This window comes from Candidatus Binatia bacterium (genome assembly GCA_036493895.1).
GTDB lineage: Bacteria > Desulfobacterota > Binatia > UBA1149 > CAITLU01 > DATNBU01.
Genome location: DASXOZ010000015.1, coordinates 1 through 57,671, shown reverse-complemented (window position 1 = coordinate 57,671; position 57,671 = coordinate 1). Strand labels below are relative to the sequence as shown.

General features: G+C 65.8%; 40 protein-coding genes, 2 tRNA genes, 1 other RNA gene and 1 pseudogene. 25 read left to right on the top strand and 19 right to left on the bottom strand.

All coding sequences use genetic code 11. The annotated features are described in order from the left end of the window. Nucleotides 1-36 precede the first annotated feature (36 nt). Together VGK20_03630 and VGK20_03625 are read left to right on the top strand one after the other, a co-directional pair. Nucleotides 37-558 carry a PaaI family thioesterase gene (locus VGK20_03630; protein HEY2773125.1) on the top strand — a complete coding sequence of 174 codons (522 nt, stop codon included), beginning with the start codon at nt 37-39 and terminating at the stop codon, nt 556-558. After that, on the top strand, nt 555-941 hold the full coding sequence (locus tag VGK20_03625; GenBank protein HEY2773124.1) for a PaaI family thioesterase: 387 nt from the start codon (nt 555-557) through the stop codon (nt 939-941). Before VGK20_03630 ends, VGK20_03625 begins: the two co-directional genes overlap by 4 nt. A gap of 62 nt (nt 942-1,003) precedes the next feature. Here the strand turns inward: VGK20_03625 and VGK20_03620 are convergent, their stop codons facing one another. The 3 genes from VGK20_03620 to VGK20_03610 form a co-directional block, all read right to left on the bottom strand. Beyond that, the gene (locus tag VGK20_03620) at nt 1,004-1,360 is read right to left on the bottom strand and encodes a hypothetical protein (protein ID HEY2773123.1); all 357 of its coding nucleotides are present in this window, start codon (nt 1,358-1,360) and stop codon (nt 1,004-1,006) included. Next, the gene (locus VGK20_03615) at nt 1,357-2,616 is read right to left on the bottom strand and encodes a glycosyltransferase family 87 protein (GenBank protein HEY2773122.1); all 1,260 of its coding nucleotides are present in this window, start codon (nt 2,614-2,616) and stop codon (nt 1,357-1,359) included. The genes VGK20_03620 and VGK20_03615 overlap by 4 nt, the downstream gene beginning before the upstream one ends. Before the next feature lie 138 nt (nt 2,617-2,754). After that, the gene (locus VGK20_03610) at nt 2,755-3,252 is read right to left on the bottom strand and encodes a hypothetical protein (GenBank protein HEY2773121.1); all 498 of its coding nucleotides are present in this window, start codon (nt 3,250-3,252) and stop codon (nt 2,755-2,757) included. Between the two features lie 203 nt (nt 3,253-3,455). Here VGK20_03610 and VGK20_03605 point away from each other — a divergent pair, with 203 nt between their 5' ends. The 3 genes from VGK20_03605 (at nt 3,456) to VGK20_03595 (ending at nt 10,408) form a co-directional block, all read left to right on the top strand. Next, on the top strand, nt 3,456-5,141 hold the full coding sequence (locus VGK20_03605; protein HEY2773120.1) for a sulfatase: 1,686 nt from the start codon (nt 3,456-3,458) through the stop codon (nt 5,139-5,141). Nucleotides 5,142-5,235: 94 nt separating this feature from the next. Further along, on the top strand, nt 5,236-6,093 hold the full coding sequence (locus VGK20_03600) for an SDR family oxidoreductase (protein ID HEY2773119.1): 858 nt from the start codon (nt 5,236-5,238) through the stop codon (nt 6,091-6,093). Nucleotides 6,094-6,310: 217 nt separating this feature from the next. Continuing rightward, nucleotides 6,311-10,408 carry a protein kinase gene (locus tag VGK20_03595; protein ID HEY2773118.1) on the top strand — a complete coding sequence of 1,366 codons (4,098 nt, stop codon included), beginning with the start codon at nt 6,311-6,313 and terminating at the stop codon, nt 10,406-10,408. Between the two features lie 22 nt (nt 10,409-10,430). Here the strand turns inward: VGK20_03595 and VGK20_03590 are convergent, their stop codons facing one another. Beyond that, on the bottom strand, nt 10,431-10,811 hold the full coding sequence (locus VGK20_03590) for a hypothetical protein (GenBank protein HEY2773117.1): 381 nt from the start codon (nt 10,809-10,811) through the stop codon (nt 10,431-10,433). A gap of 321 nt (nt 10,812-11,132) precedes the next feature. Between VGK20_03590 and VGK20_03585 the strand changes: the two genes are divergently transcribed. Next, the gene (locus tag VGK20_03585) at nt 11,133-11,606 is read left to right on the top strand and encodes an SgcJ/EcaC family oxidoreductase (GenBank protein HEY2773116.1); all 474 of its coding nucleotides are present in this window, start codon (nt 11,133-11,135) and stop codon (nt 11,604-11,606) included. 8 nt (nt 11,607-11,614) lie between these two features. On the opposite strand, the gene VGK20_03580 is transcribed toward VGK20_03585, so the two are convergent. Both VGK20_03580 and modA read right to left on the bottom strand, forming a co-directional pair. Beyond that, complete coding sequence (locus tag VGK20_03580; GenBank protein ID HEY2773115.1) at nt 11,615-12,445, bottom strand: SDR family NAD(P)-dependent oxidoreductase; 831 nt, start codon at nt 12,443-12,445, stop codon at nt 11,615-11,617. A 144-nt stretch (nt 12,446-12,589) separates the two neighbouring features. Further along, nucleotides 12,590-13,366, bottom strand: coding sequence for a molybdate ABC transporter substrate-binding protein (gene modA / locus VGK20_03575; GenBank protein HEY2773114.1), 777 nt, complete (start codon nt 13,364-13,366; stop codon nt 12,590-12,592). A gap of 333 nt (nt 13,367-13,699) precedes the next feature. Between modA and VGK20_03570 the strand changes: the two genes are divergently transcribed. Then, the gene (locus tag VGK20_03570; protein HEY2773113.1) at nt 13,700-14,308 is read left to right on the top strand and encodes a hypothetical protein; all 609 of its coding nucleotides are present in this window, start codon (nt 13,700-13,702) and stop codon (nt 14,306-14,308) included. A gap of 173 nt (nt 14,309-14,481) precedes the next feature. Further along, nucleotides 14,482-14,784, top strand: coding sequence for a putative quinol monooxygenase (locus VGK20_03565; GenBank protein ID HEY2773112.1), 303 nt, complete (start codon nt 14,482-14,484; stop codon nt 14,782-14,784). A 103-nt stretch (nt 14,785-14,887) separates the two neighbouring features. Here the strand turns inward: VGK20_03565 and VGK20_03560 are convergent, their stop codons facing one another. Continuing rightward, on the bottom strand, nt 14,888-15,958 hold the full coding sequence (locus VGK20_03560; GenBank protein ID HEY2773111.1) for a DUF1566 domain-containing protein: 1,071 nt from the start codon (nt 15,956-15,958) through the stop codon (nt 14,888-14,890). A 291-nt stretch (nt 15,959-16,249) separates the two neighbouring features. Here VGK20_03560 and VGK20_03555 point away from each other — a divergent pair, with 291 nt between their 5' ends. Beyond that, nucleotides 16,250-17,203: a ribonuclease HII gene (locus tag VGK20_03555; GenBank protein HEY2773110.1), complete on the top strand. Its 954-nt coding sequence runs from the start codon at nt 16,250-16,252 to the stop codon at nt 17,201-17,203. Between the two features lie 19 nt (nt 17,204-17,222). Here the strand turns inward: VGK20_03555 and VGK20_03550 are convergent, their stop codons facing one another. The 3 genes from VGK20_03550 to VGK20_03540 all read right to left on the bottom strand — a co-directional run bounded on the left by VGK20_03550 (nt 17,223) and on the right by VGK20_03540 (nt 21,967). Further along, the gene (locus VGK20_03550; GenBank protein HEY2773109.1) at nt 17,223-18,173 is read right to left on the bottom strand and encodes an alpha/beta fold hydrolase; all 951 of its coding nucleotides are present in this window, start codon (nt 18,171-18,173) and stop codon (nt 17,223-17,225) included. A gap of 313 nt (nt 18,174-18,486) precedes the next feature. Beyond that, nucleotides 18,487-21,051, bottom strand: a complete 2,565-nt coding sequence (locus VGK20_03545; GenBank protein HEY2773108.1) for a glycoside hydrolase family 44 protein — start codon at nt 21,049-21,051, stop codon at nt 18,487-18,489. A gap of 145 nt (nt 21,052-21,196) precedes the next feature. Then, the gene (locus VGK20_03540; GenBank protein ID HEY2773107.1) at nt 21,197-21,967 is read right to left on the bottom strand and encodes a hypothetical protein; all 771 of its coding nucleotides are present in this window, start codon (nt 21,965-21,967) and stop codon (nt 21,197-21,199) included. Between the two features lie 185 nt (nt 21,968-22,152). Here VGK20_03540 and VGK20_03535 point away from each other — a divergent pair, with 185 nt between their 5' ends. Then, a complete protein-coding gene (locus VGK20_03535; GenBank protein ID HEY2773106.1) occupies nt 22,153-24,312 on the top strand; it encodes a hypothetical protein in 2,160 nt (719 codons plus the stop codon). Between the two features lie 37 nt (nt 24,313-24,349). Next, a complete protein-coding gene (locus VGK20_03530; GenBank protein ID HEY2773105.1) occupies nt 24,350-24,820 on the top strand; it encodes a nitroreductase family deazaflavin-dependent oxidoreductase in 471 nt (156 codons plus the stop codon). 98 nt (nt 24,821-24,918) lie between these two features. Here VGK20_03530 and VGK20_03525 read toward each other — a convergent pair whose 3' ends face one another. Further along, nucleotides 24,919-27,405: an Ig-like domain-containing protein gene (locus tag VGK20_03525; GenBank protein HEY2773104.1), complete on the bottom strand. Its 2,487-nt coding sequence runs from the start codon at nt 27,403-27,405 to the stop codon at nt 24,919-24,921. Between the two features lie 301 nt (nt 27,406-27,706). Continuing rightward, nucleotides 27,707-28,210 carry a hypothetical protein gene (locus VGK20_03520; protein ID HEY2773103.1) on the bottom strand — a complete coding sequence of 168 codons (504 nt, stop codon included), beginning with the start codon at nt 28,208-28,210 and terminating at the stop codon, nt 27,707-27,709. Nucleotides 28,211-28,923: 713 nt separating this feature from the next. Between VGK20_03520 and VGK20_03515 the strand changes: the two genes are divergently transcribed. Both VGK20_03515 and VGK20_03510 read left to right on the top strand, forming a co-directional pair. Beyond that, a complete protein-coding gene (locus VGK20_03515; GenBank protein HEY2773102.1) occupies nt 28,924-33,339 on the top strand; it encodes a DUF4215 domain-containing protein in 4,416 nt (1,471 codons plus the stop codon). A 178-nt stretch (nt 33,340-33,517) separates the two neighbouring features. Next, nucleotides 33,518-34,756 (top strand): hypothetical protein, encoded by a 1,239-nt coding sequence (locus VGK20_03510; protein HEY2773101.1) that lies wholly within the window; start codon nt 33,518-33,520, stop codon nt 34,754-34,756. Nucleotides 34,757-35,283: 527 nt separating this feature from the next. Here the strand turns inward: VGK20_03510 and VGK20_03505 are convergent. Continuing rightward, entirely contained in the window at nt 35,284-36,057 is a 774-nt protein-coding gene (locus tag VGK20_03505) for a hypothetical protein (GenBank protein HEY2773100.1), read from the bottom strand. A 1,043-nt stretch (nt 36,058-37,100) separates the two neighbouring features. On the opposite strand from VGK20_03505, the gene VGK20_03500 reads away from it, so the two are divergent. The 4 genes from VGK20_03500 to VGK20_03485 all read left to right on the top strand — a co-directional run bounded on the left by VGK20_03500 (nt 37,101) and on the right by VGK20_03485 (nt 40,825). Beyond that, nucleotides 37,101-37,487 carry a DUF1566 domain-containing protein gene (locus VGK20_03500; protein ID HEY2773099.1) on the top strand — a complete coding sequence of 129 codons (387 nt, stop codon included), beginning with the start codon at nt 37,101-37,103 and terminating at the stop codon, nt 37,485-37,487. Nucleotides 37,488-37,516: 29 nt separating this feature from the next. Next, nucleotides 37,517-38,248: a hypothetical protein gene (locus VGK20_03495; protein ID HEY2773098.1), complete on the top strand. Its 732-nt coding sequence runs from the start codon at nt 37,517-37,519 to the stop codon at nt 38,246-38,248. A 454-nt stretch (nt 38,249-38,702) separates the two neighbouring features. Continuing rightward, nucleotides 38,703-39,521 carry a hypothetical protein gene (locus tag VGK20_03490; GenBank protein ID HEY2773097.1) on the top strand — a complete coding sequence of 273 codons (819 nt, stop codon included), beginning with the start codon at nt 38,703-38,705 and terminating at the stop codon, nt 39,519-39,521. Nucleotides 39,522-40,300: 779 nt separating this feature from the next. After that, nucleotides 40,301-40,825 carry a site-specific integrase gene (locus VGK20_03485; GenBank protein ID HEY2773096.1) on the top strand — a complete coding sequence of 175 codons (525 nt, stop codon included), beginning with the start codon at nt 40,301-40,303 and terminating at the stop codon, nt 40,823-40,825. A 189-nt stretch (nt 40,826-41,014) separates the two neighbouring features. Here VGK20_03485 and VGK20_03480 read toward each other — a convergent pair. From VGK20_03480 to VGK20_03465, 4 genes and pseudogenes are all read right to left on the bottom strand, one after another. Then, a tRNA-Phe gene (locus VGK20_03480) sits at nt 41,015-41,087 on the bottom strand. Between the two features lie 154 nt (nt 41,088-41,241). Next, complete coding sequence (gene gshB / locus VGK20_03475) at nt 41,242-42,204, bottom strand: glutathione synthase (protein ID HEY2773095.1); 963 nt, start codon at nt 42,202-42,204, stop codon at nt 41,242-41,244. Between the two features lie 153 nt (nt 42,205-42,357). Then, complete coding sequence (locus VGK20_03470) at nt 42,358-43,158, bottom strand: 16S rRNA (uracil(1498)-N(3))-methyltransferase (GenBank protein HEY2773094.1); 801 nt, start codon at nt 43,156-43,158, stop codon at nt 42,358-42,360. Nucleotides 43,159-43,245: 87 nt separating this feature from the next. Continuing rightward, nucleotides 43,246-44,220: pseudogene (locus tag VGK20_03465) on the bottom strand (50S ribosomal protein L11 methyltransferase). Nucleotides 44,221-44,299: 79 nt separating this feature from the next. On the opposite strand from VGK20_03465, the gene VGK20_03460 reads away from it, so the two are divergent. Continuing rightward, nucleotides 44,300-45,010 carry a glycerophosphodiester phosphodiesterase family protein gene (locus VGK20_03460; GenBank protein ID HEY2773093.1) on the top strand — a complete coding sequence of 237 codons (711 nt, stop codon included), beginning with the start codon at nt 44,300-44,302 and terminating at the stop codon, nt 45,008-45,010. Nucleotides 45,011-45,014: 4 nt separating this feature from the next. Here VGK20_03460 and VGK20_03455 read toward each other — a convergent pair whose 3' ends face one another. Next, nucleotides 45,015-47,651 carry a pitrilysin family protein gene (locus tag VGK20_03455; protein HEY2773092.1) on the bottom strand — a complete coding sequence of 879 codons (2,637 nt, stop codon included), beginning with the start codon at nt 47,649-47,651 and terminating at the stop codon, nt 45,015-45,017. Nucleotides 47,652-47,878: 227 nt separating this feature from the next. Between VGK20_03455 and VGK20_03450 the strand changes: the two genes are divergently transcribed. The 5 genes from VGK20_03450 (at nt 47,879) to VGK20_03430 (ending at nt 53,434) form a co-directional block, all read left to right on the top strand. Beyond that, a complete protein-coding gene (locus VGK20_03450; protein ID HEY2773091.1) occupies nt 47,879-48,715 on the top strand; it encodes a CvpA family protein in 837 nt (278 codons plus the stop codon). Next, nucleotides 48,712-50,520 (top strand): DNA primase, encoded by a 1,809-nt coding sequence (gene dnaG / locus VGK20_03445; GenBank protein ID HEY2773090.1) that lies wholly within the window; start codon nt 48,712-48,714, stop codon nt 50,518-50,520. Before VGK20_03450 ends, dnaG begins: the two co-directional genes overlap by 4 nt. A gap of 17 nt (nt 50,521-50,537) precedes the next feature. Continuing rightward, complete coding sequence (gene rpoD, locus VGK20_03440; GenBank protein ID HEY2773089.1) at nt 50,538-52,394, top strand: RNA polymerase sigma factor RpoD; 1,857 nt, start codon at nt 50,538-50,540, stop codon at nt 52,392-52,394. 150 nt (nt 52,395-52,544) lie between these two features. Continuing rightward, nucleotides 52,545-52,617 (top strand) — tRNA-Ile (locus VGK20_03435). A gap of 73 nt (nt 52,618-52,690) precedes the next feature. Next, nucleotides 52,691-53,434: a C4-type zinc ribbon domain-containing protein gene (locus VGK20_03430; protein HEY2773088.1), complete on the top strand. Its 744-nt coding sequence runs from the start codon at nt 52,691-52,693 to the stop codon at nt 53,432-53,434. A gap of 106 nt (nt 53,435-53,540) precedes the next feature. Here the strand turns inward: VGK20_03430 and VGK20_03425 are convergent, their stop codons facing one another. Continuing rightward, on the bottom strand, nt 53,541-55,103 hold the full coding sequence (locus VGK20_03425; GenBank protein ID HEY2773087.1) for an NAD(P)/FAD-dependent oxidoreductase: 1,563 nt from the start codon (nt 55,101-55,103) through the stop codon (nt 53,541-53,543). A gap of 192 nt (nt 55,104-55,295) precedes the next feature. On the opposite strand from VGK20_03425, the gene rnpB reads away from it, so the two are divergent. Continuing rightward, nucleotides 55,296-55,675, top strand: an RNA gene (rnpB, locus tag VGK20_03420) — RNase P RNA component class A. A gap of 94 nt (nt 55,676-55,769) precedes the next feature. Then, nucleotides 55,770-57,563: a SulP family inorganic anion transporter gene (locus tag VGK20_03415; GenBank protein HEY2773086.1), complete on the top strand. Its 1,794-nt coding sequence runs from the start codon at nt 55,770-55,772 to the stop codon at nt 57,561-57,563. Nucleotides 57,564-57,671 lie beyond the last annotated feature (108 nt).

The following is a 57,671-nucleotide window of genomic DNA, read 5'->3' as shown; positions in this document are numbered from 1 at the left end:
TGCGGGTCCGCGGCGATCACGATAGCGGCGACGACCATGACGCAGGCGGCGGATGCGCACTACGCGATGCAACCCCTGTTCGGCAAGGACCGCCACGAGCTGGTGATGCACATTCCCCAGTGCGTGCGGCTCGGCATTCGCGTCGTCGAAGCGGCGCCGTGCCGAGCTACCGTGCGCCTGCCGTGGAGCGAGGAGCTGGTCGGCGACCCGGTGCGCGGCGTCGTCTTCGGCGGTGTCATCACGACGCTGCTCGACCAGGCCAGCGGCCTTGCCGTCCAGTGCAGCCTTCCCGAGTTCAAGACGATCGCCACGCTCGATCTTCGCATCGACTACCTGCGCGCAGCCGAGCCTCACCACGAGCTGGTTGCGATGGCCGAGTGCTACAAATGCACGACCAACGTCGCGTTCGTGCGCGGCAGCGCGTGGGACCGCGACCGCGAAGACCCCTTCGCGAGCATGCTTGCCACGTTCATGCTGGTCGGTCCGCTGCATGCCGATTCGTGGCAGAAAGCCGCGCTCAAGAGCCGCGTCGCCCGGACGGAAGGGGACGCGACGTGAGGGCGGCGAGCGCTGCATCGGCGATCCCGTACGCGCGTTTCCTCGACGTGCGCGTCGAGACGACGGAATCCGGCGTGATCTGCGTGATGCCGTTTCGCGACGACCTCGTCGGCAACGTGGTGCTGCCGGCAATTCACGGAGGCGTCATCGGTGCGTTCCTCGAGCTGACCGCGCTGCTGCAGCTCCTCGAGGTCAGCGGGGAGCGCGTCGCGCGACCGATCAATTTCAGTATCGACTACCTGAGGTCGGCGGGCCCGAAGGAAACACGCGGGCGCGCCGAAATCGTCAAGCACGGGCGCCGCATCGCCAATGTCCGCGTCGTCGCGTGGCAGGACGACGCCGACAAGCCCGTCGCGGCGGGAATCGGAAACTTCCTTCTCTGATCGGCGGTATTGGGTGGGATCGCGACGGGCACGCCGGCTCGGCGTGCCCGTCGCCGTGACACTTACTTGGTCGTGCCGGTGGCCTTGGCGGCGTCGCCGGCGGCCTTCGCGCTGTTGGCTGCGGCTTTGGCGCTGTCGGCGGATGCTTTGGCGCTGTCGGCCGAAGCTTTCGCGCTGTCCGCCGCGCCCTTGGCCTTGCCGGCGGCTCCGCCGGTTGCTGCGTCGGCCTTCGCCTTGGCCGCATCCTTGGCTGCTCCGGCCTGGGCCTTGCCCGTTTCCTTGGCGGAGTCCTTGGCTGCTCCAGCCTGGGCCTTGGCCGCATCCTTGGCAGCTGCTGCCGGTGACGTGGCCTGGGCGAGGGCGACGCTGGAGGTCGCAACGAACAGGAAGGCAGCGGCAAATGCTGTGACTGATTTCATCGTGGTCTCCTTGGTTCGATGGAAATGCGGTCTGCGGTCAGATCGGTCGCATGCTTCCTGCTCCCTTTCCAGGGACAGCACAACCAGATTAAGCCCAGCAGCGCGGGGACCCAGAAATACGTGAATTCCGGGCGACGCACACCGACGACCGGGGCCTCGTAATTGGCCGTCAGGTAGAGGATCTGCAGACCCGCGACGGCGACCAGCGCGAACACGAGCATTGCGCGGCCGAGCTCGGCCAGGCGCGTCGCGAGCAGCACCAGTGCTGGCATCAGAAGGATCGGGAAATCGTACGGCCGCGCATACGGCGCGACAAAAAAAGGCGCGAGAAGGGCGAGCGAATAGAGCTCGGACAGCGGACGGTCCTCGCGAAGCGCGATCCGCATCACGGCGAGAAGCAGCGGCACGACGACTGCGCAATACGCGACGCTTCGCAAAAAGCCGCCGACGCCCGCGGTATCGAGGGCGACGAGCCAGGTGGTCCCGAGTCCGGGGTAATAGAACGTCGGCATCGGCGTGACGCGAGTGGCCGCGGCCAGGGACCCCGGCCATGCGGGGAACGCGGCGGTCGCCGCCGCGCAGACAGCGACGAGCGTCGCGACGAACGAGATCGCCACGCTGCGACGTCGCATTCTCCATGACCACGCGAGCAGGGCCGCGATCAGCACCAGCGTCAGCTGCGGCTTGATCGTCAGCAGCGCCAGGCACGCGCCTGCCGCGACATCGCGACGCTCTTCGAGGAAGCGCCACGAAAGCACGACGAGAAACAGCACCAGCGGCGCGACCTGTCCCATCGCGACGGCCTTGATCGAGAATCCGAAGGCCGCGAACAGCACGAAGACGACGACGGCGGAGACCTCTCCGGCCAGCGGCAGCAGCAACGCGGCGCTCGCGAGCATCCACTCGGCGCCGACGACGAGCCAGACGATCTTTGCCAGCGGGTAGCCGAGCGGCAGCAGCGGCACGACGGCCAGCGCGAGCCACGGCGGATAGTAGTACGGCAGGAAGTCGTAGACGCCGAGGCCCTGGTCGGCTTTCTTCCAACCGAGGCTGCCCTGCACGGCCGCCTGCATCGCTGGATCGTAGGGATCCTGGCCCTGGCTCAGCGCCTGCGCCGCAGTCCAGAACTGGATGAAATCAGGGCAGACGTTTTCCGGAGGAACCAGAGTCCGCGCCGCCGCGACGGCGAGAACCGTCGCGACGACGAGTCCCGCCAGGACGAGATGGCGCCGGCGCCGCATCGGGCCATATTCCATGACGGCCCGGATGATGCGACGACCGGCGCAGGGGACCGGGCAGGGCCCGAAGGCGCTGCAGTGTCCCCAAAAACTCGCGAGGCCGGTGGGACGGTCCGGCCTCGCGACTTCGTGAGCGGAGAAGAGAGGATCTTTCCGTCACGGAGCCGAGCTGCTGCAACTCGCGCAGCAGGTCGGCGAAGCGTCGACGAGTCCTCCGGCGGCGGTGCACGTGTCCGGATGATTGGTGATGTGGCACTGGCTCGAGACGACACCGCAGTCGGTGTTCGTCGTGCACGTGAGGCTGGAATCGTTGTCGCAGACGTCGTTGGTGCAGGTACCGTACGTGTTGATCGTGCAGGTCGAGAATCCCTGGTCCTGCATGCCGCAGACCGAGCGCGCGGCGCAGCGGACGAGCTTGCCCTTGCAGTTCTTGGGCATGCCCTGGTCGACGAGCTTCTTGACGATGTGCGCAACGCAACTGACGTAGCGACCGTGGTTGTCCATCTGGTTGCAAGGACACTCGGTGTCCACGTCGGACTGGAACTGGCAGCGGAAGTCCTCGCAGGTGGGTGGCGGTGGCGTGTCCTGGGCGCGCGCGGCCCCTGCGGCAATGAACAAAAATGCGGCAGCAACAGCGGCAGCGGTACTTCTCATGGGGCGGACCTTAGGCGCCGCGGCAGTGTTGATCAATACGATAAGGAAATGCCCCCGAAAAAACGTCAGCCGCAGTGCACGAATGAGCCCCCGCCGCAGGGGGCGGCGCTGTCCTCGAGGCCCGACTTGCTGCACTCTGTCGAGACACGGCCGCGAACGTGAAAGCTACCGAACAACCAGAGTCGCACGGTCGGCGGCCCTCTTTGCTTTCGCACCTCGCGGTATGGCTGGCGGTTCCGTGCGCGGAGTGGTTCGTCTCCCGCGGACTGCACCCGTCACCTGCCCCGTGGCAGTGGACCCTGGAAGGGGGTGCGTTTGCCGCCCTCGGCCTGGCGCAGTGGCGCCTGGCGGAATCGCTGTGGCTGCGCACGCTGCTGTGGCCATCCCTGCTCGTCGTGCTGTCCGGTCTCACGGTAGCCGGGCCGACGGCGCCTCTGAACTGGCAGTTTTTCTACCTTGCCGGCCTCGTGCTGCTCGTGACGTCGACGCTGCGCGACTTCGGCGCCCGTCTCCAGGTCCCCGTCATCGTGGCTTTCGTCGTCGCCTTCGCCGCTCCGGTGGCCAATCGTGCGCTCGATCTCGACACGCTGGAGGGGCAGATCTCGGCGGGATTCGGCGGCATCGAAGGATCCTCCGGAGAGCTGTCGTTCGAGTTGGCCGGTGCTCCGTCGGCTCCGCCGAAATCCGGTCCGGGCGGCCCCCCGATCGTCGTGATCAGCATCGACACACTGAGGGCCGACGCGGCGACGACGATGCAGGCGTGGAAGCGGCTGACCGCAATGGGAGCGTGGTGGCCGACGACGCTGTCCAGCTCTTCGTGGACACTTCCGGCCAGCGCATCGATGCAGAGCGGAAAGACGGTGACCGCCCACGGCGCCGACTGCGTCGTCGGAGGCTCCTGCCAGGGCATGTTCCCGTCGGTGCGCACCATTGCGCAGGAGCTCGAGGACCGCGGCTACCTTACCGCCGCGTTCACGGCCAATCCGTGGATCACCAGGTCGACGGGTTTTTCCCGAGGATTCCAGACGTTTCGCGACCTCGCCGGCGTTCCTCCGTTTCGCCTCACCCTTGCCGGCCCTCCGGCCGGGCTGCCTTCGCAGGATTCGGTCGTCGTCGTCGACCAGGCGATCCAGTGGCTGCAGGGCACCGGCGACCGGCCGTTCTACCTGTGGGTCCACCTTCTCGGGCCCCACATGCCCTATTCGCACTCGCCCGATCCCGGTCTGCAGACCATCACCGGCGACCAGCTCCGCAGCGGCGGCGCGACCAGCCCGGAGTTTCGTGCCGCCGTTCGCAAGGCTTACGACGACGAAGTCGTCTACACCGACCGCGAAGTGCTGCGCCTGCTCGATGCGCTGCAGGCAAAGGGCGTGTTCGATCGCGGCATCGTCGTGATGACCGCCGACCACGGCGAAGAATTCTGGGAGCACGGCGGTATCGAGCACGGGCACACCCACCATCGCGAAGTCACCGAGATTCCTCTCGTCATCGTCGGCAGCGGCTTTGCGCCGGGTGCGAGGCCGGGCGTCGCCTCCCTCATCGATCTCGCGCCCACGCTGGAAGCAGTCGCCGGCGCGCCGGCCGGCGGCTTCGACCTGAGGCAGCCGATTGCGCCGGACCGCATCGCCACCAGCTTCGGCAATCTCTACGGAGGCACGATGCGCAGCGCTCGCGACATGGCCGAGCACGTGATCGGCAGCCGCCTCGGCATCGATTCGGAGCGCTGGGACCGTTACGAGCTCGGCCGCGACCCCGGCGAGCAGGCGCCGCTGGCTTCTGACCCGAACGACCGCGTCCAGCACGAAGCGGCATCGATCGAGCCCCCGGCTTCCGGCCAGAAGGCCGGCGTCAACCGCGAAGCGCTGAAGTCCCTCGGCTACGCGAACTGAGCTGCCCCCGACGCCGCGGGCAACGGACCTGCCCGCGACCAGCGGGGCAAGCCCCGGCCTTGCGTCAGGCGCGCAACGCGGCAGGCTCGCAGCCGTGCCGCCGCGGACCATCGTCGTCACCGGAGCGACTTCCGGGATCGGGCTGTCCACTGCCCACGCTCTCGCGCGCACCGGCGCGCGCATCGTCATGGTTGCGCGTGATCCGGCGCGCGCCGCCGCGGCAGCGGATGACATACGCGCGGCCAGCGGCAACGATGCAATCGAATTCGTCCTTGCCGATTTTGCAGTGCTCGCATCGGTGCGCGACGGCGCGGCCGCGCTGCTGGAGCGTTGCCCCCGCATCGACGTGCTCGTCAACAACGCCGCGGTCGTCAACACGTCGTGGCGCCAGACCATCGACGGTCATGAAGAGACGTTCGCCGTCAATCAGCTCGCTCCGTTCCTGCTGACGACGCTGCTGCTCGAGCGCATCGTTGCGAGCGGCTCCGAGGGCGAGCCGGCGCGCATCGTCAACGTGGCCTCCGACGCCCACCGCCTCGGCATGCTCGAGATGGACGACCTCGACAGCCGGCGCTCGTACTCGACGCTCAGGGTCTACGGAAAGTCGAAGCGCGCCAACATCGTCTTCACGTACGAGCTGGCCCGGCGCCTGGCGGACAAACCGGTCACCGCCAACTGCCTTCATCCCGGCGCCGTCCGCACCAGCCTCGGTCGCAACAACGCTCCCCGCTGGGTCGGCGCGCTGGTCTACGGGCTGGCCCGTCCTTTCCTGCGCAATCCGGACGGCGGTGCCCGGACCTCGGTGTTCCTGGCGTCCGATCCGTCGGTCGCCTCGGTGACCGGCGCGTACTTCAAGAACTGCCGTCCCGCCAGGTCCGAGGGCCAGACCTACGATCCCGCCCTTGGCGCCGCCCTCTGGCAGGAGTGCGAGCGCCGCACCGGGCCGGCGTGAAGCGGCCGGCGGCCTGACGCAGGTCGTCAAGACCCGGCAACCTGCTGGTTCCAACTGCCGGTCCCCGCTCCGGAAACCTCTGCCGAAACCCTCGCCGCAAGCGGGGACGCATGGTAACTTCGCGCCGCATAAGTCTGAGTTGCGGCCGGCGTAGCGGCCGCTGTTGTCCGCCAGGACCGGATCCGCACCGGTCGAGCTTGGCAGGGGAGATTGGGCCATGGCCGAAAAGTTCGGCAAGTACGAAATCATCGAGCAGATCGGAAAAGGGGGGACCGCCACCGTCTTCAAGGCGAGGGATCCGCGCCTGAACCGGATGGTCGCGCTCAAGATCACGTCGCCTGAGACGAAGGTCACCGATCCGTTGCGGATGCGGTTTTTCGACGAGGCCCAGGCCTGCGCCGGCCTGAGCCATCCGAACATCGTGACGATCTACGACGTCGGCGAAGAAGGCTCGCGCCTGTATTCGGTGATGGAGCTGCTCGAAGGCCAGAGCGTCGCGCGCCTGGTCGCCGACAAGGCCGCAACGTCCCTCGAAGAGAAGCTCGCGGTGATGATCCAGCTCTGCGACGCCGTGCACTACGTGCACGATCGCGGAATCGCGCGCTGCAACATCCGCGCTGCCAAGGTCCTCGTGCAGAAGCAGGGCCCGGCGAAGATCACCGAGCTCGGCATCGCCAAGACCGCGTCGGCGCCGCCGGCGCCGGGCGGATCCGACCAGACGATGCTGGCCGAGCTGTTCTACGAGATGCTCGCGCTGCGTCCTGCTTTCGTCGCCGGCGAAGCGGCGCCGCCTTCTCTCTCGTCGATCGATCCGGCGATTCTGCCGTCGCTCGAGAAGATCATCACACGCGCGATGGACAAGAATCCGGGACAGCGCTTCTCGGACCTCAAGGCTGTCCACGCCGAGCTGGAGCAGGTGCTGCGCCAGATCCAGGACGAAGTCGAAGGTCTGCGCGCGAGCCACGGCGAGCTTGCCGCGACGGTGCGCGATCTGCAGGCGAAGGTGGACGCGCGCCTCGGACTTCCCGTGCAGAAAATCCAGCCGGGCGAGGTTCCGGCCGGTTTCGAAGCGCTGAAAAGGGCCGAAGTCGGTCTCAAGAAGCGCCACGAGGAGTTGGTCGCGCGCCTGGCCAAGCTCGAGGCAGCCGAGCCGGTTCTCAAACGCGCGCAAGGACACCTCGACGCCGGCCGTTTCGGCGAAGCGCTCAAGGATTTCGAAAGCGTACTGGCCGAAGTCCCCGATCATCCCCAGGCCAAGGCGAAACTCGAGCAGGCGCGCACCGGCGCAGAAGCCGAACAGCGCCGTGCCCAGCTGAAGAAGCTCGTCGAGGATGCGCGCTCCGCACTGAAGGCGGGCGACTTCCAGCGCTGCCTGACGCTGCTCACGCAAGCGGCCGAAACGCCCGGCTCCTACTCCGAAGAAAATGAAATCGCGCTGCTGCGCGACCAGGCCAAGGCCCAGCTCGTCGAGCAGGAAGCGGCCCAGCGCGCCAAGCAGTCCGCGCAGAAGGCCAAGGACCAGATGCAGGCGACGCGCCGCCAGGCCCAGGGCAGCGACGCCGCCCGCTACGCTGCGGCCTCGTGGAAATCGGCCGAAGAGCAATCCGTCAAAGCCGAGGAAGAATTCGCCAAGGGCCAGTGGACGCTGGCCGTCAAGCTCTTCGAAGCCCTGACCACCGGTTACCAGTCCGTCGCGGACGAAGCGCGCGACTCGAAAGCCAAAGAGCAGCGTGCTGCCGAAGAAGCCGAAGCGCAGCGTCGCCAGCAGCTCGCCGGCAAACTGCTCGACGAAGCACGCGCCGCGATGGAGGGACACGCCTACTCGCGCTGCCTCGACATCCTGAACGAAGTCTACGCGGTGCCGCCGCCCGAGCAGCTTCGCGAAGCGGCGCGCGCACTTCGCAGCCAGGCCGAGAACGCGCTGGCAGCCGAGAAGAAGGCCGAGAAACCTGCCCAGCAGGCGCGCTCGACGATGAACGACGTGCAGCGCGCGGCCGCCTCGGCCGGTGCCGAGCAGAAGAACCCCGAAGCGTGGAAAAAAGCCGACGCGCGGATCAAGGAAGGCGAGACTGCCGTCGGCAAGGGACTGCACACCGAGGCGTTCGCGATCTTCGAGGCGGCCACGTCCATCTACCGCAACGTTCTCGAAGAAATCCGCGAGGCCGAGCGCAAGGCGGCTGAAGAAGCCGAGCGCGTCCGCAAGGCCGCCGAAGAAGCCGACCGCCGTCGCAAGACCACCGAGCTCGTCGCCCAGGCCAAGGCAGCGCTGGATTCGGGAAAAGCCGAAGCCTGCCTGTCGACGCTCGCGACGATCCTGGCGCTGCCGCCTCCGGAAGATGCCAAGGCCGGCATCCACGAGCTGAAGGCCGCTGCAGAAAAGCTGCGCGGCGAGCAGGAAAAGGAGCGCGAGAAAGCTCGCGCGAAGGCGGACGTGTCCCGCAATGCCTATGCCGATGCGCGCGCTGCCGCTGCGAAAGTCGATGCGGGCGGTCACGGGGCCGACGTCCTCGCCTCGTCGCTGAAGAAGGGCGAGGCCGCGCAGGCGTCGTTCGACCGCGGGGACTACGGCATCGCATTCGCTGCGTTCGAGGAAGCCATCGAGCTGGCCCAGCGTTTCGAGGATACGGTGCACGCGGCGCGCACCGCCGAGAAGAGGGCCGCCGAGCGCGCGGCGCGCGAGAAAGGCGCGATCGCAGCAGCTGCTGCTGCGGCTGCTGCACAAACGCCTGCTGCGGCCGCTGCGCCGGCACCTGCTGCCGCGGCGTCTGCGGCACCCGTTGCCGTGCCAGTCTCTGCACCGGCCAGCGCTCCAGCCGCTGCACCGGCTACTCCTCCTGTGTCTGCTCCCGCCGCCGTTCCAGTCGCTGCGCCTCCTGCCGCGTCGGCGAAGCCCGCTGCTTCGGCGCCGGCCGCTGCCGTAGCGTCTGCAACCGATGCCACGGTCGCATCCATGGCGACGCCGCCGTCCGCGTCCGCTGCGCCGGCGGCAAAAGCGCTCGCGCCGGCTCCTCCTGCGGCCTCGCCTGCGAAAGAGGACAGGAAAGAGGCGGCGCGCGCTGCCAAAACCGCGAAAAGAGCGGCGGCAGAAGTGCATCAGGCCGTGCAGCAGTCGGCGGCGACGAAAAATCCGGGCCCGAGCGGCTCGGTGCTGGCGATCACGGCGATCATCGCGGTTGTCGCCGTCAGCTTCATGATGTGGATGCCGGCCATGGAGAAGGCGTCCAACAACGCCTCTGCGCCGGACAAGCCGGCCGTCGGTCCGGAGTCGGTGCACGCCGACGAGAAAGCCGCGCCCGTTGCTGCTGCGCCAAAGGTCGACGCCACTGCGCGCGGTGCTGCCGAAAGCGCGCGGGATCGCACTGCCGACATTCGTCGCGCGGCCGAAGCCAGTGGTGCTGCGCAGAATGCCGGCGATGCGCTGGCGACCGCGAGCGCGAAACAGTCGCAGGCCGACGCGGCGTTCGCGAAGGGAGATTACGCGGCGGCAGCGCCCATGTACGACGCCGCGCGCGGTGCGTACCAGGCCGCATCCGACCAGGCCGGTGCCAAGGCCGTCGAGATCGCGAATGTCGCGGCGCAGGCCAAAGCCGAAGAGGCTGCCAAGGCCGACGCCAAAGCGAAGGCCGAGGCGCAGGCGAAAGCGGAAGCCGACGCCCGCGATGCGGCCAAGGCCAAGCTGGAGGCGCAGGCGAAGGCCGATGCCGACGCAGCGCAGAAGAAAGCGGACGCCGAGGCAAAAGCGAAAGCTGACGCCGAGGCGAAGGCCGAAGCGAAGGCAAAAGCCGAAGCCGACGCGAAAGCGAAAGTGGAAGCGGATGCCAGAGCCAAGGCCGTCGCGGCGGAAGCCGAGGCCAGGGCGCAGGCGGACAGGGCAGACAAAGCCGATCGCGAGCGCATGCAGGGTGCCCAGCTCGCGAGCGTCCAGAAACAGCCCGAAGAAGCCCCGGACAAGAATTCCCCGCTCGCCGACGCGTTCGCGTTCATCTACACCGAACCCACCGACGGCCATCGCGGCGGTGGAGGGTGGGGTGCATGCTGGCGCACCGATTCGACGGCCGCGCGAAGCTGCGCCCGCTCCGGTTGCGATCAGGCGCGCAAGTCGAACGCTTCGTGCGTCGAGGCCGCTGTCAGCCAGCCTGGTGGCGCCTGCGCGGTCGCTCGCGCCGCAGGTTACGGTGTTTCGTCAGGGGCGTGCAGGGAGTCGGGAGGATCAGCCGAAGCGGCGGCAATGAGCGCCTGCCGTGCTCAACTCAACCGCTTCTACGCCGGAAGCGATGCGAGCTGCGCGGTTGTGTGGTCGACGGCGCGCCAGTAGCGCGCCGTCGATGTTCTATTCGTCACCGCGCTCTCATCATCGTGGATGACCTGCTCGGTGACCTGGTCGTGGATGCACCGGCCGAGCCACGAACCGTGGACCCGCGCTGCGTAGTTCCACGATAGCTCGACGTTTGCTGTTGTCGCTGGCCGGTCCAGTGATCCGCGCTCCGCTGGTGGTCTCCCGTCCAGTGATGGTCATCCGACCACCCGTGACGCGAGCCCGAATGGTAGACCACGTCCGGGTAGTACGGCGCTCCGTAATAGCCGGAGTAGTACCCCGGATCGTAGTACCCGTACCCGCCGTTGTCATAACCGTAGCCTGGGCCGTAGATGCAGGCCGACGTGCCCAGCATTGCCGTCAGTACCGCGGCGACCAGCAGCTTGGTTCGATTCGCATTCATAAGATCACCTCGCGAGCGCCGATTGCCCGCGCTTTCCCTTGAATGCGGGGCTTTGCGTGGCGCAGCGCCGTCGAAATTGGGACCGATGGCGCAATGCGATTGTTCAATCGCGCAGCCCGCTGGCGGGGCGGGTTTCCGGCTGCGCAGGAAGGGGAGGTCGCCCGCCCGTTTGACAGAAAGCCGACTCCGCCTTAACGCGCAGCGCTAAGTCGCCCGCATGGGCGACGGTCGAGGAAGTCGCCCGCATGGGCGACGGTCGAGGAAGTCGCCCGCATGGGCGAAGTCGCCCGCATGGGCGACGGTCGAGAAGGAGGACCTTCGATGCTCCCACGATTGGCACTGGCAACGATTCTCGTCGCCGCGTCGGCGACGCTGGCGCGCGCCGACGCCAACGCCGAAGGGCGCGCGGTCTCGGAAGCTTTCGAGAAGGCCTGCAACAGCGGCGACGTCGCGGCGGTGATGGAACTGTACGAGGACGATGCGACGGCGATCTGGCCCGGCGAAGGAGAGATCGCCAAGGGCAAGCCGGGAATCCACAAGCTCGTCGCCGATCTCTGCAAGGCTTCCGCGAAGGCGACCAACAAGCTGGTCTCCCAGCAGTCGATCGCCGTCGGCAAGGACCACATCCTGAACGTCGGCCGCTGGACGGCTACGGGCCCGGGTCCCGACGGCAAGCCGTCGACCGTCGAGATCCGCACGACCGAGCTGCTGCACAAGAGCGGAGGCAAGTGGCGTTACGTGGTCGACCACGCGTCGATCGGCCTTCCGCCGCCGCCGCCGACTGCGAAGAAGTAACGTTCGAGCTACTGCCGGGCCGTCCTCTCGCGCATCGACGCGAGAAGCCGCGGCACGATTCGGTGGTAGCGCTCGGGCAGCATGCGTTTGAGGCGCCAGGCCCAGCGGCCGTCGCTCATCGGCACCACGTAAAGAAGGCCGCGGTCGCAGCCCTCGAGCGCGATCCGCGCAACGTCGTCGGCCTGCAGCCGGGAGCGGTCCATGAGGTTCTCGACGACGCCTTCGAGATCATCGTTGATCTGCGCGCGGCGGCTGCTCGCCATGATGTTCGTGCGAAAGAACGTCGGGCACAGCACCGACACGCCGATGCCGGTCCCGTGAAGCTCGGCGGCCAGCGTCTCCGACAGCGACACGACGGCCGCCTTCGTGACGTTGTACGGAGCCATCTCCGGTGCCGACAGCAGCCCGGCGGCCGATGCGACGTTCAGGATGTGTCCCGAACCCTGGCTGCGAAAGCGCGGCAGGAAATAGTGGCAGCCGTAGAGCACGCCCCAGAGGTTGATGCCGAGGATCCATTCCCAGTCGGCCAGCGGGACGACGCCCACCGGACCGGCCACGGCCACGCCGGCGTTGTTGACGAGAAGGTCGACGCCGCCGATCTTTTCGTCCGCGGCGGCCAGCAGCGCTTCGACTTCCTTCGGCCGCGACACGTCGCACGCTGCCGCGTGGCCCCTGCCTCCGATGGAATCCACCTGCGCGGCTGTCTCCGCAGCGCCGGCGGCGTCGCGATCGGCGACCAGCACGGCGGCGCCGCGCCTCGCCAGCGCCAGGCAGAGCGCACGGCCGAGACCGCCGGCTCCTCCAGTGACGACCGCGCGAGGATGTTTCGGGACAGGCACGGGCCTCGAGCTTAGCAATTCGCGCAGCCGTGGCCACAGCGGCTGCGCCATTGTTTCGAACCGCGCGGAGAGGATTGTCTGCCGCCGAGGATTCCAGCCCGCCGCGCCGCTTCGTCGTTGGACGGCGCACGCCGGCCGATCGCGTCAGAAAACGGTGAAGCCGTGGCTGCGGAAAATTTCCGCGGCTGCTTTCGACATCAGGAAGTCGCGCAGTTCCCGTGTCCGGGCGTCGTCGTGCCCTGCGACGATGGCCATCGGGTAGACGATGGGGGCATGGCTGCTCTCCGGGAAGGTTCCGACGACGACGACACGGTCGGAGATCTTCGCGTCGGTGCGGTAGACGATGCCTGCGCGGGCTTCCCCGCGCTCCACCATGGCCATGGCGGAGCGCACGTCCGGTTCGCGCACGACGTTGGGTTCGACGTTTTTCCACACGCCGAGGCTTTCCAGCGCCGCTTTCGCGTAACGACCGGCCGGTACGGACTCCGGATCCGCCAGGGCCAGCTTGTCGCTGCCGAGCACGGCCTCGAGCGCGAAACCCGGCTGGATCTCGATCGAGAAGGGCTTCGCTGCGAAAGCGACGAGCACAAGCACGTTGCCGAGCAGATCCGTGCTGGTTCCGCTGGCGACGAAATGGTGGGCCGCAAGATCGTCCATCCACTGCTCGTCGGCCGACAGGAACAGCGAAGCCGGCGCGCCGTTCTCGATCTGGCGCGCGAGCGCCGAGGAAGCACCGAAGGAAAGTACCGGCTTCTCGTGCCCGCTCTCCGAAAACTTCTGAACGACCTCCTCGAGGGATTCCTTGAGGCTGGCGGCGGCGAAGACGACGAGGTCGTCGGCACGGGCGCGAGGTATTGGGGCGGCGAGGCCGGCTGCCGCGGCCATCGTGACCACGACGGCGCGGCGAAAAAACGCTTTCATGCTCGACGACGATACCCGGACGGGAAGCTCGTGTCGACGTTGCCGACGGGCGCGGCGTGGCTCTTGCAAGGCCCTTGCAAGGAGAGGACGCCACCCCGCCGTCATGGCCTGCGTTTCTTGCATTCGCGCAAGAAGCGGCTCCAGCCGGGGGCTTCGCTGCGTAGTTTGGTATCAAGGCAATGCACAACAAAGCGACAATACTCACTTCGTGCCACCCATCGGCGGAAGTTCTTCATCAAACGTGAAGATGACCATGCGAATGCGGTCTAAGCTCACGTGGGCAGCCGGCTCGTTCCTCCCTTGGAGCGCGCTACGCAAGGAGTGAACAACCTCATGACAAGGCATCTGGCAGTTTCCGTCCCCGCCGGTTTGCTACTCGCCTGCATCGTCGTTCAGCCCACGGTGGCCCGAAGCGGCGGCGCAAAAGCTGGTCAGTGTTCGAACACCTGCACGACGATGGCGATCCCGGCCTCAGCCGACGGCGTCCGCACACGGCTCGACGGCTGGGCCGACGCGACGCTGTGGCCGCCCGATCGCGGATTCCGTACCATCCACATCTCGGCGCTCGATGCGCGCGACACTGCGTGCAAGGTGACGATCACCGACGTGCGCCAGGACGAGGCGCTGGCCACGGACCGGCGCGGAGTCGATGTGGCAGACGCGACCAACTGCAGCAACGCGCGAGCTTCCGCCTCCGTGGATCTGCGCAGCGAGCGCGACCAGGCCGGCGACGGGCGCATGTACCACGTTGCGATCCGCATGGAGGATCCGCGCTGCGCCAAGGCAGCGCGCACTGACGAGGTGCTGGTGGCCGTCCCTCGCGAAGAGACCGCGGCGCCGCCCAAAGTGGAGGCGGATGCCTCCGATCTGCGTTCCTCCTATGCCGGCGACTCGCTGCAGTGCCGGCCGCACGAAGCCGACCGTTACGCATCGATCCGCTGAGCCGTCCCTCGAGGTTCCCGAAATGGACCGGCGCCACCGTGCGGTGGCGTCGGTAACGGAAGTGTGGCTTTCTCCCGGCCGCTTGCGCATGGGGTCAGGCACCAGCGCGTAACTTGGGGCCTGGTGCCCGCTGGTTGCGCACTGATGCCTGACCCCGCGATGGAGGACCCCGCATGATCATCGTTGCCGTCGAAGTGGACGTCGAGGCCGGAGCCGCCGACAAGGTCAGGGACGCAGTCGCGAAAATGGAAAACGCGACGCGCGCAGAGGAAGGCTGCGAGACCTACGCGTTCTCGGTCGACGTCTGCGATCCGTCCAAGATCCGCGTCATCGAGCGCTGGCGCTCGATCGAAGACATCCAGGCCCACATGGCGTCGCCGCACATGGCCGAGTTCAACAAGGCGATGGGCGCAATCCGGCCGAAGGGACTCAGCATCAAGGCTTACGAGATCGCGGGCGAAGTGAAGCTAGGATAGCCGCGGCGTTCTGCCGCAACTCGCGGCAGGCGCCCGGGCTGCAAGCGAGCGAGCGCTGCTGTCTGATCGCTGATGCGCGACCGGAGCCGACGCCGGGCGCGCGTTACAGTCCCGCGCGAATCGCCCGTGCGTACCGGTTCGCCAGCTTGGATGCCGGGAAAATCCCGCCGCCGGAATCGAATCGCACATAGTACGCTTGTGCGGTGTCGTCGCTCCACGACGTTTCCGTCCAGTAGCCGCCCACGCCGGTCTGGCCGGGGAAAGTCGGGTCGATGCACGGAGAGGTGCTGCACGTGCCCACTGCCTCCGGTTCGAGCACGATGCCCTTCAGCTCGAGCACCGTCGGCAGCCGCCAGTCGCAGTGTCCTGCGAAGCAGTGCGCTCCACCGCCGGCCACGTCATTGAGGATGTCGAGGAAGTTCGTCCTCACCGCGCCGTCGAGCGCCGAGCCCGACGACGTCCAGTGGTAGTCGTTGTTGACGTCGTGAGGATCGGTGCACGTTCCCGCCATGTTGCAGTCGACGAAAGAGCCGGGTGTGCCCGTCTTCTGTTCCCACGTCCTGCCCGTCCACAGGTCGGTTGCCGTGAGGTCGCCGTTGTCGTGGAACCGCGACGGCACCGTGCTGTACGAGCATCCGCCCAAGTCCAGCGTGCAGCCGCTCGTGCACGAAAGACCGGTAACATCGGTGGCACCGAAGCTGGCGCAGGTCTTGCCGGCGAGATCGGCGCCGTCGCACTCTTCGCCCGTATCCACCGTGCCGTTGCCGCAGAAGCGCCCCACCTGGGCCTGGCAGGTGGCAAGATCGGCGTTGCAGGCAGAGACGTCTTCGGGAAGCGTCCCGCCGGCCAATGCTGTGGCGAGTGCGTCGTCGCAGGACGTGACAAACGTCCGGACCGGAGTCGCGTCGCCTTCGCTCGGGCATACCATCGGGCCGGCCTTCGCTTCGGCAGCGGGAAATTTGGCGCCGAACTTCCCGTCGCACTTGCTGACGTCGGGCGTTTGCGATTTCAGTGCCGCAGTCGCGTCCGCCTTCAGCCGGCACGCGGAGTACGATGCAGTGGCCTTGAGCTTGCCCGCCTCACAGGCGAGTGAAGGGTCGGACGCGTAGGCTGCTCCGCTTCGAAGAGCCGCGGCCAGAAGCATTGTCGTTGCAAGAGTAGTCGTCGTCCTCACGAGAAACCTCTTCGATGTCGATCGGTAGTTCGGGAATCCCCATCTGCATGTGTCCCGCCCGCCCCCCGCGCCCGGCGCGCCGCGTGCGTCGACGGCCGAATCGCAGCGACAGTCGCATCGGGGCAACGCCGAGACAATGCCCGGCGCCAACCCGCTCGTGACGCTTCGAGTCGAAGAGATATCGCTTTGCGCGCGAAGCGAGCGAATCCGCGGCGTTTGGCCGTGGGCGCTTCTTGCCACAGCCGATTCTTTCTCTTGAGCGCTGCGACGGGATAGCGTCGCATGCCGACGATGCCCCCCGGTGAAAAGCTTCCGCTTGCCGACCTGCGCCGCCGATACGTCGACCAAGCGCGGCCGCTTCCGCAGGACGTCGAGGCGGCGCTGCAGGCTGACGGACGGGCGGCGGCCAAAGCGATTCTCGCAGCGGTCGAGAAGCGCCGCCGTGCCAACCGCGCCGAGGGCCAGCGCCTTCGCCACCTCTTCCGCTTCGAGCAGGAAGTCTGGCAGACGGGCGTCACGCGCATCGCCGGCATCGACGAAGCCGGCATGTCGCCGCTGGCCGGCCCGGTGGTCGCGGGCGCGGTGATCCTTCCGGTCGGCTGGCGGGAAACCGGCGTCGACGATTCGAAGAAGCTCGGACCCGACGAGCGCGCGCGGCTTGCCGTCCTCATCAAGGCCAACGCCGTCGCATTCGGAATCGGCATCGTTTCGCCGGAAGAAATCGACCGCATCAACATCTACCGTGCCGGACTGCTCGCGATGAAGCGCGCGGTCGAAGCGCTCCCGGTCGTGCCAGAGCACCTGTTCATCGACGCGCGCAAACTTCGGGAGATCGCGATCCCGCAGAAATCGATCGTCCGCGGCGATACGTTGAGCTTCTCCATCGCGGCGGCGAGCATCCTGGCCAAGACTGCGCGCGACGCGATCATGATCGACCTCGACGTCGAGTATCCCGGCTACGGGTTTGCGCGCCACAAGGGCTACCCCGTGCCGGAGCACTACGCTGCGCTCGTCCGGCTCGGGGTTTGCGCGATCCACCGGCGCTCGTTCGGACCGGTGCGGCGCGCACTCGGCCTCGATCTGCTGCAGATGGAGATGTTTGCGACCGCAAGCGCCGCGGATGGCGCGTGGCCGGAAACTGCGAATGCGGGCGGGGAACTCGAAAACGTCGAGAACCCCGGCCCGACGTTGCCGGGACCGGGGCTCTCCTTCGAAATCCAGCCCGCCGACGGCGAGCCGACGTAACCGGCAGCTTGCGAAACGTCTACAGCGGCGGACCGTAGTTCGTGCAGGTCGCCGTGAAGTTCGGATTCGGGCTGGAGCTGAGCGCGTTGAGCACGTTCTGCATTGCCGGCGAATCGTCGAACATGCCGATGTGCGCCACCGGATCGTTCGGGCACTGGTTCTGGATCAGGATGTTCTTGACGGTCGAGCCGGTGAGGAACGCGTTCGTATACGGCGTGACCACCTCGTCGTTCTTGGTCTGGATCACCGTGTAGTTGATGCCGGTCATCACCGGATCGCCGGAGCCGAACAGCGTCTTGATGAACGCCGAGCCCACCTCCTGGTCGGTGAGCGACGGAGCGCCGATGACGGCGATCAGGTCCATCGTCAGGTTCGCCCAGAACGGGAACTTGTTGACGAACGTGGTCAGCCCGTCGAGCGTCGTGCCGTGGTTGCTCGGCGACAGCGCGACGAAATTGTGCACCTTCGCCGCTCCACCGAGCACCTTGGTGTAGTAGTGCGGCATCATTCCGCCCTGGGAGTGTCCGACCAGGTCAACCTTGGTGGCGCCGGTCTTCGAGAGCACCGAGCTGATGAACGAGCCGAGCTGGCCGGCCGAGGTCTTGATCGAATCCAGCGCATCGACGCGGCATCCGAAGATGAAGTCGCACTGCGAGAGCCAGGTCGCGCCGTAGTTGAACGCGTAGACGCAGTAGCCGTTGTTGGCCAGCAGCGGTGCGAGCGTGACCCAGTTCGAGCCCTCGTCGGCGAACGTCGCATGCACGAGAACCACTGGATAGGGATGGGCCGCCGTCGGCTTGCAGCCGTTGTTCGCGCCGACGATGGACTGCGGCGTGAACGCCTCGTTCGAAATTGCCGACGACATTGCCGAGCCGCCGTACGGAACGGTGTAGGCGCTGGCCGGAGTTGCCGCTGCTGCGGCCGCTGCCACTAGAATGCCGAGGAGGATGCTTCCTGCAGATCTCTTCACGGTTTCCTTTCGCCGGATTCGTTGGTTTGGGGACGAACGCCGCGCGACTCCGACGCCGTCGCGCATTCGGGAATCCACGAAATTTGCCCGGACGCCCGCCGTGACTCAAGAGCCGCGCGATGGCTTTGTGCAATTTCACATCGGTCAGGCGTGGCCGCTTCTTGAGGAAGTGGTGGACGAGAGACGTCGCCGCTTCGACAGGGGCGGGAAGTAGAAAGTGGGGAGTATCGCTATCGGCGGCGACGACCGGTGTAGTCAATCGCGTGCAGGCGACAGCGGACGCGGCCGCGTTACGGTGAGGAAGCGCTGCCTCTCAGTCAGACGTCGCGGCGAACGACACGCCGGTGGAAGCTGCCGCCGACGAGTACGTTGCTGCCCAGCACGCGCTGCCATCGCTGCGCACCAGTTGCAGCACGACCGGTACCGTGAGCGGCAGGCCGGGATCCGGCATGCTCGTGCCGCCGGCTTTGATCGACACGCGAGAGGAGCTTCCGGTTGCGAGCAGCGCCTTGCTGATGCCGTCGGGCGCGAGCGTCGGATTCTTGTACACGTAGCCGCTCGATCGCGTCGTCCAGCACGAAGCCAGTCCGCAGCTTGCCGACGAAGGCAACGCCGCGTCGCTCTGAAGTGCGGCGCCAGCGTAGAGGCACACGTCGTACGCGTCGCCCGCGGTCGGATTCCCGAACGCCGGTGTGGCGCCCCCGGCCCATTTCCACACCATGCCGCCTTTGCCGGCCAGGCTGTCCCAGCGCAGCTTGAGCTTGGACCCACGAGCGGACGCCGAGTCGCAGTCGTTGCGAGGTGTGCTCGCGCAGTTGCTGCCGCCGCCACTCGGTGCGCCACCGAGAACGAGTAGGCTGATCGATGCTGCCGGGAAGGTCGCGGCAATGGCATTGGACGCAATCGGAAGATCGCCCTGCGGCACGATCTTCGTCAAATTTGCGCCGCTGTAGAGGTACCATTTCGCCGTCGTTGCTCCCGAATAGCCGGACAGCACGATCGACGTGTCGAGCGACGCGGTGTCCTTGTTGACCACCATGATCGTCAGCGCGCCGTCGCCCGTGCGCAGCGATGCGTAGATCGACAGCTTCGACTGGTCGGCACTGGCCGCATCGACGTGCGTGTCACCGAACTGCGAACCCGCGCCGTCGTAGTTGCGGTACATGCGGAATGCATAGGCGCCGGGCTGCGTCGAAGTCGGCGGATCCCACAGTGTCGCCAGGTCGAGGCCCTCGCGGCCGAAGATGCCGAGCACGTCCGCCTCGGCAACCGCGCCGTTGACGTGATTGAGCGCGCCCCAGTTGTATTCGCTGATCGCGATCTTGGTGCCGGGGTAGTTCGCGTTCACCCAGTCTTTCATGCGCGGGATCATGCGGATCGTATCGCCGATCCAGCTTTCGTCGGTGTAGGTGGGGTCCCACAGCGAGCGCGTCGAGCGCAGGCGCAATGCCTGCGTCGAGCTGCCGCCGGCCGGTGACAGCGAAACGCCGGACTCCTGCGGATAGAAGTGCAGGTCGAGGTAGTCGAGGATGCGCGTAGCGTGCGCATCGTCGTACGCTTTCATCTGCTGCAGGTACCACGCGACGAACTCCGTTCCGCCGTGGGCATTGCGATCGGCAGGATGGTTCCACCAGTCGCCGCCGGCGGCCTCGTCCAGGGCGGACCAGAAGTACCCGGTCCAGCCCCATTCCGCCGGTCCGAGAGTCTTCGCGCCGGCATCGGCCTGCTTGATGGCGGCAGCGTACTGCCAGGTGCGGTCGCGCATCTCGTCGTAGCTCGTCGGCGACGGGTGCGCGTCCCGGTGCGTGGAGTTCCACAGCATCGGCTCGTTGTCGAGATCGTAAAAGGCGACGCCGCCGCCGGAGGCGCTGCCGTACTTGCTGGTCAGATGGGCGATCCAGTCGGAGACGAACGACGGCGTGATCGCAAGACTGGTGTCGGTCGGATCATTTCCGGTGACGTCCGCTCCACCGGAGGCGACGCCGTTGCCGCAGTCGTTGCGATAGGGATCGACAGACTGCTGTGCGCCGTACTTCGCGACGCTGAAGCCGCACGCGTAAGCACGCGTTTTAGGCGTCCAGCCGATCAGAGGCATCGTCAGCAGCGTGTGCGTGCTGGTGCGGCGGTCCTGCTCGACGAAGTTGTCGGTCTCCGATCCGTCGGGAAGCAGCTCGGGGTGCGCGTTGTCGTTCGGGATGTTCTCGAAATACCAGTCGAAGGCGTGGTTGCTCGTGTCCAGCTGCCAGTTGTAGCGTGTAGTCGAGTTTCCGCCCCAGCGTCGCACCGGCAGCGCGAGCTCGCTGGCGAGCGCTTCGTCGGCGAAGTTCATGCCGTAGATGTCGGGATCGATCGCGCGTTGTCCCGACGCAGCGTTGACCGTCAGCGCAGGACCACTGCCGGGCGGCGGAGGCGGAACGCCGGTGTTGACGAAGCGCACGTCGTCGACGGAAAAACTGGGCTGGGCACCGGCGGTGTTGTTGAACCAGTAAACGAAGGTGACGCTGCGGGGAGAGCCGAGGTCGGTGATCGGCACGTCCACCTGCGTCCAGGTGTTCGCAACCGGCGTCACCGGCACTTCCACGTAGGCATCGTTGTTGCCGACGCGAACCAGGATGTTCTGCCCGCCGGAGGCGCCGCCGTGGATGAAGAAGCGCAGCGTGTCGTCGGCGGAGACATCGACACCAGCCGCGTTTCCTACCTGCAGCCCCGACCAGCCGCCGGTGAACGTCGTCAGGGTCGCGTCGCTGCCGGAATGCACCGGTGAAGCGCTGGAAACGTTGTGAGTCTGGCTGCCCCAGGACCAGCTGTCGTCGAAGCCGTTCTGAAGCGCATCGTCGTAGACGATGACGTCCGCCGCGGCCGCGACGGCTGAAGCCATGGTAAGGACGACGGCAACCAAGCCGGCGCGCAGTGATGCAGTGTGGTCCCGCATGCAAGAGCCCCCGATCCACTATCCATGCCAGTGATTTGCACGGGGAGAAAGGGGGATTGGCTCGGGCGCGCAGCCGCCCTGGCCGCGACACTCATTTTCGTTCGATCGAAGCGTCCTCGAGCATCACCGAGTACTTGTAGCCGAAGCCGAAGTCGCGATCGCGGGCCACTTTGCCCCGCACGGTAACGACGTCTCCCACCGCTGCCTCGCTCGACGTCGTCGCCGTGAGGTCGTTTTCGGCGCCGGCGCCGACGCTGCCGTCCTGCAGGTGGATCCAGTTCCTGCCCATCACGCCGGCGTTGTACTTGACCACTTTGCCTCGCACCGTCACCTGCTTTCCATCGACATCGGCACGCCGGTCGTAAATCTCGGCGATCGTCATTCCGCCGTCGGCTTTGGCGACTGCCTTGACGTCGGCGGACTCTGCCTTGCCGTCTCCGGCGTTGTGCGAAGCGCCGATGTTGGCGTGTGGCGATGCGGCTGTTGCCGCCGGAGCGCTTCCGGTCATGAGCTGGCCGACGAAAAGAATGCTTTCAAACGTGCGGCCGAGCGTCTTGCTCGGAAAGTTTTTCATTTCCGTGCCGCCCACCCAGTGAACCGCGTCTCCCACCTTGACCGGTGTGCTCGGACCGGCAACCCACACTTCTCCCTTGGACGTCTGGACGCGAACGTACGTGTAGCTGGACGCGTCCATGGTCTCGAGAACCTTGCCACCGGAGAATTGCGCTGCGGCATCTGCCTGCGACTGCGAAGGAGGACGCTCGCTGGCGCGCATGGGCTCGCTGGCAGCGAGACACGGTGACGAGAGCGTCAGAACCAGAGCGAGGGACAATGGGAACGGGGACGGGAAGTATTTCGACACGGGGGTACTCCTTCAAGTCGCTTGCAAGTCGCTTGTCGGTCAGATCCTCCGAGCTAGCAAGTGCACGCTGTAGCGCACGTTTCGTCGCGAGCCGGCGCCAACCCCGGCATTTGTCGCGCGCGATTCCTGTGAATCGATCCACGATGCTCGATTGACTCGAGCAGGCCGGGTTTTTACAAGGCAACATGCGCCTTGGTACTGCCGTCGTCGCGCTCCTGGCCGTCGCACTGGTTCCTATGCGCTCCTCGGCCGCGCCGGGCGCTCTCGATCCATCCTTCGGTAACAGCGGCGTGGTCGAGACGATCGTCGGTAGCGCCGGATCCGGTGCAGCTGCCGTCGTCGTTCAAAGCGATGGACGAATCGTCGCGGCCGGAGTCGCGACGTCCGGCGGGCAGCCGGTCTTCGCGATCCTTCGCTACGAGACGGACGGCGCTCTCGACTCGACGTTCGCCACCGGCGGAATCGCGCTGACGCCGATCGGAACAAGCGCCGGGGCACACGCGCTCGTGCTGCAGGGAGACGGCAAGCTGGTTGCGGCAGGTACCGCGACGGTCGGTGGTGTCGGCATGTTCGCGCTTGCGCGCTACGACGCCGGCGGTGCGCTCGATCCGGGTTTCGGCACCGGCGGAATCGTGACGACGCCGATCGCCGCCGCGTCTGCCGTGTACTCGCTGGCGCTTCAGAGCGACGGCTCGATCGTCGCCGCAGGCGACTGCTCGGACCCGGGATTCAAGGTTGCGCTCGCTCGCTACGATTCGCACGGCGTGCTCGATTCGAGCTTCGGCACCAGCGGCATCGTCAAGACGCTGGTCGGCTCCTACAGCCGCGCCACGGCGATGCGCAGGACTGCAGGAGACGCGCTCGTGGTCGTCGGCGTGGCCGAAAGCCAGTTCCTGCTTCTTCGCTATGACAGCGACGGCAACCTCGATCCTTCTTTCGGCAGCGGCGGAGTCGTCAATACTCCGGCCGCCCAGTATGCATCGGTGCTGTATGCGATCGATGTCCAGAGCGATTCGCGCCTGGTAGTTGCCGGGCACGTCGACGACGTGCTTGCCGTGGCGCGCTACAAGGCGAACGGGACGCTCGACACGAGCTTCGGAACCAACGGGATCGTGACGAACGTTCTCGATAGCCAGGAATCCTACGCGACCAGTGTACTCGTTCAGCCGAACGGCTACATCCTGGCTTCCGGCGTGGCTATTTATGGAGGCATCCACGGGACGTTCGGCGGTACGGGTCTTCGTGTCGCGCGGTTTAACGCATCCGGAGCGATCGATACGAGCTTCGGCAGCGGTGGATACGCGGGCTCGTTCATCAGTGGCGATTTTGGCGGCACCCCGGCCGCCATGGCTTTCGATCCGACCGGCCTCATCGTTGCAGGCTCGGGAAGCTCCTCGTCGGTTCCCGACGTGCTGCTCGTCCGCTTCGAAGTCAACGTCTGCGGCGACGCGGTCCGCGAACCTCCGGAGGAGTGCGACGACGGGAATCGGACCGACGGTGACGGCTGCGACACCAACTGCACGCTGACGGCGTGCGGCAATGGCATCGTCACTTCAGGGGAAGACTGCGACGGCGGCGAATGCTGCAGGCCGGATTGCACGTTTGCCGGAGGCGAAACGGCATGCGCCGACGATTTCCGCGTCTGCACGGATGACCAGTGCGATGGAGCGGGACACTGCGCGCACGTCCCCAACACCGCGCCGTGCGATGACGGAAACGTCTGCACCGGCTCCGACACCTGCAGCGGCGGCATTTGTGCCGGCGTGTCGGTCGTCTTCTGTCCCGCGTGCCAGTACTGCGTGCCGAGCGACGGCAGCTGCCAGGACGGTCCGCGATCCGATTGCCTGACGACGCTGAGCGACCACTCTTCCAAGCTTCTGCTCGCGTACGACTCGGCCGATGCCTCCAAGACCCTGATCAAATGGTCGTGGAGCAACGGTACGCAGACGCTGCTTTCGGATCTCGGCGATCCGACGGCGAGCGACAGCTACGATGTGTGCTTCTTCAACACCGGCTGGAAGTCGCACATCCCCGCCGGCGGCCTCTGCGGCGACAAGAACTGCTGGTCGAGTGCGAGCGGTACGGGCTTCCGTTTCCATGACCCGTCCCAGAGCAACCACGGGGTCGACCGGCTTCAGGTCAGGTCGGGACCGGATGGCAGGTCGCAGATTCTGATGCAGGCCAAGGGCGAGAACATCGAATACGGCACGCTGTTCTCCGAGCTATTTCTGCCGGTACGTTTTCAGCTCCAGCGCGGGCAGATGTGCTGGGACTCCACGTTCTCCAGGACCGGCAATGGCTCGACGACCGGTACCAGGCAAAGGGTGGCGCTGGTCGGTCACTGATCGGCGCCGAGGACAGCTCGCTCAACCGGAGGACTTCATGCCCAATGCCAAGGACTACGTCGCCAAGGCGATCACTGCCGTTCACGAAGGGCTCTATCGCATGAGCGGCGGCGTCATCGGTGGACGCCTGCTCGGCATGCCCGTGCTGCTGCTGACGACCACGGGGCGCAACAGCGGCCAGCCGCGCACGACGCCGCTCACGTATTTCGAGTTCGACGGCAGCGTCGTGCTCGTTGCTTCATACGGCGGCGACGACCGGCATCCGCAGTGGTACAAGAATCTCGCGCGAAACCCGGAAGTCACGATCGAACGAGGGCGGGGAAAGGAGCGCGTGGCCGCGCGCACCGCTTCCGCCGACGAGAAGCAGAGATGGTGGCCGACGATCATCTCGACGTACTCGGGTTACGCCGGCTACCAGAAGCGCACGACGCGCGACATCCCGCTGGTGGTGCTTGCGTTCGGCGAGTCCGGCGGTTCGATGTCGCGCGGCGGGCAGCGGCCCAGCTAGCTCCGCAGGAACACCGTGCCCGGGAACATCGTTTCCGCGCCGATCCCGCTATGCGGGACGGCGCGGAAACTCCCTTGCCCTGCCGCTGCGCGCATCCGCTACGGACAAGTATCCGGCGGCATCGGGCAGGCGCCCGGGGCAGCGGCGTTCCTCGCGGCAAACTGCCCCCTTCCGCCGTCATTCGGCGGATTGGTGCCGGAGTCCGTGGAGATGGTGCCGCCGAAGTCTGCGCACATCACCGCCGCGCCGCTCGTCACGATCACACCGACGCTGCCCTGCGACGGCTCGCCGAGCCTGTACGTGATCGCGATCGGACCATTGCCCTTGGCCGTGAGGCGCAGGAAGCCATTCTGCAGCGTCACTGCGCTGACGGGCGACGACACCAGGCCCGGGTCCTTGTACTTGAATCCGCTGCTGGTTGTCTGCCAGTTCGCGCCCGGCAGGCTGAAGCACGCCGAATCGGTGCCACCCGCGCTATTGAAGACGTGCACGGTGACGCCGTCGGCAGTGGGATCGATGCCGGCCGTTGAGATGGCGGGATCGCGAGATGAGAACTTCAGACCGACTGTTGGTCCCGTCGCCCGGTCCCTGATCGACAGGCTTAGTCCGCTGATCGGCATCGCGCCGCCGGCAATGCCGCCGACGTTCAGCGAGACCACTGCGAGATTCGAATCGGTGGACCCGTCCCACGCGGCGAACGTGAACTGGTCTAATCCGACGTAGCCCGGCTCCGGAACGTAGGTTGCCAGTGTACCGGCCAGACCCGTGGTGCCGTGGGCCGGCTGCGTCACGATGCGCAGCGAAAGCGGATCGCCGTCAGGATCCCTCGCACGAAGCGAGATCGACAGCGGCGTGTCCACGGACACGGTAAGCGACGCGCCGGTCGCGACTGCGGCACGGTTGGGATTCGGATCGCCGTTGTGAGGACCCAGGTGGCACGTGTAGCAGCCGATCTGGAAGCCGGCCCACACGCTCTTCGTCCCCGATTCGCCGGAAAGGGTACGCGTCGCCTTGGCACGGGAAAGCACCGTGCCGCGGTAGTCGCTGCCGTGACACACCTGGCACGGCGTGGTGTCGCCGCCTTCGCCGATCAGGTCGTGATGCGCGCCCACCCACGCCTGCCCGACGGTGTGCATCCCGTGAGGCCCGCCGTTGATGGAAACCGGCATCGAGGCAACGTGGCAAGCGCCGCACTCGACGAGCATCCCTGTGTGCCCTTGTCGCTCCATGCTTTGTACGTTGTCGTTCTTGTGCGTCGAGATGAACTCGGCGTGGGTCGATCCGTGGCAGCCCTCGCACTTGACGCCGCCGTGGCCGGTGGAGAAGCGGTACAGGGAAAGACCGGCCGCGGGTGCGTCGGCAGTCGTCGCGAAGACCGGATCCACCGCCGAACGAACGTGTCCGGGCGAGTCGAACACCGAAGTGTAGCGAAGCGCGCCGGCGTTGTTGGTCGCGCTGCCGGTGTGGCAGCTCTGGCACAGCGGCTCCTGCAGCCAGCCCAGGCGACCTGCCGCACCGACCATGTTCATCGAGCCGTGGCATTCCTGGCACTGGATCGCGAGCGATCCGTCCGGCGCGACCGACGCACCCATCACGCCGCGCAGGCATCGCGTCTCGGCGCCGGGATGACAGCGATAACACGCGGCACGATCCGTCGAGGAGTCCAGCGTCAGCCCGTTGACGGGATCCTTCACGTGAGCGTGGCGGCCGTGCTCCGCCTGCGTGAGCGGCATCACTCCGCTTTGCCCGCTGGTGCCGAGCGCCGCCGAAGCATGGCAGCTCGCACAGAGAACGGGATGGCCGTCGGTCGTTACCGACGCATACAGGCCCGCCGCGTTGTAGCCGGCTGCGGACAGCGCCGCGGCATAGACCGGATCACCCGCGTTGAGCTCATCGTGCTTGGCGACGATGTTCAGGCGCGTCTCGCGCTGGATATCCGGATCGGCGATCCAGCCGGCCGCCGGCATGGCAGGGGCAGGGCTGGCGGCGAGGTGGCTGTGGCAGCTCTTGCAATCCATCTCGTCGGACACCGGCAGCACGATATCCGTGTAGGCCAGCATGATGCCGCCGGTGGTGCGCGCGACCAGCCGCATCATCGGGTAGGCGTTCTTCTGCATCGTATCGTCGTAAGGGGTGAGCGGGATCCCCTCGGCGATGAACCAGCCGGAGGCGGCGTCCCACGTCATCGGCTGAGGCGCGTTGGCGGCTCCGGGCATTCGCATCCCGGCCAGTCCGACGTCGGGCGGCGGCGAGCCTCCGAAGAGCGGCAGCACGAATTGCCAGAAGTTCGTCTTGCCTTGAGAAGTCGTGTTGATCGAGCCGGTGCTGTCGGCAATGGCCTCGTACGTGATCGTGATGCCGGCGGCGACCGGATCGGTAACCCTTAAACCGTTCGGATCGATGACCTGCGCATGGATGGTGTTGTACGGCGGCAGCAGCGACAGGACGGAGAAGTCGCTGTCCATGCAATGCATGCCGAGGTTGTTCCATCCGACCACGGTATAGCCGGCGGCGGCGTGAGCGGGATTTGCGAAGCACAGCAGCGCGACGGAGATCAGGGCAGTCCAGCGCAGTTGATGTTTCATGGCGCGACCTCCTTCGGGGATTCGCTCGATGCATCTTGCGACCATGCATCAAGCGTACCGCGGGAGGTCCTGCGACGAGGAGGAAATAGCTGATGGATTTCGGGCTATGAACGACGCTCGAACCGTCGTAACGGCGTTCAATTTTCAGGTCTGCGAACGACGATGCGTCTCTTCTCGCGACTGTGCGAATATCGCCTCGGCAGACCGACGATGATCGGCGTTCTCGCGGCTCATGTGCGCGGGCGAGGAATGCTGCCGCAGTCTCGCGATTGGGAATTTCCGACGGTGCGCGGCCGTCCGCCTACGGGCAGGGTGTATTGCCCGGATCGGCCGACGACGTCCGCTCCGCGCTGAACGAGCAAAAGCTCACAAACGGATTGAACGCGTTATTCGCGGCTTCGGTGTAGAAACGCCCCTTGAGCTTGACCGTGGTGCCGGAGGACTTGAAGTCGAGCCGGCCCATGTAGTTGTAGTCGTTGCCGGCGAAGTCGAGATTGTTGGTCACGGTGCAGTTGACGAGCGGCGACACGCCTTTGGAGTCGGGCGTGTTGGGGTCTAGGATCAGCTTGCCGTACATCGGGACGGTGGCGAACACGATATAGAGATCGCTTCCGCTCACCGTGACCGACAGCGTCTGAGCGGTGTTCATGTCAGACGTGGTGTTTCCGTCGATGGGGTTGTAGTTCTTGCAGGTTCCCTTGCTCAGGGTGTACGTGCCGGTCGGGTCGATTGCCGCTGCTGAAGCCGCAGCGGGAAGGGCGATACTCAGGATGGCGACGAGCAGAAGACGCGCGGACGTTTTCATCGGAACTCCCTCCGGCCGGTGGTATATCATCAAGCCCCCTTATTCAGTCGCGCGCCTACACGCAAGGGGCGCAATGGCCGCATCCAGCCGGCATACTCGCCGGGATACTCGCCGAAGCGATTCGCCGCGAGTGGCCGCCGGTCGGCCGAAGGAACTGGCGAGATCGGCATCCGGTGCGATCCCGGGCGAGGATCGTGCGGCGAACCGACGCTTCCAGGCGGCTCGCCGAGCGGGATCATGATCTGGACCATATCGCCCTCGCCGCCGCGGCAACGCCTGTCGCGGGTTCTTCCTCGCGAAAATCGGAAACAGCCGCAACGCCGTTCCGCGTTCTGACAAAAGACATTTCCGGAGTTTGAATACGCCCACGAGTGCCCGGCACTCGCTGCTTCGCCGCAACGGCGGGCAAACAAACAACAAGCTGTCGAGCGGCTGCTCGAGAAGCCGCAAGCCGAAACGGCGCCTCTCCCTCGAGCATGTTTCTTGCTTCGGATTCCGCTGCGGCATCGATCAGTCGATCGCGGGTCAACGTGCTGCAGGAGGCCGGGTCCGGCCCCTGCCTGCAAGGAGGGACCGCCCTTGCGTCTCGCCGTCTGCTTTCAACGAAGCATCCGTCTTTCTGTTGCTCCTGTCCTGACGCCCGATTCGACGTGCTCCCGAAGCGAGAGCGGGCGACCGGCCGCGCGATCGGCGCGGCAAGGGAGAACTCGGCCATGAATCGAATTCTGCCTCACTTTGTCGCCCTCCTTTGTGTGACGGCAATCCTCTGCGGGCCGGCCAACGTCGCGCAGGCCTGTGCGGCGCGCCCTGCAGGGCTGACTGCGTGGTGGACAGGCGACGGCACGACAAGCGACATCACGGGCGGTCGGAATGCGACGCTGCACAACGGAGCGGGATACGCGGCGGGCGAGGTCGCGCAGGCATTCGCGTTCGACGGTGTCGATGACTTCGTCGACGTCGCAGCTACCGGCCTGGACGTTGGTGCGGGCGATTTCAGCCTGATGCTCTGGGTCAACTTCGACGACACGTCGGGCGCGCAAGTGCTCTCCGAGAAGTACGTGGCATCGGCGTCACCGACCGGATGGTCTCTGTTGAAGACCGCGACGAACACCTTGATGCTCACGAGCCCCGGGGGGCAGATCGAGACCGTGCCCTTGCAGCTGACGCCGGGATTCTGGTGGTTGATCGCTTTCGGCCGTGTCGGCGGCCAGATGTTCATCGGGGGAGCGGGGGCTCTGAATACCACCATCGGGCCGATCTCCGGGAACCTGAGCTCCACGGCTTCTTTCAAGCTCGGCCACCGCGGTTCTCCGTCGGATACGGCTGGGTCCCTGGACTCCAGCGGCATGTACCTGAAAGGCCGGATCGACGAAGTTCTGTTCGACGTCGGTCTGGCGATGACCTCCAACGAGATCTACGCCATCGTCGGGGCGGGAAGCACGGGTGTCTGCGTGCCGGTACGGGTGTGCGGCAACGGCCGGGTCGAGCCGACGGAAGTCTGCGACGATGGGAATCCGGTCAGCGGCGACGGTTGCGATTCGAACTGCACGCCGACCGGTTGCGGCAACGGCATCGTCACGGCTGGCGAGGCTTGCGACGACGGCAATCGCGCGGACTGGGATGGCTGCCAGGCCGACTGCACGACCACGCTCTGCGGCAACGCCGTGGTCGATGCCGGTGAAGCCTGCGATGACGGTAATCACAAGAGCGGCGACGGTTGCGATGCGAACTGCACGCTGACCGCTTGCGGCAACGGCATCGTCTCGGCCGGTGAGACGTGCGACGACGGCAACCTGATCGACGGGGATGGCTGCGACTCCAACTGCAAACCGACAGGGTGCGGCAACGGTGTCGTCACGGCCGGCGAGGCTTGTGACGACGGCAATCGCGCGGACTGGGACGGCTGCCAGGCTGATTGCACGACGACGCTCTGCGGCAACGGCGTGGTCGACGCCGGCGAAGCCTGTGATGACGGGAACTACACTAGCGGCGACGGCTGCGACGCCAATTGCACGCCGACCGGCTGTGGCAACGGCATCGTCACGGCCGGTGAGACGTGCGACGACGGCAACCTGACCCCCGGGGACGGCTGCGACCCCAACTGCACACCGACCGGCTGCGGCAACGGTTACGTCTGGGGCGAGGATTGCGACGACGGCAACAACGCGGACTGGGACGGCTGCCAGGCCGACTGCACGACCACGCTCTGCGGCAACGGCGTGCTCGATCCGGGTGAAGCCTGCGACGACGGCAACTACACAAGCGGAGACGGCTGCGACGCGAACTGTACGCTGGCCGGCTGCGGCAACGGCATTGTCACGGCCGGCGAGCAGTGCGACGACGGCAATGACGTCAACGGCGACGGCTGTGACGACAACTGCACCGTCACTGCCTGCGGTAACGGTGTCGTCACTTCCGGCGAGCGCTGCGACGACGGCAACGCCGTCAACGGGGACGGTTGCGACAACAACTGCACGCCGACGTCCTGCGGCAACGGCATCCTTACCGCCGGAGAGGTCTGCGACGACAACAACGGCGAAAACGGGGACGGCTGCGACAACAACTGCACGCCGACGTCCTGCGGCAACGGTGTCCGCTCGCCCGGAGAGGAGTGCGACGACGGCAATCTCGTCGACGGCGACGGTTGCCAGAACAACTGCCGGCATTCCCCCGGACAGCTCGATCCCGCTTTCGACGGTGACGGAATGGTAATCGGTGCTGCGACCGACGAAGACGGTTTGCGACGATGCCCGGTCGCTGTCTTGAACGACGGCCGTATCATCGCGGCATACGGCGGAAAGCAGCACGGATCCTTCGCGCTCGCCGCTTACCGGACGGACGGAAGCGTGGACATGAGCTTCGGCACGGGCGGGGTCTCGGAGATACCGATCAACGGTTCCAGCAGGCCGGTGGCGATGACGGTACACGATGAAAAGCTGATCGTGGTGGGCTCGTCGAACGACGGCTTACCCCATAGCTCGGGACCCCGTCTTACGCTGGCGCGTTACGACAGTACCGGCGCGCTCGATCCGACCTTTGGCCAGGCCGGTGTCTTCATCACTGCCAAAGGTGCCAGAGCCAACGGCGTCGCCGTCGAACAGGACGGCGCGATCATCGTCGCGGGAAGTGCACCGGATGGCAGCAGACTGATTGCGCGCTTTCTCTCCAACGGGACGTTCGACAGTACGTTCGACGCAGACGGGATCGCGATCGACGCTCGAGCACGGGAAGCCACGTCGATGGCCGTCCAGCCGGATGGGAAGATCGTGACGGTAGGGCTCGACGTCGAGCGGGGAGGCGGCAGCGGGAATCTGGTGCTCGCGCGCTACAACAGCAACGGCAGCATCGACAACAGCTTCGGGACTGCCGGGCTGCAGACCGTCGCGACGCAAGCCGCATGGGCCGCTCACCTTGCGTTGCAGCCGGACGGAAGAATCGTAGTGGCTGCCAGCGTTTTCGGATCGACACAGTTTCTGGATCTGGGCGTGTACCGCTTCAACGCCGACGGAAGCGTCGATCCGAGCTTCAGTGGGGATGGAGTCGTTCTCACCCGTATCGCGGACGACGACAACGTCCCGGGCGGCATCGTCATCGACGCGGACGGCAGGATCACCGTCACCGGACGAGCAGGGTTCTACTACGGGAACGGCGGCGTCTTCCTCGCGCGTCTCACTCCGAGCGGCGTCCCGGACACGGCATTCGCCACGAACGGTTTCCTGACCACCGGGATCGGCTTCGGCGACGACCGCGGCTCCGGCATCGCGCTCCAGCCGGATGGAAAAGTGGTCGTTGCGGGCGACAGCGATGTCGACGACCTGTCGGAGCTGGTCGTGCTGCGCTATCTCGCCGGCACCTGCGGCGACTTCCGGGCCCAGGGCGCCTACGGCGAGCAGTGCGACGACGGAAATGCGACCAGCGGCGATGGCTGCGAACCCGACTGCACGCGCACGCCGGTCGTCGAAGTCGTCGGCATTGGCGGCGGAATCGTGAGCACCGATCCGCTCGGTGAGGGCGCGACGCCCGCCATGCCGGTGCAGACTTCGCTGACGACTCCGAACGCCGGAACGGTTTCGATCGCGCCTCCGGCCGTACCGGCGCAGCCCGACGGCATGGAGGTGGTGGGTCTGCAACTCCAGATCGAAGCGCCGCCGGCAACCGCCGACATTCCTTTGTCGATCACGCTGAGGGTCGACGCGTCGGCGATTCCACCGGGGGTCGATCCGCACCGCCTCGATGTGACGCGCGACAGTGTCATCGTCACCGATTGCACCGGACCTGCCGGCGTCGCCTCTCCGGACCCGTGCGTGCAGAGCCGGTCGGTGCTTGCGGACGGGGATGTGTCGATGACGGTGCTGACCTCGCACGCAAGCCTGTGGGGAATGGTCGTGCGCGGGCTTTTTCCCGGCGAGCAGGACTGCGTCAATGGCGTCGGCAAGGCGGCCGGCGGCGTCACGAAGGCCCAGGCAAAAGCGGACGCCACGTGTCTCAAGTCGGCGGGCAGCGGCAAGCAGCCGGATGTCCAGGCGTGCGTGCTGGCCGACGTCCACGGCAAGATCGACAGCAGCATGCATGGCACGACGGGAGTGGCGGCCGGTCAGTGCGTGCCGGCGCCGCCATTCGGTTTCACCAGTGCCAATGCCGTCAATCGCGCGGCTCAGGATGCCGCGCTGGGACTGCTCGCCGATGTGCTCGGTCCGGACCTGAACGCCGGCGTCGCCACCGATCGCAGCCTCGCGACATGCCAGAGCTCCGTGCTCAAGTCCCTCCAGAAACTCTTCGACACCGAGTCGAAGAGCTTCCTGGCCTGCGCGGCTTCCGGATTGGCCGGCACGTCCGCGTTGATGGTGAGTGCCGCCGAGCTCGCAGGTTGCTACGGTGTGGTGACGGCCGACCTTGACGGGAAGATCGCAAAGGCCGCGGGCAAGCTCTCTTCGACGGTCAACAGCAAATGTCCCGGCGGCTTCGCGACCGCTCTGCTCGCGGGTCCGTGCGGTAGCGATGCCGATCTGCCGCAGTGCCTGGATCATCGAGTGAGCTGCCGTATCTGCTCGATGTTCGACGCGATGGACGGGCTCGACGGGAACTGTGATCTGTTCGACGACCAGACGCTCAATGGCAGCTGCCAGTGAGCTCTCCGGGACGGCGTCCTCGTGTGTGCGTTGGAGTCAGCACGCAGAGGTTGGAAAGCAGTTCCGCTGCCCGGCAGGCATCCCGGCGACGTTGACAAGGCCCGTGATGGTGAAGAGTCTTACATTGCGGCGCATCGCCGAAGATTCGGGGTCATTCGCGAAAGAAAGGGGATTCCAGATGAAATCATACCGCTCAGGCGCCATCGCCTGTCTCGCATCCGCAACACTGCTTGCCACGCTCGCCGCCAGCGATGCGCTGGCGGGCACCGGGCCGCCGGTGAGCTGCACGGCGACATTCTCGCTGTTGAACACCCCGGCAGATACCGGAGCCCTCCAGTACACGGCCGACTACTCGGCGGCCGCGGCAGAGCCGGCTGGCTCGGGCTCCGGCGTCAGTTGCTCGAGCTTGCTGCCCGGCTCGCTCGTCGCGTTGAACGACGACGAGGCCGCGCACACACTGCGCGCGGGAAACATCATGCTCACGGGAATTACGACGACGCCTGTCGATCTCATGCAGTGCACGCTTACGGGAACCGGAGCGCCGAAGCCGTCGGACATCGTCGTCAACGTGGTCGACGCCGCGACGGAGTCCGTCGACGGTAACGAGAGCAACGTCTGCGGCGCACCGGTGACAGGCTCCAACCCTCCCTACAGCAGGGACGCGCTCGTCATCCTGAAGAGCGCAGTCGGCCAGCCCGTTACCTGCCAGCTCTGCGAATGCGACCCCAACAACAGCGGGGGCATCACCGCCAGCGATTCCCTTCTCGCGTTGAGGGCAGCCGTGCAGCAGCCGGTCGCGCTCACTTGCCCGGCCTGCGTCGATCCGGTGGAGACCAGCGGCGTCACGGCCGCAGCCACTGTCGGCGTCACCCTCGACTGCACCTTCACCTGCCCGCCGGTGGCTGACGCAACCTGCGAAAGCGGCACGAAGTCGTCGTTGAAAATCTCCGACAGCGCCGACAACAGCAAGGACTCGATGAAATGGAAGCTCGGCGGCGGACCCGCCATCGCCCAGGACGATCTGGGCAACCCGGCGGCTTCGACGACCTACACACTGTGCGTCTACGACTCGATCTCCGGCGGCGACACGCTGGCCACCTCGATCGCGATCGCGCCGGGCAGCAACTGGACGAGCAAGGATCCCAAGGGATTCTCCTACAAGGACAAGACCGGCAGCAGCGGCGGCGTGACCAAGGCCAGCGTCAAGACCGGCGCGGCCGGCAAGTCGAAGATCTCGCTCTCGGCCAAGGGTCTTGCCCTGCCTCTGCCCGCGCCTTTCAGCGGCAGCCAGTTCTTCGACATGAGTCCTCGCGTGGTCGTGCAGCTCCACAGCAATTCGGCGCCGAACTGCTGGTCTTCCGCGTTCACGGCGGCCACCAAGAACACTGCAGCGAAGTTCAGCGCGAAATTGCCGTAATCGCCGCGACCCTTCCTGTCGCGCGCCCGTGATGCGATACGGGCGCGTGGCAGGCACGGGCGCGTGCGGGCCTCCGTCGCGTCTGCGCGGCGCATAGGAAGAATGAGCGTGCCGTCAGTTCACCGGTAGTCAGTTACTCATTGCCGACTTGGCCGGGCGTTCGCTCAACTGACTAACGGAACTTCTGGTTAGATGGTGCCCAGGGCCGGAATTGAACCAGCGACACGAGGATTTTCAGTGCCGCCGGGAAGCGGCGTGATGCGGTGTGGTGCAGCGGGATCGCGGAGTTAGCTGACTTCTGGTCCCGCTGCATTGCACCGAGCTGCCGCGCTCCGCACGAGAATGGGGGCAAGATGGGGTCAGCGTTGCGTTGATTCCGCTTTGTCTTGCTGACCACCCAACTCACGTTGAGACTCGCTAATCCCATCACGGATGTTTCGTTTCATCTGAGTCGTTAGCAACCCGGCACGCTCTGCTTGTGCGGGACTCGACGGAGCTGGTTCAGCGGTTGCGGCGTCGGTATCTACTCAGGAATGCATCCCGAAAATGTGCGCGTAATGGTCAACGGTGGTGTAAGCGTCATCATTGGCCTTCAGGGTTTCCCGCAGCTTGTCGAACACCTGCGCCATCTGCTCCCGAGTGAGCCCGGAGCGGAAAATATGCTCCGGCGGCAGGACGACGCTCAAGGTGATTACCATGGGGGTTCGCTCGCGGTCGATGGGCTCGTCGTCCGTCCCAGCGAGAAGCGCGTCGAGGGCGGAGACGATCGAGGCGATCTCGTCGGCGGTGACGCCGGCAGTGTACTGATCGCCAAACGGCGGATCGTGTTCGCACAGGGTAAGTGTCGGCATCGGTATGGTTTGCGGCCCGATCCACGTCAGCCGCAGTCGGAACGTGGCACGTTCTTCTGCACTCAGTGTTCGGAAGAACTCGTAGGGAGCGCGGGAACTGTCTACTGGCGTCCGATTCACAACAGTGCGGTCAGGTTCGCGCGATGCTCCGGGGACCGGCGCGGTTCCACCTTCGAGCCAGCCAATCGCGGCAATGCTTAGTCCCAGCAGCGACATCGCGGCAATGAGCCCAGGCCGTGCAGCCATACCATTGTAGAGCGCCGAGAGGCCCCGATATGGATCGCCGTTGTAACCTTCGAAAAAAAACTGTCCAGCAGCCGTGAGCGCGAGTGCCGCAAACACACTAATGGTCCGCACATACGTGCTCGAGCCTGAAAGGAAGCCGAACCAGACGAATACGGATATTCCCAGCAGAGCAACGGCCCGCTGGTACCTGTTCAGTTCACCCATTAGTGCCTTGGCGGCGAGTTTCCCATTCCGGTCGCGGCAGTACCATCGAAAAGCTCGTTCGTACCGCGACTACGCTAACCGGATGAGCTAGGTCGCCGACGACATGTTTCTCGAAGCTAATGCGCTGAAATGAAGGTGCCCAGGGCACTGTGAAAGGACTCTGTACCAAGATCCCAAGGTCATTGAAGGGTACGACAGCCAGCGTCCTTTGCTCTTGCCTGCGGCGGGTCGGCAAGCGCTGCGGGGATTGCGAATCCCCAGCGCGCGAAATTCCGCTTCCGCAACGCCCGCCTACGCGGGCTTGGCCCAATGTTGCCCCAGTTCGCCGCGGCAGAAACTTCGGGGCGCGTGACGCTCGACAGCTGCACGGCAGCAGTGGCACATGGAGCCGTGCGTTCGGCCCGAGCTGGTCAACAACGTCGGGCGCGCACCACCGTGCTTCCCGGTGCGTGCTGCGGGTGCCGGGGCACCAGCGGTGGAAGGTGGGGGGGCGCTAGGCCCGGCGGGTAGCAGCTCGACCCCTTCCAACCCTCCTACCGGCACACCGGCGTACCCGCGGGGCCACCGCCCCCAGCGCCCGTGAATCTGAGCCTGAAGGCCCTCGGGTAGTCGCACAACAAAATTGGGGTTTGGTGCACTTGCACCGAATGACCCGTGCTTCCGGCGCTGGCATGAGGCTTGACCACGGACAAGTGTGTAGTTCATGCGAAACATGATCATAGGCGCGGCTCTAGCCGCCACGATATTGCACGTTGGCGTGGCGCGTTCCGACGACCCGGTTTGTGGGGACGTGAACGCCAGCGGAGGCGTCACCTCGTCGGACGCGCTCGCAGTGCTGAAGAAGGGAGTGGGGCAGGATGTGACTTTGAAGTGCCCTCCGCTAAGCGGGTCTCTGCGGACCGGAGAGATCATCGCCTACGGCATCGGGTCGGATGCCGATGTAGGGGGCAGGGACGACGCGAGCCTTTACGGACAACGGCGACGGCACGATCACCGATAGCCGAACGGGCCTGATGTGAGAGAAGAAGGACGACTCCGGTGGCATCCACGACGCGGACAATACCTACACGTGGTCCACCGGCGGGAACTACATGGACGGGACGATTACAACGACTTTCCTCGCTGCGCTGAATAGCGGCGGAGGTTTCGCCGGCCATACTGACTGGCGGATTCCGAACGTATCCGAGCTCCAGACGTTGGTGGATTTCGGACGTGTCGCTCCCACGATTGATCCCGTTTTCAATACGGATTGCGCTCCGGCTTGCACCGTTTTGATGTGTAGCTGTACCGCGACCACCGATCACTGGTCTTCTTCGACGGATACGTACGATCCGGCGCAGGCGTGGCTCGTGCAGTTCTACGTTGGCTTCACAAATTCGAGCCTCAAGTACAAGGACACGCACGTCCGCGCCGTCCGCGGCGGCTCCTAAGCGTGAGTCGTTGACGCAGGAGGAATCCCATGAGCAGGCCGCCCTACTTGGTTCTCGCCGTGTACGCCGCAATACTTGGCGTCGCTGTTGCCGCGAACGCGCAGGTGTGCGGCGACGTAGATGGCAACTCCATCGTTACCGCCGGCGACGCTCTTCGTGTGCTGAAGAAGGCCGTAGGTCAATCGGTGGAGCTGACGTGTAAAGCCGGCGACTGTATCGCCCTTGAAGCGCGGCTATCCGAGGTGGAGGCGGCAACGCCACGCGTCTACGATGCAAACGGAGATCTGGTAGGACGCCTGGTCGGAAGCGCCCATGCATACACTACCCGTTATGAGCAGGTGACGGTTGCCGACAAATCAACGGGTAAACTCATCGAGTTTTGGCAGTACGACGGGGACGACACGGTGAGCTTCTTCGAAGAATTTGACACCCCAGGCAACGACGAGCCGCTCGCCTATGTATTTTACACAACAGCCGATTGCTCCGGTACTCCTTACATCCTTACCGAGGCCGACCTGCCGTACACCGACCATTTTCTACGCGTCTTCAGCTATTCATATTCTCCCTTCGACGTTGTGACGACCATCAACCCGGTTCAGCCAGCATCTGGGGCCGTCGCGATCAAATCAGAATCGTTCTTCGGGGACTACGACTGCGAGCCCTTCTCGCAGGATCTATCAGCGGGCGTCCTCTACCAGGGAGCTACTGTGACACCCTCTTTCGGTGCTCGGATCGAGCTTCCGCTCAGGACTGGCCCCTGAGGCCGTCTCTCTGATTTGCGTCCAGTTCTGGAGGCCTTGGGCAGTCGCGCTCGCGACGCGAGTCCTAAGCGTGAGTCACCGACGCAACGTAAGGCAACGCGGACGTTTCTGGTACGTCCGGTTACCCATCAACGGTAAGCGTGTTGAGCGTCGAACCGACCCGCACCTTCTTCGTTGGCCTCAGTCCCACGCGTAGTGATAGGTGGAGACCGGGGCGCGCCACCTACGCTGCGGGAGCGACGAACGAGCCGGGAAGGGCAAGGGCTGGAAGCCGAAATTGCGAAACACTATCTCAAGCTTGGCTAGAGACGCATTCACGCTGATCATCAACGCTATGCAGTCCTCGGCCGATTCTGTGTTGCGTAAGACTCCGGCGTTGCCGGCTCCGCATTCCTGGATGCCAGTCGGACCATTTGTGCTCACGGGGATGGCGCTCGGGTGCGCAGGAGCATCGATGGAACCACCGGTGCAATTGGCCACCGTGACTACTCTGTGGAACGTCCCGGACACTGCTGTGCAATCGCAGTCAGACGTCCCACCTATCGAAGGAACCTGCGCGACCTATGTTGGCGAGACGATAACCACCAAGCCCTTCGATGCCGTCATCGCTGCGCTACCTGAGTACCAGCCAAAAGGGGAATACGAAACGACTGAGCAGTACAACGCCCGCCTCGCAGGCCCCGCTAGCGTTCACCCGTCTGCCGTTATCATTGCCAAGACGGCATGGGATCGGGGGCCTTGTGAGGCATTCGACGAAACAGAGTTTCGCGATTCGCTCGTGTATGACGCCGACACGCAGACCCTCGGCATCGGAGTGGGAATCTTCAAAGGGCCTGAATTCGATGCGTTGAGTGCCTTTGCGTTCGCGAAGGGACCTACTCCCAAGACCGGTGTTTTTAATATCGGGGTTATAGTTTCCGAATCAGAGAGCACGACTGGCGACTACGTCGCCAGCAACGCGTTCGGCGTAAAGGCCGATGTTCGAAGGGTAACCCATACAGCCGTTCGCCACTCGCCACCGGAGGGAGTTCACACCTCCGTTGCGTCCGTGTTACTCAGGGCCGCGGTCCGCGATCCTGCGGGGAATAGCGGTGACGATTCGGTGACCGGCGACTCAGTAAGCCCGTGTCGGTCAGATAGAGAGGGTCTCGCTCCGCGCGGCCGACAGGCTTCTCAAGCTTGTCGAGAAATGATGAAGCCAAAGCGCGGAAAATCGGTTATCACGTTCTGCTTTTGGCCATTATGCCGTCGCATTCCGGGGCATCTTTTTTGAACTTGTCGCGTATAACCAATGCGACTCGTTCCTTCTCGTCTGAACACGTTATTTTGCAGTTTAACATATCGTTCGCGTCCTTTACGGAACCAAGACCGGCCAATTCCTTCGCATGGCCCCCTTCGGTTCTCGCGCTATCGACGCTAAAGCAGTACTCGAAGTCCAGTGCAGAGAGAGTCATCAGCTGGAGTTCTGCGACATCTCGCATTTTGCACTGGCAATACAAAGAAAGCGCTGCTGCATCAGTAATCGTCGTCGCCATGGCGAGGACACTGAAGCTCGCGATGAAGAGTCGCCGGCCAGAAATGAACTGACCCAACTCAGCTATCCGTACTCGGCCGCTGCAATAACTTCATCTGTTGCTGGAGCGTTGGTCCAAGCTTGAGCGGCGGCTGAGAGGTTCTCCTCAAAACGGAAATTCTGTTCACCGGCACTCGCCGCTTTGCGCGAATTCCACGGCCTTCGAGAGCGTCGTTCTCGGGGATGAACGTAGTTTTCATTGGTTGCGTTCTCCGACTCTTCCGTCGCCGTGCGACAACCTGGAACTCCGCGCCCAGTGCATTAGTGTTCGCGGGGTTTTGACCTGCTGAGCCTCGCACACGACGCGCCGCAACTTCGGTTTGCATCTTACCGGCGGAGTGAAAGCGCTTCTATCCCGCGAAGAAAGATTGGGGGAGTCCCGTCCTTGTCCGTGACATTTCCCCTAAAAATCGTCTGTCCTTTATGTCAATCCGGAGGCTGAGGCCAAGAAGGACGACAACGGTCAGGTCTATCCCTTCATCCTGATCGCACTCGAAACCTCGATGCGGCTCATGGAGATCCTGTCGATCCGAAAAGAAAACGTGCACCTGGAACGGCTGATGATCTACATTCCGAATGCGAAGGCAGGGCCGAGGGACCAGCCCATCACCCCGCACCTTGCGGCGTTCCTCAAGGCTCGTATCGAGGCGCTGCCCGAAGGGGTCTCGTGGTTATTCCCATCGGCGAACACAAAGAAGGGCGGCCATACCACCAACATCAGCAAGCCCTTCCGCCGCGTGGTCAAGGCGGCGAAACTCGATCCCGATAAAGTGGTGCGCCACACCCTTCGTCACACGGCGATCACGCATCTCGTTCAGGCTGGAGTGGACCTCCCGACCGTGAAGCGCATCAGCGGGCATAAGACATTGGTGATGGTGGAGCGGTACTCCCATGCCAACGGCGACCACATCCAGGCCGCGATGGGGAAACTCGACCAGCGGTACCGGCCGCAAGAAGCGGTGCAGCCTCAGCCGGAACCGCCAAAAGCGGAAGCTGTTGGCTGATGCGAAACCTTAACGGAGCGACGCGCATGGCACGTTGCTTGCCGCGAAACGCGGCGCACGCTGCTCGGTGAGGTTCTACCAGCGTCGTGTGTCAGTTTTCGCCACAGTGCCGGCGACACGATTACACCAGAATTACACACGCCGACTTTTGGGCGTGAAATCAGTCAGCGTAACTAGTTGAATTGAAGGTGCCCAGGGCCGGAATTGAACCAGCGACACGAGGATTTTCAGTCCTCTGCTCTACCAACTGAGCTACCTGGGCACGTGGCGGGGGGCGAGGGCGCGGACCGGCCGCGCCGTGGGTGTGTAGCGCCGCGCGTAGGGCCGGTCAAATTGCGGCAGGGAACCCCGCAAACCGGCGTGCCAGGGGCGAAGGCGCCGCGCCGCTGACGGGCAACCGCGCACGCATCGCTCACCTACTTCTTCTTCAGCCTGAGCCCCTTGCACTTCCCCTCGACGAACTCGATCACCTTCGCCTCGAGCCTCAGATTGCCCAGGCGATTGCTCTCCTGGATCCCCGTCGGACTGGTGACGTTCACCTCGGTCAAGTAATGCCCGATCACGTCGAGCCCCGCGAAATAAATCCCGAGCGGCTCCAGCGCCGGCGCCAGCGCCTTGCAGATCGTCTGCTCGCGCTCGCCGATGATCGCCGGCACCACCGTGCCGCCGACGTGGATGTTGCCGCGAAGATCGCTCTCCTTCGGGACGCGGCGGATTGCGCCGATCGGCTTTCCGTCGAGATAGAGCAGGCGCATGTCGCCGCTTCGCGACTCGGGAAGGAAACGCTGCGCCATCACCGGGCGCATGCCGTTGCGCGTCGACATCTCCAGGATCGAGTAGGTGTTCAAATCGCCCGTCGTGATGCGGAAGATGCCGAGCCCTCCGCAACCATCGAGAGGCTTGATGACGATGTCGCCGCCGACGCGGTCGCGAAATTCCAGGATCGCATCGGGGCTGGCCGACACCATCGTCTCGGCGATCAGGTCCGGGAAGCGCAGGATGAACATCTTCTCGGTCGCTTCGCGAAGCCCGCGGGCGTCGTTGAAGACGAACGTCGCCTCGTCGTCGATGAGGCTCAGCAGGTGCGTCGCAAAGAAGAATTCGGTATCGAACGGCGGGTCCTTGCGCATGAACACGCAGTGGAACTCGTCGGCCGGCCTCCACGACCAATCGCCGATCTCGGCGTGCTTTCCCTGCACGTCGGTCACGCGCAGCGACGCGACTCGTGCTTTGACCATGCCGCCGTCGAAGCCGAGGTCGGTGGTGTTGCAGTAGAAATTCTCGTGGCCGCGAAGCTGGGCCTCGCGGATGAACACGAAGGACGTGTCCTTCGTGATGTCGACCCTCTCGATAGGGTCCATCACGTGCAGGAATTTCACCGTTGCCCTCCTTGCCCGGCCCGCCGTCCGGGAGGCTAGACGAACGCACGCGCGAAGAAAGGCGCGGCCGGCCGAAAGGCGGTCCGGGAGCGCTTCGCCGATGTCGCGTGCAAGCGGCGTGCGGGCCGACGGGCGGGGTTTTTGCGCAGCCTGTTAGTTGCCGTTGCTGCCCGGCGCCCGCCGCCCGAGGTCGCCCCAGATGTGCTGGCACAGCGCGGCGGCGACGATCGCGGCAGTCTCGGTGCGAAGCACGCGCGGCCCGAGCCCGACCGGAACGAAGCCGTGGCGCTCGGCGAACTCGACTTCTTCGGCCGAAAAACCGCCCTCCGGCCCGATGAGCGCGATCACGCGCACGACGTCCGGATGGTTGCGCCGCAGTGTTGCTGCCGGGGTCTGGGAGGCGGCCGTGGTGAACAGCAGCCCGAGCGTGTCGGGCGGCTTGCTCGCGACGAACTCTTCGAAAGTGCGGATGCGCTCGATGACCGGCAGCACGGTGCGGCCGCACTGCTCGGCAGCTGCCCTGGCCACCCGCCTCCAGCGCTCCACTCTTTCCATCGCCTGGGTTGGCTCGAGCCGGCCGATGCTGCGTTCGGAGATGACGCCGCAGATGCGGTCGGCACCGAGCTCGATCGCTTTTTCGACGACGAGGTCGATCTTCTTGCCCTTGGCCAGGCAGGGGGCGATGCACAGGTCGAGGGCCGACTCGGTGCTGCGTCCGGCATCACCGAGAATGCGCACCACGGCAGTCTCCCCCTGGAACAGCTCGAGCACTCCGAAGCACTCGCGTCCGCTGCCGTCGAATACGACGAGCTCGTCGCCCGGCTTGAAGCGCAGCACGTTGCGCAGGTGATGATGGCTGCTTCCGCTGAGCACTGCGCGGTCGGCGGTAAGATGCGCGGGCTCGACGAAAATGCGCGTCTTCGGAAGAGTCGGAGTGGCCAGTGCGGAGATCATTCTTCAGGGAGCTCCCGGAGCCCGGCCTCGCACCGTCACGCTAGGCGCGCGCACGGGCTCTGCCAAGGCCTGGTGGTGCACCGAGAGAGAAACCCACTCGCCCCTTGCGAGGACTCGAGCGATGCACCAAGGGGAACGGATAAAAGCCTCTTCGACGATTTTCAACCTCCGCGCCTCGATTCCGGAGAGGATGAGGGTGCCCCCGGCGCGCACGGCGCCGGTGAGAACGTCGCGAAGCTCGACGAGAGTCTCGGCCAGGATGTTGGCAACGACCAGATCGAAGCTCCCCGCGGCGGCGGCGCGAATGCCCGTTCCGCTTCCTCCGGCCTTGGCGCGACTGCCACTTAGCGGCGTTGCCGATGTTTTGTCGGCGTCACTGCGGGCTGTGGACAAACCCGGACGCGCATTGGTCTCCCACTCGGGAATCCCGAGCTCGCCCTCCTCCATCTCGACGCGTACGAGCGTGTTCACCGAATTGGCAGCGACATTTTCCGCCGCCGCCTCGGTGGCAAGGGGATCGACGTCGGTGGCCAGCACGAACGAGGCGCCGAGCCGCGCAGCCGCAATGGCGAGGATCCCCGACCCGCAGCCGACGTCGGCGACGCGGTCGCCGGGGCGCAACTCTTCGGCCAGAAGCTCGAGGCAGCCGGCCGTCGTCTCGTGGAGCCCGGTGCCGAAGGCCATGCCGGGATTGATGACGATCGAGACGAGACCGTTTTCTTCCGCGCTCGGCTGCTCCCACGGAGGACGCACTTCGACGCGGCCGGCGAACGTGCGGCGCGCGAAATGCTTCTTCCAGTTTTCGGTCCAGACTTTCGGGTCGAGCTCGACGATGCGTGCAGCCGGTGCCCCGCCGAGCACAGCGACGGCGTCGCGTGCGATTGCGGCGCGCTCGCCCGCATCGTGATCATTCTCACATTCGACGACGACTACGACTTGGGCCGGGTCTGTTCGATCGCGCACCTCGACCCCGCCGAATCCGGCGAAGTCGAGCAGGGCCGCGGCCTCGTCGACCAGCGAAGCGGGCACCTCGAGCGCGATTTCAAACCAGCGTTGCGGCAATGGTCGCTCTTCGTGGCGGAGTCTGCGCGGATGGCCGCGCAATTGTCGCCAAGCCGATTTCGCTGATACAAACGCGGCGATGGGGCGAGTGCTCGCAATCGGTCATCGCGGCGCGGCGGGACACCTGCCGGAGAACACGATGCCGTCTTTTGAGAAAGCGCTCGCGCTCGGCGCCGACGGCCTCGAGTTCGACGTCGCGCTCAGCCGTGACGGAATTCCCGTCGTCATTCACGACGATACGCTGGATCGCACGACCGATCTCTGCGGCCCGGTCGAAGGCGCGACGTTCGACGAGCTGCAGCGCGCCGATGCCGGATCCTGGCGCGGAGTGCGCGCGCACCTGCCGTCGCTCGACCAGGTGCTGGCCAGCTACTCGCACCGCACGCTGCTCAACCTGGAGATCAAGCACAGCGTGCGCCGCGCGGAGATCGTCGATGCCTGCATCGAGGCGGTGCGAGGGCGCGGTGCCGCTGCGGCCGTGATGTTCTCGTCGTTCGATCACGATGCGCTGCGCGTGCTGCGCGCCGTGATGCCGGAGGCGCGCATCGGCGTGCTCGTCGACTCCTCGGGAATCGAGCATGCCCTCGCCTGCGCAGCGGAGATCGGCGCCGAGAATGTGCATCCGCCGGTGTCGCTCGTCAGCGAGGCGGTCGTCGCGCGCTGCCACGGCGCGGGGCGCAACGTGTGGGCCTGGACGGCCAACTCCGCGTCCGTCATCGAGCGCATGCTCGCCTACGGCGTCGACGCCCTCTTCAGCGATTTCCCCGAGCGCGTCGTCGAAGCCCGGTAAGGCGTCACTTTCGCGGGGGCCCGACGATGGCTTCGGCGCGCGTGTCCAGCGTCAGGAAGCGCTCGGCGGCCGCGCGCACCGCGGCGGCGTCGACCGCGTTGATGTGCTCGGCGTACTTGCGACCCTCGAGATAGCCGAGTCCGTACAGCTCGTTGAACGTCATGTTCTCGGCGATGGCGCTGTTGGTCTGCAGCGCGATCTCGTAGTTGCCGATCAGGTAGCGCTGCGCCCGCTGCAGCTCTTCGGCCTTGACGTCGCCGTCGCGGATCTTGCCGAACTCGGTCAGCAGCCCGTCCAGGGCCTTTCCCTCGTTGGCCGGGTCGGTCGCGATGTAGCCGCCGAGCAGGCCGGGGTCGAAGCCCTCGGTCGAGAACGAGCTGACCGTGTACGCCAGCGCCTGCTTGTCGCGCAGCTCGTAGAACAGGCGACCGCCCTGGCGCGACAGCACGGTATCGAGCACCGACAGCGGATAGCGGTCATGGTCCTTCATCGCGACGCCGGGAAACGCGACCACGATGTGGCTCTGCTTTCGATTCGTGTCGATGTGCGCATGCCGGATGCGCGTCGGCCTGGCCGCCGGCGGCGGATCGACGAACGGCACGCCGTCGCCCTGCACGCGCGCGAGCGATTTCGACAGGCGCGCGATCACCGCGTCGCTGTCGATGTCGCCGACGACGGTGACGACGAGGCTGTCCGGATCGAGCACCGATTCGTAGTAGTGGCGCAGGTTCTCGGCCGAAAGATGCGAGACGCTCTCGGCCTCGCCGAGCGACGTCATCCCGTAAGGATGGTCGGGGTAGACGGTCTTGTACGCGAGATCGAAGGCCACCTGCGCCGACTCGTCGGCGCGATTCTTGATCGCCAGCAGGAGCTCGCGCCGGGTCTTTTCCACCTCGTCGGTGGGGAACGACGGATCGAGCAGCACTTCGGTCGTCAGCTTCAGGCCTTCGTCGAGGTACTCCGAAAGGAACGTTCCCGAAACGCCGAAGGAGCTGCGGCCGGCAAAGCCGCCGACCTCGCCGGCGATCGATTCGATGTCGGCGGCAAGCTGCTCGCGCGAGCGCTTCTCGGTGCCGCGCGTGAGCATTTCGGCGACGAAGTTGGAGATCCCGTTGTTCTGCGGCCTCTCGGTGAGCAGGCCGCCGAGCACCGCGGCGCGGATCGAGAACATCGGCACCGCGTGGTGCTCCTGCACGATCAGGCGCACGCCGTTGGGCAGCACCACCCGTTTCGGCTCGGTATCCGGCCGCATGCCCGTCGCCGCCGTGCCGGTCTTCGCGACGGCGAGCTTGGAGGAAGCCTCGACGGTCGGCTTCCTGCTCGCGAGCACGGCGCCGGCTGCCTTGAGCGAGGTAACGTCGACTCCCTCGTGGCTGCCGGTGGGTAGCAGGCTGACGCCGCTCATGTTCTCCGTGGTGAGGTACTTGCGCGCGACTTTCTGCACGTCGGCGGCCGTGATGGCGCGGATCTGATGGATGTACTTGTCGGCGTAGTTCGGATCGTGGTGGACGACGATCGCGTAGCCGAGCTCGCGCGACTGGCCCTGCACCGTCTGGCTTCGAAATACGAAGTCACTCTCGAGGTTGGTCTTGGCGCGCGCGAGCTCCTCGTCGGTGATGGGGAAGTCGCGAACTTTCGCGGTCTCCTCGAGAAGCGCCCCGAGCACCTTCTTCTCGTCGGGGGCCTCGTACGAAGCGCTGATCAGGAAAAGACCGGGATCGGACGGCGTGTACGCGAACGCGCTGGCGCTGGTCGCGATCGACTGCTCGGCGACGAGGTGGCGGTACACGCGCGAGCTTTCGCCGCCACCGAGGATGTGGGCGAGCACGTCGAGCGCGGGCGTGTCTTTCGCGTTGGCATCGGGAATGTGGAATCCGACCGCGAGCTGGGCTTCCTGCACGTCCATCGTCGCGCCCGCAAAGCGCGTTTCCTTCTGAAGCGGCTCGGCCGGGCGCTTGCCGCGGTGGACGTCGTGGTCGGCAAATCCGCCGAACTTCTGCTGGATCTCGCGCTGCATCTCGTCGGCGTTGACGTCGCCGACGACGATCAGCGTCATGTTGCTCGGCGCGTAGTAGCGCTTGTAGAAGCCGGTGATCAGCTCGCGCGAAAGGCCCTTGATCGACGCCTCGGTGCCGATCACCGGCCGCTTGTAGGGGTGCGACTGGTACGCGGTGTCGAACATCATGTCGTAGACGCGGTTGGACGGATTGTCCTGGCCCCGCTTCCACTCCTCGAGCACGACGCCAAGCTCTTTCTTGAGCTCGCCCGGATCGAACGACGAGTTCTGCATCGCGTCGGCCAGGATGTCGATGCCCTCTCCGGCAAAGCGCGAGGCGAGCACGAGGTGGTAGACCGTGTGGTCCCACGACGTCCACGCGTTGATCGAGCCGCCGGACGATTCCACCGAGCTCGCGATCTCGCCGACGCCGCGCCGCGCCGTTCCCTTGAACAGCATGTGCTCGTGGACGTGGGCCGCCCCGGCCTCCGCCCCGATCTCGTCGGCGCCTCCGATCTGGACCCACACCTGCTCGGCCACGACCGGCGCGAAGTGGTCCTCGCGGATCACGACCTTCATGCCGTTGGCCAGCTTGAAGATGCGGGTGTCGGCCTGGTGGGGGCCAAGGACAGGGGCTTGGTTCATGGAACAACCTGAGGCAACGGCTGCGGCCAGGGCCGCAATGACCGTAGCTGCGCGCAGACGTGGCCGGAAGAGGGTCTTGGAAAGGCTCAATTGGTGCATCGTGCGGGGTATCCGTAGGGGTGTTGGCGCCAAACCTTACACGACCGGGCGTCGCGGGCCAGTAGCGCGCCTGCGCCGCCGGCGTTGACTCCCCGCCGTTCGCTCGGGATCATGCCGAGGCGTCCGGCTTGCGCGCCCGCGGATGCGGGCGCGGCGGGGACGCGCGACGCGAATTGAATCCGGTCGATCCCATCTTCGCCCTGATCCTCCTTCTGGCGTTGCTGCGTGGCTGGTCCCGGGGCCTCGTTGGGACGATCGCCGGCTACGTGGCCCCTGTGGCCGCCTTCGTCATGACTCCGGACTGGTCCGACCTGGTCCGCCAGCAACTGGCTGCCCGGATTCCGCCCCAGGCCGAGATCTTCCTCGACATGCTGGCCCCGCTCGTCACGTTCCTCGCGATCGTGATCGTCATCCGCCTGCTCGCGTTCATCGTCTCGCGCGTGCTCGGGCTCGGACTGTCCAGGCCGAGCCGCGTCCTGGCTGCGGCTCTTACGCTGGTGGTCTCGGCGCTGGTGCTCGGGGGTTTCGTCGTGCTCGCGCACCAGCTTCCGCGCCACGGCGGCGCCGGCACGGAGGCCGCGGCGACTCCTCTCGAGAAAACGATGCTGACGCTGGACGAGCGCTTCAGCACGTCGGTGCTCGGACCGCCGCTGGCGGGATTTGCCGGTGCGGTCATCGACGAGGCGATTGCACACAAGGACGACATCCCGATCCTCAACCGCCAGGAGTTCGAGGATGCGGCGCGTCGCGCGGCCGCTGCCGCCGACGCGATGGGCAAGGGCCAGGAGCCGCCGCGGGGCAACGATCCCGGCTCGCCGCATCGCAGCGACGACGGCGCGACCCGCCACGAAGATTCGGGTTCGGCACGTCGCGCCGAGCCGGTCCATCACGACGATCCGGGTGCGGCCCGCCGGGGCGACTCGGGCACCACTCGTCGCGACGACGGCGGCGACTACGCGCGATGATCGCCGAGCAGAAGATCGCCGAGGTCCGCCAGGCGGCGAAGATTTCCGATTTCATTTCCGCGTACGTCTCTCTCAAGCGAAGCGGAAGGGGATTGATCGGTCTTTGCCCTTTCCACGGCGAAAAAACGCCGTCGTTCTCGGTCAGCGACGAAGGAGGCTTTTTCCACTGCTTCGGCTGCGGCGCGGGCGGCAACGTCTTCAAGTTCGTCATGCAGATGGAGAACCTGGCGTTTCCCGAGGCAGTGAGGAAAGTCGCCTCGCACTACGGCATCGACGTGCCCGACGAAGGCGGCTCGGCGGCAACCTCCGAACGCGATGCTGCCTCGGCGATGCTCGCGTCGGCCGCGAAGTTCTACCGTGCGTGCCTGGAACGCGCGGGGTTCGGCGACACCGTGCGCGCCTACCTCGACGAGCGCGGCATCGTCGAGGCTTCGCGCGAGCGTTTCTTCGTCGGCGCCGCACCTGCCGGCGGTGACGCGCTCGCTACCTTCCTTCGGCGAGAAAAGCACGACCTCCAACTCGGCGAGCGCATCGGCCTCGTCGGTCTTCGCGGGGGATCGGCGTACGACCGCTTTCGCGGCCGGCTGATGTTCCCGATCCGCGATGCGCAAGGGCGCACGCTCGGTTTCGGAGCGCGCCGCATCGGCGAGGGCGAGGGACCGAAGTACTTGAACTCGAGCGATTCGCAGGCCTACCACAAAGGGCGCGTGCTGTACGGCCTCTTCGAGGCGCGCGAAGCAGAACGGCGAAAGCCCGCTTCCGCCGAAGACGGCGCCGCGACGGTCGCCGCAGCTCCGGCTTCTGGCGGCGCGACGTCGCGAGAGTTGATCCTGGTCGAGGGCTACCTCGACGTCATCGCGATGTCGCAGGCCGGCATCACCAACGTCGTCGCCGGTTGCGGCACTGCGCTGACGGTGGACCAGGCCCGCCTGATGCGACGTTACTGCGACGACGTCGTCGCTCTGTTCGATGGGGACGACGCGGGGCGTCGAGCCGCCGCGCGCAGCTTTCCACTTTTCGTCGAAGCAGGGCTTTGGGCGCGTGCAGTGTTTCTTCCCGACGGCGAAGATCCCGATACTTTTGTGCGGAGCCAGCGCGCGTCTGCTTTGCGCTCGGCGGTCGCGACGGCCCGGCCTCTGGTCGAAGCCTATGCTCGCTACGTATCGCAGGCCGCAGGTGGCGCCGGCGGCGCGGCGCGAGCGGGGGCAGAGCTGGCCGAGGTCCTTCGTAAGGTTGCGAACCCGTTCGAGTATGACGACTTCGTCAAGAAAGCCGCGCTGTGGACCGGAATCTCCGAACAGGTCTTGCGCCAGCAGGGACGTCCTGTGCAGAAGGCGCCCGTGAGCGGCGCGGGTCCGGTGACGATTCTTGCGAGCGGTCCCCCCGGAGTCGACGAATTGCTGGTTACAGTGATGCTCGCCGACCCGGGGTGCATTGATCGTCTCGAAGGGCGCGATATCGTGGCACAGCTTCACGCGGAGCCCTGGGCGACGATCGCGGCCGACATCTTTACGGCGCGTGCCACGGTCGGTGGTTTCGTGCCGGGCGAGATCCTGGCCGGTCTCGAGGATGGGCTGCGCGGACGCCTGGTGCGCCGTCTTCAGGACGATCCGGCTTTCGCCGAAGACGAAGCGCGTGAGCGGGTGCTGGCCGATTGCCTCGGCCGGCTCGATGCCGAAGCCAGCGAGGTGCGGCGTCGCAGCATGCTGGCCGAGCTTCGCCGCCTCGAGCAGATCGGCGATGAGGCCGGCGCGGCAGTGGTCCTGGAACGTTGGAACAGGATGAAGGGCGCCAAATCGCGCTGACGGATGTCGGGAGCAGAATGACCGAACGCAAGAGCGGCAAGAATCCACGATCCTCCGGCACCGACGTCGTCGAGCCGACCGGGGACGAGGACGACAGCAGCGGAGTGCGCGAGCTGCTCGAGCTCGGCAAGTCCAAAGGTTACGTCACGCTGGATGACGTCCATGAAGCGCTCGACCCGGAGCTGGTCGAGCAGGACGAGATCATGGGCGTGCTGGCCGCGCTGCGCGAAGGCCACATCGAGGTTCGTGACGGAGGTCCGGCCGCGCAGAAGGCCGAAGCCGCCGAAGCCGCCGACGAACGCGAGTTCGAAACCAGCGAAAGCGTCGCCGACTACGTGCGCATCTACATGCGCGACATGGGAGCGGTGCCGCTTCTGTCGCGCGAAGGCGAAGTCACGATCGCGCGTCGCATCGAAGAGGCCGAGCTTCGCGTGTTCTCGCTCGCGTTCCGCTCCGCCGCCGGCCGCCGCCAGGTCGAAGCGATGATCCAGGGTCTCGCCGAGGGGCGCCTGCGCGTGCGCTCGCTCGTCAAGGAGACCGAGAGCAGCGACTTCAATCCGGAGGCAGCCTTCGACGAGGAAGCCGCCGTCGAAAACGCCGTCCCCGAAACTCCCGAGGAAGTCGCTCCCGAAGAAGTCGAGGAAACTGCTGCGATTACGGCGGCCGAAGAGGAGGCCGAGGCTTTTGCGCGCGTCACCGAGCTGCTCGCCCGCGCCGGCGAGCTGGTCACCAGGATCGAAGCGGCCTACGACCAGAAGAACGCAGAGGCGATCGAGGGGCTCGAAGACGAGATGCTCGCCACCCTGCGCGAGATCCCTCTGCATCCCGACCAGGTGGCCGCCACCGTCGTGCGCATCGACGAGGCTCATCGCGCGCTCGCGAGCCGGCTGGCCATCCTCGACGAAGCCGAGCGCAAGACCGGCCGGCGCGCCGACCAGATCATCGACTACGCGGGCCAGCTCGGCCGCGATCGCACCACCGACCAGCGCATCTGCGGAACGCTTCGCATGGGCGCCGATGCGATTCGCGATTCGGCGCAGCAGATCGTGGCCGCCTCGCGCGAGGTCGACGTGCTGCTCGCGGCGATGCGCATGGGCGAGGAAGGGCTGGCGCGCATGATGCGCGAGCTGACGCGTGCCCAATCCGAGGTGGTCGAAGCCAAGAAAGCGCTGATCGAGGCGAACCTTCGCCTCGTCGTCTCGATCGCCAAGCGTTACAACAATCGCGGACTTCAGTTCCTCGACCTGATCCAGGAAGGCAACATCGGCCTGATGAAGGCCGTCGACAAGTTCGACTACCGCCGCGGCTACAAGTTCTCGACGTACGCGACGTGGTGGATCCGCCAGTCGATCACGCGCTCGATCGCCGACCAGGCGCGCACGATCCGCATCCCCGTGCACATGATCGAGTCGATCAACAAGATCATTCGCACCAAGCGCCAGTTCCACCAGGACAACGGCCGCGAGGCCACCGACGCCGAGGTTGCCAAGCTCCTGGACATGGCGCCCGAGCGCGTGCGCAAGATCCTGAAGATCACGCGTGAGCCGATCTCGCTCGAAACGCCGGTCGGCGACGAGGAAGACAGCCATCTCGGCGACTTCCTCGAAGACCAGCGCGCCGTGTCTCCGGCCGAGGCCGTCGTCAAGAGCAACCTGCAGCACCGCACGCGCCAGGTGCTTTCGTCGCTGACTCCGCGCGAGGAGCAGGTCCTCAGGCTGCGGTTTGGCATAGGCGAAAAAACCGACCATACCTTGGAAGAGGTCGGGAGCCGCTTCTCGGTCACGCGCGAGCGCATCCGCCAGATCGAGGCCAAGGCGCTGCGCAAGCTGAGGCTCTCGGTTCGAAGCAAGAAATTGAAAGGCTTCATTTCGTGACGGTGCACAAGGAACCGCATCCGCGGACAGCGACAAGGGGCCCGGCTGCAAGGCGGACCCGGCGCCGCGAGCGGACGCGTCCTTCCTGTACGAGGTAGCGATCGGAGCCGGGTCCAACACAGCGGATGGGCCCTTTCTCGTCGGACGCGCGGGCCCATAGCTCAGTGGTTAGAGCGGGGGACTCATAATCCTCTGGTCCCAGGTTCAAGTCCTGGTGGGCCCAGTCCTTCGCACGACGACGCGCCCGGCGGGCGCAGGAGCACGCGCCCGGCGGGCGCAGAAGTAAGGAAAGCGATTTGTCCAGCCAGCTCGAGATGCTCTTCCAGCTCCAGGCCCTCGATTCGCGCCTGCAGGAGAAGCAGCGCGTGATCGGCCGCTACGAGGCCGAACTGGCGGCGCGCCGCGCGGCCATTGCCGCCTGCACGGCCAGGATCGACGCTCTGGCCGCTTCCCGCAAGGATTCGGTTGCCCAGCGCGCATTCGCCGAGCGCAAGGTCGAGGACCTGCAGGAAGCGCTCAAGCACAAGCGCCAGCGCGCGCAGAAAGCACGCAACGAGAAAGAAGTACGCGCAGGCCAGGACGAAGTGACGGCGGCGCTCGAGGAGATCCGCGAGTCGGAGACGGTCCTTCTCGACGCGATGACTCGCGTCGAGGATCTCGAAAAGCAGATCGAAATGGCCAAGGTCGAGCGCAGTGAGCTCGAGAACCAGGACCATCGCCAGGTCAGCGAAGCCGAAGCGCGAATCGAAGCGCTTCGCGCCGAGCTGGCGGCCGAACGCGAGGCCCGCGACGGCGCGGCATCCGGCATCGAGCAGGCGCTGCGCAAGAAATACGACTCGCTGCTCGAGCGGCGTGCGGGGATTGCCGTCGTCGAGGTGGACATGACGGGCTGCTGCGGGGGATGCCACGTGCAGATCCCGCCCCAGACCCTCCTCGAGGTGCGACGCACGGCTTCGGTGCGCGTCTGCCCGATGTGCCAGCGCATCCTGTTCGCGCTCGTCACCGAGACGGGCGCAGTCGCAGACCGCGGCGAGCGATGAGCTAGCCAGTCTCTGGAAAAGCCCCGGACCGAAAGCAGGGGTTGTTCCGCAGCCCTCCACGTCCATTCGCGCTGGCGCCTGACTCCCGGCGCGATTCCCGCACAACTCAGCGCGACTGCGCTGCCACTCCCAGCTCGGCCAGCACCCGGCGTGCGACCTGCCAGCCGGCCACTCCGATCACCGAACCGGCCGGGTGCGTGCCGGCGCTGCAGCACCACGCTCCAGCCACCGGCGTCGCGTAATCGGGTCGCTCGCCGAAGCCGAAGCTGTTGTCGACGTGATGGATGTGCCCGCGGGTGATTCCGAAGTGCTTTTCGATGCCGGGCGGAGTCAGCACGAACGAGTCGACGACGAGATCGGAGAATCCGGGCGCAAACCGGTCGCAAAGCCTGCAAAGGCGTTCGGCGTAGCGCTCCTGCTCGGCGTCCCAGCTCGACGACGAAAGCTCGTAGGGAACCCACTGCACGAACAGCGCAGCGCTGTGGCGGCCTTCGTCGTCGCGCAGCGAAGCATCGACGGCGGTGTGGATGTACATTTCGATCGCAGGAAACTCGGCCAGGCGGCCCGCTTCGGCCTCCGCAAATCCGCGGCGAAGGCAGCCGAGCACGTCGTCCTCGTCCGGAAGGATGTGGATCGTCGATGCATGCTGGCCCGTCTCGCCTCCGAGGCAGGAAAAGCGCGGCAGGCTCTTCAGCGCGAGGTTGATCTTCATCGTGCGCCCGTCGCGAAGGAAGCCGTCGATGCGGGCGTTATACCCGGGAGGCAGCGTTTCCCGGCCCAGAAGATCACGCATGCGGAAAGGGTCGGATCCGGCGACGACGGCGCGGGCGCGGATTTCGTCTGCTTCGCCGACGACGACGCCGCGCACGACGCCGCGCTCATGCGTGATCGCGGTGACCGCGCGGGAGGTTTCGATGCGCGCTCCCGCTCGGATTGCCTCCGCAGCCAGCATCGAAGTCACGGTTCCCATTCCACCGCGCACGATCATCCACGTGCCGCCGGCGCCGGGCAGCCGGCACATGTTGTGGACCAGGAAGTTCATTCCGCTGCCGGGGCTGTCGATCCCTCCGTGAAGGCCCGGCGCGCCGTCGGTTACCGCGTACATCGCGCGCAACAGGTCGCTGCGGAATCCGTAGCGGTCGAGCCAGTCGACGGCGGAGCCTCGGCACAGGTCGACGAATGCGTGCCGGAGCGCGGGCCGCACGTAGCGCTGCGCCGTCTCCTCGAGCGGAAGAGGATCGGCCATCCACGCGGGCGCGACGTCGTCGCGGATCTGCGCGAGGTCGTCCTGCAGAGCGCGATGCGCGAGCCAGTCTTCGCGCGAGAAGAACGAAAGGATCTGCTCGCGTGTGGCATCCTCGTCGGAGCCGAGCAGCAGGTAGCGCGACCCGGTCGTCGGCAGGAAGTAGTGCGGGTCGCGGCGCAGCAGCGGCAACTCGATGTCGAGCTCGCGAAGAAGCTCGGGCGGCACGAGGCCGAGAAGGTAGGCCCCTGTGGATGCGCCGAGGCCCGGCGCTCTTGCGAAGGGATGCTCGGTGCGCGCGGCGCCGCCGACGACGGGCTTTTCCTCGAGCACCAGAACGTCGAGCCCGGCGCGGGCCAGCAAGACAGCGGCAACCAGCCCGTTGTGCCCGGCGCCGCAAACAACGACATCCGCCCCGCGCACCATCCCCCTCATTCTCATCAAGCATGGGGTCAGGCACCAGAGGAATAGGGTCAGGCACCACAGGAATGGGGTCAGGCACCAGAGGAATAAGGCACCAGAGGAATAAGGCGCCAGAGGAATAGGCACCAGAGGAAAATCGCCTGTCCCCATGCGGCTGGTGCCTGACCCCAGCACTGTTACAGTCGCCGCGGAGCCTGAGCCGGACGGGCAGTCGCCGGCACTGCGGCATGCAGTGCGGGAGGAAAGTCCGGACTCCATAGAGCAGGGTGGCCGCTAATGACGGCCCGTCGCGAGGCGGGGAAAGTGCCACAGAGAAAAGACCGCCGCATCCGGTCCGAAACGACAGGGCGCGGCAAGGGTGAAACGGTGAGGTAAGAGCTCACCAGATCTGCCGGTGACGGCGGATGCTCGGTAAACCCCACTCGGAGCAAGACCGAATAGGGAGGCGGGCTGCTCGCCCATAGGCCTCCGGGTCAAGGTCGCTCGAGCCGCCGGGCAACCGGCGGCCTAGAGGAATGACTGCCGGACCGCCTCGTGCGGTCGCACAGAATCCGGCTTACAGGCCGGCTCAGGCTCTTTTTTTCTGCCGCAAACGGCATGGAGTTCGTGACTGCACAGCCCTGCCGCCTGTGGTACAAGCCCCCGTCGCGCCTTCCGCGCCGATCCCCCATGCCAGCCGCCGAAGCCCCGCAGAGCCTGCTCCTGCAGCGTCTCCCCGCGATCGCGTCCCTTCGCACGTATCGCTGGCGGGATCTTCGCGCGGACCTCATCGCCGGGCTGACCGTCGCCACCGTCGCGGTGCCCCAGGCAATGGCCTACGCGATCGTCGCCGGCCTGCCGCCCCAGTACGGCCTCTACACGGCCATCGTGATGACCGGCGCCGGCGCGATGTTCGATTCGTCGCGCCAGCTCGTCAACGGCCCGACCAACGCGATCTCGATCGCGCTGCTGAGCGCGCTCGCGATCGTGCCTCCGGAGCAGAGGGTCGCCGCGGCGGTGATGCTGTCGTTCCTCGTCGGCTGCATCCAGATCGGCATCACGCTGCTGCAGCTCGGCGACCTTACACGCTACGTCTCCAACTCCGTCATCGTCGGATTCACGCTCGGTGCCGGCGGGCTTCTCTTTCTCGACCAGCTGAAGAACCTTCTCGGGCTCAAGGCTGTCGGAGACGTGCATTCGGCGTTTCTCGTGCGCTTCTGGGAGACGATGACCCAGGGCGGCGCGGTGCACGTGCCGACGCTCGAGGTCGGTGTCGGCGCCGTTGCGCTCGTCGTCGCGCTTCGCTGGATCAAGTCGAAAGTCGGCCTTCGGCTGTTCCCGGACCTGCTGACGACGATCGTCGTCATGGCCTTCGTTGCAGCGCACTTCGGGCTCGAAGCGCAGGGCGTCAAGCTCGTCGGCGACATTCCGAACACGCTGCCGCCGTTCACGCTGCCGCAGCTCGACACGCCGTACCTGAGGCCTCTTGCCACCAGCGCCCTTGCGATCGCGATGCTCGGACTTCTCGAGGCGATCTCGATGGCGAAGGTCATCTCGGGGCAGACCCGCCAGAAGCTCGACATCAACCAGCAGTGCCTGTCGGAGGGTGTCGCGAACCTGACCGGTTCGTTATTCCAGTGTTTTCCCGGCTCGGGCTCGCTGACGCGCTCGGCGATCAACCAGCAGGCGGGCGCGGTCACCCAGTGGTCGTCGTTCATTTCGGCAGTCGCGGTGGCCGCGATCATGGTCGAGTTCGCGCCGTACGCGCGTTACATCCCGCGCTCGGCGATGGCCGGCCTGCTGATCGTCTCCGGCTACAAGATGGTCGACTGGAAGGCGCTGCGCTACCACGTCAAGGCGTCGCGCTTCGACATGGTGATCGTCGCGGTCACGGCCATCGCCGCGATCGCGATCAGCGTCGAGTTCTGCGTGCTGATCGGCGTGTTCATGTCGTTCCTGCTCGTCGTGCCCCGCGCGGCCCGGATGCTGCTGACCGAGTTCGTCGTGACGCCCGAAGGCGTGATCCACGAGCGTCTCGAAGGCGACGTCGTCTGCGGGCGCGTACTGATCTTCGGTCTGGAAGGCGAGATGTTCTTCGGGTCGGCTCCGATCCTGGAGCAGTACCTGGAGGAGATCGAATCGCGCATCGGGACGGACTCGCGCGTCGTCGTGCTGCGCGTCAAGCGGGTGCGCAGCCCCGACGCAGTCTGCATGGGAATCCTCGACGACTTCCACCGCCGTCTCGAAGCGCGCGGCGTGCATCTGATCCTCGTGGGCGTGAGAAAGGATCTTGCCGAAGCGCTCGAGCGCACCGGCATGACCGAGCGGCTCGGCGAGTCGCGGATCTTCCACGAGCAGGCGATCCGCCATACCAGCACGCAAAAAGGCGTGCAGTACGCCTATACGTTCATGGGCGAGCCCTGCGAAACCTGCCCGCTGCGTTTCAGCAAGATGCACCTGAAGCGGGTGCACTACGCAGTCTGATGGGGTCAGGCACCAGCCGCATCAACTGGTCGTCGCCTGGGGTCAGGCACCAGCCGTATCAACTGGTCGTCGGTGCTGAGTTCATGCGGCTGGTGCCTGACCCCACCC

Coding starts and splice junctions, on each gene's coding strand:
- VGK20_03630 (HEY2773125.1), top strand. CDS start 37: ATGACGCAGGCGGCGGATGCGCACTACGCGATGCAACCCCTGTTCGGC.
- VGK20_03620 (HEY2773123.1), bottom strand. CDS start 1,360: ATGAAATCAGTCACAGCATTTGCCGCTGCCTTCCTGTTCGTTGCGACC.
- VGK20_03615 (HEY2773122.1), bottom strand. CDS start 2,616: ATGGAATATGGCCCGATGCGGCGCCGGCGCCATCTCGTCCTGGCGGGA.
- VGK20_03610 (HEY2773121.1), bottom strand. CDS start 3,252: ATGAGAAGTACCGCTGCCGCTGTTGCTGCCGCATTTTTGTTCATTGCC.
- VGK20_03595 (HEY2773118.1), top strand. CDS start 6,311: ATGGCCGAAAAGTTCGGCAAGTACGAAATCATCGAGCAGATCGGAAAA.
- VGK20_03590 (HEY2773117.1), bottom strand. CDS start 10,811: ATGAATGCGAATCGAACCAAGCTGCTGGTCGCCGCGGTACTGACGGCA.
- VGK20_03585 (HEY2773116.1), top strand. CDS start 11,133: ATGCTCCCACGATTGGCACTGGCAACGATTCTCGTCGCCGCGTCGGCG.
- modA (HEY2773114.1), bottom strand. CDS start 13,366: ATGAAAGCGTTTTTTCGCCGCGCCGTCGTGGTCACGATGGCCGCGGCA.
- VGK20_03570 (HEY2773113.1), top strand. CDS start 13,700: ATGACAAGGCATCTGGCAGTTTCCGTCCCCGCCGGTTTGCTACTCGCC.
- VGK20_03565 (HEY2773112.1), top strand. CDS start 14,482: ATGATCATCGTTGCCGTCGAAGTGGACGTCGAGGCCGGAGCCGCCGAC.
- VGK20_03555 (HEY2773110.1), top strand. CDS start 16,250: ATGCCCCCCGGTGAAAAGCTTCCGCTTGCCGACCTGCGCCGCCGATAC.
- VGK20_03545 (HEY2773108.1), bottom strand. CDS start 21,051: ATGGCTTCAGCCGTCGCGGCCGCGGCGGACGTCATCGTCTACGACGAT.
- VGK20_03535 (HEY2773106.1), top strand. CDS start 22,153: ATGCGCCTTGGTACTGCCGTCGTCGCGCTCCTGGCCGTCGCACTGGTT.
- VGK20_03530 (HEY2773105.1), top strand. CDS start 24,350: ATGCCCAATGCCAAGGACTACGTCGCCAAGGCGATCACTGCCGTTCAC.
- VGK20_03525 (HEY2773104.1), bottom strand. CDS start 27,405: ATGAAACATCAACTGCGCTGGACTGCCCTGATCTCCGTCGCGCTGCTG.
- VGK20_03520 (HEY2773103.1), bottom strand. CDS start 28,210: ATGAAAACGTCCGCGCGTCTTCTGCTCGTCGCCATCCTGAGTATCGCC.
- VGK20_03515 (HEY2773102.1), top strand. CDS start 28,924: ATGAATCGAATTCTGCCTCACTTTGTCGCCCTCCTTTGTGTGACGGCA.
- VGK20_03510 (HEY2773101.1), top strand. CDS start 33,518: ATGAAATCATACCGCTCAGGCGCCATCGCCTGTCTCGCATCCGCAACA.
- VGK20_03505 (HEY2773100.1), bottom strand. CDS start 36,057: ATGGGTGAACTGAACAGGTACCAGCGGGCCGTTGCTCTGCTGGGAATA.
- VGK20_03495 (HEY2773098.1), top strand. CDS start 37,517: ATGAGCAGGCCGCCCTACTTGGTTCTCGCCGTGTACGCCGCAATACTT.
- VGK20_03490 (HEY2773097.1), top strand. CDS start 38,703: ATGGAACCACCGGTGCAATTGGCCACCGTGACTACTCTGTGGAACGTC.
- VGK20_03470 (HEY2773094.1), bottom strand. CDS start 43,158: ATGATCTCCGCACTGGCCACTCCGACTCTTCCGAAGACGCGCATTTTC.
- VGK20_03460 (HEY2773093.1), top strand. CDS start 44,300: ATGGGGCGAGTGCTCGCAATCGGTCATCGCGGCGCGGCGGGACACCTG.
- VGK20_03455 (HEY2773092.1), bottom strand. CDS start 47,651: ATGAACCAAGCCCCTGTCCTTGGCCCCCACCAGGCCGACACCCGCATC.
- dnaG (HEY2773090.1), top strand. CDS start 48,712: ATGATCGCCGAGCAGAAGATCGCCGAGGTCCGCCAGGCGGCGAAGATT.
- rpoD (HEY2773089.1), top strand. CDS start 50,538: ATGACCGAACGCAAGAGCGGCAAGAATCCACGATCCTCCGGCACCGAC.
- VGK20_03425 (HEY2773087.1), bottom strand. CDS start 55,103: ATGGTGCGCGGGGCGGATGTCGTTGTTTGCGGCGCCGGGCACAACGGG.
- VGK20_03415 (HEY2773086.1), top strand. CDS start 55,770: ATGCCAGCCGCCGAAGCCCCGCAGAGCCTGCTCCTGCAGCGTCTCCCC.